Source organism: Enterobacter sp. HK-058-C-ECC (assembly GCF_047531125.1).
GTDB classification, from domain to species: Bacteria; Pseudomonadota; Gammaproteobacteria; order Enterobacterales; family Enterobacteriaceae; genus Enterobacter; species Enterobacter quasiroggenkampii.
This window is the reverse complement of sequence record NZ_JBLKCH010000010.1, coordinates 37,565-93,428: the sequence shown is the minus strand read 5'-3', so window position 1 is coordinate 93,428 and position 55,864 is coordinate 37,565. Positions and strand designations below refer to the sequence as shown.

The following is a 55,864-nucleotide window of genomic DNA, read 5'->3' as shown; positions in this document are numbered from 1 at the left end:
TTGGTGACATCCCCTGCACGCGTGCATTAACGCAGGCTGAAGTGGAAGGCGAATACGAGCTCAACAACGGGAAGGTCATCATCGAAACGTTGGGTGAAAGCGAACCGCTGCATACGCCGGGTATTGTGGTCTATCAGCACGGCCCGTTCGCCTGGGGAAAAGATGCCCACGACGCCGTTCACAATGCGGTTGTCATGGAGGAGGTGGCACGCATGGCGTGGATTGCTCGCGGCATCAACCCACAGCTTCAGGGGATTGATGATTATCTGATGAATAAGCATTTCATGCGCAAGCACGGCCCGAATGCCTATTACGGGCAGAAGTGAATAAGTGCTCTGGAATACCGAAAAACAGTTGTAACCGGTGGTATTCCGGAGCCATTCACAAAAAAAAGCCCCCGGGCAGGGGGCAACGTCAACTATGGCTATGTTCTCGTTGTTGGCTTTCCTGGTGCTAGCGTTAACGCGTTATCGGTAAATATCTGCACTGGCGTGCATATTGCCGTTGCTGCCGGGCTCACGGATTAACATCACGTGGTAATAGGTTGCGCCCTGTGCATCGGTTTCTTGATTAAGGGCCTGATCTGCTTCACTTTCCGTGGCGAAATTATGATTGATGTAAATGACGCCCAAGCTTTGCACATCATCCATGTTTCTGGCCTGTTGGCTGTCTATCTTGATGGCTGCCATCGCGTTTGCACTGAGCAAAAGCGCTGCCATTAGGGCTAATGCGATTTGTTTCATGATATGCGCTCCACGACTGCGTGCTCTGAGAGGGGGACTCCTTCTTCTGTTCAGGTGATCTCTGATTAAAGTGTAATCATTCCTCCGGCGGGGAAGCGTGACCATTTCTGATGCAGTTGTTCAAAAAAACACCGCTTCCGGGTGTGAGTAATTTTAAATCACCCACTTAGACCCGCTTCGCGCTTTGTGCGAATTATTTGTGCAATCAGCTTGAGTTTCCGGGGGCGCGCAAGTATTATGACGCGTCAATTTTTCAGCCGACCTTTAACACGTTCCTTGCCTCCCCGGGCCTCGGCTGACCCAGACAGGAGGCTGAATAATCCGTAAGGAGCAATTCGATGCGTCATTACGAAATCGTTTTTATGGTCCATCCTGACCAGAGCGAACAGGTTCCGGGTATGATCGAGCGCTACACTGGTGCAATCACTGCAGCAGCGGGCACGATCCACCGTCTGGAAGACTGGGGCCGCCGTCAGCTGGCTTATCCGATCAACAAACTGCACAAAGCTCACTACGTTCTGCTGAACGTTGAAGCGCCGCAGGAAGTGATCGATGAGCTGGAAACTAACTTCCGCTTCAACGATGCCGTTATCCGCAGCATGGTTATGCGTACTAAACACGCAGTTACCGAAGCATCTCCGATGGTTAAAGCGAAAGACGAGCGCCGTGAGCGTCGCGATGATTTCGCAAACGAAACCGCAGATGATTCTGATGCTGGGGATTCTGAAGAGTAATTTCTGATGACCAACCGTCTGGCGTTGTCCGGCATCATATGCAGGGCTCCCCTTCGAAAGGTCAGTCCATCAGGAATTCCGCATTGCCAGTTCGTGCTTGAGCATCGTTCTGTGCAAGAGGAAGCCGGGTTTCACCGGCAGGCGTGGTGCCAAATGCCCGTTATTATTAGCGGACACGAAAACCAGGCCATTACTCACAGTTTAACGGTCGGTAGTGCAGTAATCGTTCAGGGGTTCATCTCTTGCCACAAGGCAAAGAACGGTCTGAGCAAAATGGTTCTGCATGCCGAGCAGATTGATTTGATAGATTCTGGAGACTAGCCATATGGCACGTTATTTCCGTCGTCGCAAGTTCTGCCGTTTCACCGCGGAAGGCGTTCAAGAGATCGACTATAAAGATATCGCAACGCTGAAAAACTACATCACCGAAAGCGGTAAGATTGTCCCAAGCCGTATCACCGGTACTCGTGCAAAATATCAGCGTCAGCTGGCTCGCGCTATCAAACGCGCTCGCTACCTGTCCCTGCTGCCGTACACTGATCGTCATCAGTAATCGGGCACGGTCCATTAATACGACTTTAAGAGGATAAGGTAATGCAAGTTATTCTGCTTGATAAAGTAGCAAACCTGGGCAGCCTGGGTGATCAGGTAAACGTTAAAGCGGGCTACGCTCGTAACTTCCTGGTTCCACAGGGTAAAGCTGTTCCAGCTACCAAGAAAAACGTAGAGTTTTTCGAAGCACGTCGCGCTGAACTGGAAGCCAAACTGGCTGACGTTCTGGCGGCTGCTAATGCTCGCGCTGAAGCAATCAACGCACTGGGCACCGTTACCATCGCGTCCAAAGCTGGCGACGAAGGTAAACTGTTCGGTTCCATCGGTACCCGCGATATCGCTGATGCAGTTTCTGCAGCAGGCGTTAAAGTGGCTAAGAGCGAAGTTCGTCTGCCGAACGGCGTTCTGCGTACCACTGGTGAGCACGAAGTTGACTTCCAGGTTCACAGCGAAGTGTTCGCTAAACTGGTTGTTAACGTTGTAGCTGAGTAATTTTTTACTCTGCTCACGTTGAAACGCCGGCCTTGTGCCGGCGTTTTGCTTTTTACATATCCCAGTCCTTAACGTGCCCTGATAAAACTGCCGTCTGGCTGGCGGGTAAACAGCACCTGTTGTCCATTTCCGGTATCAATCGTTAACCCTGTCACCACTCCGCTGGCATTCTGGCGTATTTGCACCATCTGGCCATTCTGCAGGTTACTGAGCGGCTTACCCGCACCTTCCACTTTCGCCATGGCATACACGTCTGTCGGCGGCAGGTTGTGGTCACGGAACAGCTGCGCCAGCGTTTTACCCGACTCTACGCGATAGGAACGCCACTGTTGCTCAATGCCGGTGGGCTGTTGCGTCTGAGGCTGAGACGGGGCGGCGGCTTGTTCCTGCGGCTGTTCGTCCTGAATGGGCTCTGGCTCAACCGGCGCGACCTGACCCGGGTCGTTAGACGGGGTAACGAGCTGCGTCTGCATCGGCTGTGCGTCAGGCTGCGGTCGGGTTTGCGACTGAATATCCAGCTGAGCATTGCGGGTGACGGGGGCGGTATCAACTTCATCGCCACCGGAAGGAAGCAGGAAGCCCACAATCACCATCAGCGCACCAATGATGATCCCTCTGCGATGCAGAGGCGGCAGCGGGTCCATGATGCGAAAATTGTCCGGCGCCTGCCAGATTTTCGCCAGGGTAGGTTTCAGTTCAAATCGCCCGGGCATGGCACTCCTCCTGCTCCGCGTATTTTTTATCCTGTGCCCCGAAGTATAGTTTGCTAACTGCCTGAACGGCGTAGTAAACCCGACATCCGTGACATCAGTTCGGGATTAATCCTGGTTCTCTCTATTGTTTCTGTTTCGTCGCGGTTTGTCACCTTAACTTCAGACAAAGTTTTACCCATAAGGGCATGGCTGATATGCTGCCCGCTACTTTAAATGTGATGGAAGGAAAACCCATGACCCCCCCGACTTTTGACACTATCGAAGCGCAGGCAAGTTACGGTATCGGCTTGCAGGTAGGACAGCAGCTGAGCGAATCCGGCCTGGAAGGTCTGTTACCCGAAGCGCTGGTGGCGGGTATCGCTGACGCGCTGGAAGGTAAACAGCCTGCCGTTCCGGTTGACGTTGTGCACCGTGCGCTGCGTGAAATCCACGAACGTGCTGACGCCGTGCGTCGCGCACGTTTTGAAGAGATGGCCGCCGAAGGTGTGAAATATCTGGAAGAGAACCGTGAGCGTGAAGGCGTGAACAGCACCGAGTCTGGTCTGCAGTTCCGCGTGATCACTCAGGGTGATGGCGCGATCCCGGCGCGTACCGACCACGTTCGCGTACACTATACCGGTAAGCTGATCGACGGTACCGTCTTCGACAGCTCCGTGGCGCGCGGCGAACCGGCTGAGTTCCCGGTGAATGGCGTTATCGCAGGCTGGATCGAAGCGCTGACCCTTATGCCAGTGGGTTCTAAATGGGAACTGACTATTCCGCACAACCTGGCCTACGGCGAGCGCGGCGCTGGCGCGTCCATCCCGCCATTCAGTACCCTGGTCTTTGAAGTCGAGCTGCTGGAAATTCTGTAATCGACTTTTCTTATTTCCTCTCCCCGGCTGGGGAGGGGAAAATAGCGTGAAAACCTATAGTTAAGCCGGAATCAATATTTTATCTTGCAAACGAAACTGTTGCGTGTATTTTTGTGAGCTGTTTCGCGCTGTATGAGTGATATGACACTCACTTTCAACATATTATTAACATAATATCTAAATCATAGTATTCATCCCGCCGATTCTTACCTAATATCGATTAGCCCTTACAAGGGAACGTCATTTTTTTGGCGTATTTAAAGGCCAGAAGAGCCTTAACAACACAGACAGGCATAAACAGGAAAATATCACATGGTAGATCAGGTCAAAGTCGTCGCCGACGAAGAGGCGTCGTCTGAACAGTCGCTACGGCGCAATCTCACAAACCGTCATATTCAGCTCATTGCCATCGGGGGTGCCATCGGTACCGGGTTGTTTATGGGGTCAGGCAAAACCATCAGTCTCGCCGGACCGTCAATCATATTCGTCTATATGATTATCGGTTTTATGCTGTTCTTCGTGATGCGTGCAATGGGTGAACTGCTGCTCTCGAACCTTGAATACAAATCCTTCAGCGATTTCGCTTCAGACCTGCTCGGACCATGGGCGGGCTATTTTACCGGCTGGACCTACTGGTTCTGCTGGGTCGTGACCGGTATGGCGGACGTCGTGGCGATTACCGCCTATGCGCAATTCTGGTTCCCGGGGCTGTCGGACTGGGTGGCCTCGCTGGCGGTCATCGTTCTGCTGCTGAGCCTTAACCTCGCCACCGTTAAAATGTTCGGTGAGATGGAGTTCTGGTTCGCAATGATCAAAATTGTGGCCATTGTCGGGCTCATCGTGGTGGGCCTGGTAATGGTGCTCACCCACTTCCAGTCACCAACCGGCGTTCAGGCGTCGTTTACCCATCTGTGGAATGACGGCGGCTGGTTCCCGAAAGGCATCAGCGGCTTCTTTGCTGGCTTCCAGATTGCGGTGTTCGCGTTTGTAGGGATTGAGCTGGTCGGAACGACCGCTGCGGAAACCAAAGATCCGGAGAAGTCCCTGCCGCGCGCCATCAACTCCATTCCGGTGCGCATCATCATGTTCTACGTCTTCGCGCTGATTATCATTATGTCCGTGACGCCGTGGAGCTCGGTGGTGCCAAGCAAGAGCCCGTTCGTTGAGCTGTTCGTGCTGGTAGGTCTGCCTGCGGCAGCGAGCCTGATTAACTTCGTGGTGCTGACCTCTGCGGCTTCTTCCGCAAACAGCGGCGTGTTCTCAACCAGCCGTATGCTGTTTGGTCTGGCGCAGGAAGGCGTGGCGCCGAGCGCGTTCGCCAAGCTCTCTAAGCGTGCCGTACCGGCAAAAGGGCTGACCTTCTCCTGCATGTGTCTGCTGGGTGGTGTGGTGATGCTCTACGTGAACCCAAGCGTGATTGGCGCATTCACCATGATCACCACGGTCTCTGCGATCCTGTTTATGTTCGTCTGGACCATTATCCTCTGCTCCTATCTGGTGTACCGCAAACAGCGCCCACACCTGCATGAAAAATCGATCTACAAGATGCCGCTGGGCAAGCTGATGTGCTGGGTGTGCATGGCGTTCTTCGTCTTCGTGCTGGTTCTGCTGACGCTGGAAGATGATACCCGTCAGGCGCTGATCGTCACGCCGCTGTGGTTTATCGCGCTGGGGCTGGGCTGGATGTTTATTGGTAAGAAACGTATGGCTGGCATGCGTTAAGCATGTTGCCGGGTGGCGCTGACGCTTACCCGGCCTACGTTCGAGGACGTTGCAGGCCCGGTAAGCGCTAGCGCCACCGGGCTTTTTTATTCCCCCGCCAATGCCCGCGGGAACAGAACGTTATTCTCCAGACTGATGTGTTCCATCAGGTCGTCGATCGTTTCGTTAATGCCGTTGTACATCGCTTTCCACGTTGTGCACGCTTCTGGCGGCGGCGTGACGTTGTGGGTGGTATGTTTGATCACCTCCAGCAGTTCGCCCGCGTCATCATGCTCGCTTTCCATCACGCTGATGGGCCCCATCGCCTGGCTTCCCATTCCCTGTTTAATCATCGGGAAGAGGATCTGCTCTTCTTTCATCATATGACTGGAAAGCTCTTCGTGCAGCAGGGTCAGGTATTTCGCCAGACCGCGCGGTACGGACGGTTTGTCGGCATGGACGCGCTCGACTTTGGTCGCCTGCAGGATCAGCTCCGGCAGCTGTTCACGGTGACGGTCATGATAACGCACGATGATATGGTCGATGATTTCCGCGAGCGGAGCGGTTCGCCAGTCTTTGTCGATGGGCTGCGGGGCCAGCTGCGCCAGCTCGGCTTCAATCACCTCAACGTCCAGCTCTTTGCGTAACGCCGCACGCGCCAGGGTTTGCTTACCGCCGCAGCAGTAGTCCATATCGTATTTACGAAACAGCGCAGAAGCGCGAGGAATGGAGAGCGCCAGCTCGCCGAGGGGTTGGTCGCGAAAGGCCATAGCAGTTACCTCATTCTCAATAATATAAGATGTATATTAAATGCATCTTTAAGATGGCGCTATAACCCTTTAGAGGGACGGGTAAAAATGAGATGCAGATCACAAAAAAATATCCGATTTAACTCTCTGAATGGGCTCAGGAAAGTGGTTTCGAAACTTTTTAAAGGTGGAGAAACAGTAAACAACCCGCTGTGCCTGCCGATATATCCACGTCAGACAAACCTGCATATAACAAAGGCAACGCATGTTTAAACGTATAAAAGTCATTACCCTTCTGATTTCGGTGCTGCTTGTGCTCGGCATCATGCAAGTGATTTCCGCCGGTATCTTTATCAACGCCCTGAACAACGATAAAGACAACTTCACCGTGGCGCAGCTCTCCAGCAAGAACGTGGCGGAGTTTACCGATGCGTGGATCAGTCTGAACCAGGCGCGCGTCACCCTGAACCGCGGGATGCTGCGCCTGCAAAGCAGCATGGCCTCGCAAATTAACGGCGGTCAGCTGAATGAGCTGGTGACCACGGCGAAAAATCTGCTGACTGAAGCGCAGGTTCATTACGATAAATACTATGCCTTGCCGAACACGCCAGGCCTGGATGAGAGCCTGACTAACCAACTCGAAGAGCAGTACCGCATTTACTCTGCGACGCTGACGCAAATGAACGTTCTGCTGAGCCAGGGCAATCTGGAAGATATGTTCAAGCAGAATGCCGAACAAAAACAGAACGCGATGCAGACGGTGTATCGTGAATGGCGTGAAGCGCAGGCTGCGCTCACGGATAAAGGTATTCAGGATAATGAAAGTGATTACAAGCGCATCCTGTGGATCCTCTCAGCGGTCATGCTGCTGGTGATTGTGGTGATTATCTCCAGCTGGATTGCGATGCGCCGCGTGCTGCTGCTGCCGCTGGAAGAGGTGATCAACCATATTCGCGCCATTGCGGCAGGCGATCTCACCCAGCCGATTCAGGCTGACGGTAAAAATGAAATGGCTATCCTGGCGCGCAACGTGCAGGAGATGCAAACTTCGCTGGCGAATACCGTGGGCGTAGTGCGTGAAGGCGCAGATACCATTTACACCGGTGCAGGCGAAATCTCAGCAGGCAGTAACGATCTCTCTTCCCGCACCGAGCAGCAGGCCGCGTCTCTGGAAGAGACGGCAGCCAGCATGGAGCAGCTGACGGCAACCGTGAAGCAGAACGCCGATAACGCGCGTCAGGCGTCCCGTCTGGCGCTGGATGCCTCCTCAACGGCGAAGAAGGGCGGTAACGTGGTGGAAGGTGTCGTACGTACAATGGATGAGATCGCCACCAGTTCCAGCAAGATCGCGCAAATCACTAACGTGATCGACGGGATTGCCTTCCAGACGAATATTCTGGCGCTGAACGCGGCGGTGGAAGCGGCCCGTGCAGGCGAGCAGGGCCGTGGTTTTGCGGTGGTGGCAGGGGAAGTGCGTACCCTTGCCCAGCGCAGTGCTCAGGCGGCGAAAGAGATCAAAGCGCTGATCGACGACTCCGGCGAACGCGTGAACGCGGGTTCGCAGCTGGTTAACGAAGCCGGGGCCACGATGGCCGAGATCGTCAATGCGGTTACCCGCGTCACCGACATCATGGGCGAAATAGCCTCGGCCTCTGACGAGCAGAGCCGCGGTATTGACCAGGTGGGCCAGGCGGTAGCCGAAATGGACCGCGTGACTCAGCAGAACGCCTCGCTGGTGGAGGAGTCTGCGGCCGCAGCGGCAGCGCTGGAAGATCAGGCTGCACGTCTGAACGAAGCGGTGGCGGTGTTCAAAATCACCCGCAACCAGGCGGTTAAAGCGGCGCCGGTGAAAACCTATGTGCCAAAAGCGCAGCCTGTCGCGGCGGCGTCTGAAGGGAACTGGGAAACGTTTTAAGGTCTTGCCCGGTGGCGGCTACGCCTTACCGGGCCTACGGTTTTGTAGGCCCTGCAAGCGCAGCGCCGCTGGGCAAAAATCACATCTCCGACGCCGGAACAACCCTCGGTTTTTCCGGCTTCGCTCTCACCGCCATCACCACGCCCACGACCAACAGCACGATCCCGCAGGCCGTGAACAACGGCGGCACGCTCTGGCGCATCAGGAAGGTATACAGCAGCCCGGCCAGGGTTTCGAAGACAATCAGCGGTCCTAAGATCACCGTCGGCAGCTTCTGGCTGGCAATATTCCAGCACAGCGCGCCCACCCATGAACACAGCACCGCAATCGCCACCATCAGGCCGATAAACACCCACGGTCTTGGCCCGAAGGGCTGGGCGAAGTCCGGCTGCTGATGGCCCAGCCAGAGGCATGCGCCGAGATACCCCACGACAGATACGGGCAACGTGACCAGCGCCTGCGCCGTCGCCCACATCATTGGGTGCTTGTCCGGATTCTCACGCAGCCAGCGCGCGTTGCGCAGGGCATACCAGGCCCAGCAGGCCACGGAAATGAACGCCAGCAGAATGCCAGAGCCGTACCGCCACAGGTCAACATCCCCCTGGCCATGACGCAGCTCGGCAATATTGACGCATATGAGCCCCAGGGCAGTGCAGACCAGCGCCGGTGCCATTTTTGACCACGCCAGTTTGCCATCGCGGTGGCTGTAAAGCAGGTTAGCAAAGACGGGGATGACGACCGGCAGCGTGCCGATAATCATGGTCGATACCGGCGCACCGGTACGCTGAATGGCACTCGCAAGGCAAACGTAATAGATAAGATTGCCCATCATGGTCAGCGCCAGCGCGGTGCCCCAGTCCTGACGGCTGAGCTGACGCAAGCGCGCGCGCCCCAGCCACGCCAGGGGCAGGGCAATCAGCCCCAGCGCCAGATAACGTCCGGTCGACTGCAATATCGCCGGGTACTCCGGCACGATCAGCGGGCCGACAAAAATCAGCCCCCACATCATCCCGGCCAGCAGGGCATACAACACTCCACTAATCATTTTTCCATCCACAGGTATTTACTTTGTTCTCAGTGTAGGAGGGGCAAATGCGTGCGTATTGTATGAGGTTGCGCATTAGCGCCGGGTGACCTGCTTCTGGTAGCGAACGGGGGTAATGCCATAGCGGTGGGTAAACGCGCGGGTCAGATGCGACTGATCGGTCAGCCCGGTTGCGGCGGCAACCTCTGCGGCGGGCATGCCGTGGGTGAGGAACGCTTTGGCGCGCCAGAGGCGAATGGCCATCAGCATCTGATGCGGCGTCACGTGAAAATGGGCTTTGAACTGGCGCTGGAAATGATATGGGCTGAGTGAAACGACGCCGGCCAGCTCGTCCAGCGTCAGGGCGCGCATATAGTTGTCGTGCAGGTACTCGCGTACCCGTTCGAAGCGGTGCGCGCCTTCCTGAACCCGCGGCGCGTGATGGGCAAACGGCTGGAAGGTCTCAATCAGATCCAGCAGTAATCCTTTTTGCGCAAGTGGATCGTCCGTGTGCCACAAGCCGTAAATAAGCCTGCCAATTTGCTGCGAGCGCAATGGGTCATGACGGGTCACGTCGCTGAACCACCAGTGCCGCAGACCGGTCACCTCTTCCAGCAGATCGGGTTCGATATAGACCATCCGGTAGCGCCAGCCGCCCTCGGTGGCGGATTCGCCGGTATGGATCTCGTCCGGGTTCATGGTAACGACGGATTTTTCCGCCGCGAGATGCTGGCTACCGCGATAGCGAAAACGTTCGGCACCGGTTTCAATCGTGCCGATCCCGAAGGCTTCATGGGTGTGAGGCTCAAAGGCGTAGTCAGAAATATGGGCATGATAAAGCTCCAGGCCCGGCAGTTGCGCCAGGTGGCGAAAGCGCGCGCTGTCTCTTTCATCATTAAACTGTTCCGGTACGCCTTGCACGGTAAGCCTCCTCGTGGGTCATCTTTTCATTATCAAAGATGACCAGAGGGGATGCCACAAAAAATAACCATCCCGTAACAATTACAGGATGTCTTTAATGCTCTGCGCCAGCGGCGTGGTGGCGCGTCCGATCAGTTTGCTCAGCGTATGGCTGTCGTCAAAGAGCCCGCCTTTGGAGGCCCCGACATCGGAGTCCGCCAGCATATCGGCCAGACCGGCAGGCAAGCCGACACTCTTCAGCGCGGCGGCAAAATCCGCTTCACTGAGATTCTGGTAGGTGACCGGCTTCCCGCTCTGTTTGCTGAGTTCAGCCGCCAGTTCGCTCAGCGTCCAGCGGTGGTCGCCCGCCAGTTCATATACCTTGCCCGCATGGCCCTCTTCAGCGATCACCTTGGCTGCCGCCGCGGCATAGTCTGCGCGGGTGGCAGAGGCAATTTTACCCTCGCCTGCAGCACCAATAAACACGCCGTGTTCCAGCGCAGGCGGCGCGCTCGCCAGATAGTTTTCGGTATACCAGCCGTTGCGCAGCAGGGCATAAGGAATGCCGGACGCCGCCAGCGCTTTTTCAGTGGCCACGTGTTCAACGTGCAGGCCGAGCGGTGAGGTATCCGCATGCAGCAGGCTGGTGTAGGCGATAAATTTCACCCCTGCCGTTTTGGCGGCGTTAATCACGTTCTGGTGCTGGGTTGCGCGCTGGCCGACTTCGCTGGACGAGATCAGCAGCAGCTTATCCACGCCGCTCAGCGCGGCGGCGAAGGCGGCTTCATCCGTGTAGTCCGCCTGACGAACCACAATTCCCTGCTGGCTTAAGGCTTGCGCTTTCGCCGGGTTACGTACGATAGCCACAATCTGGTTAGCCGGTACGGTTTTCAACAGCTGTTCGATAACGAGATGGCCAAGCTGGCCGGTGGCGCCGGTAATCGCGATCATGATGAATCTCCTTCGTGTTTGTCTGGTGTTGTGGCACACTAGCACCATAGCTAACTTTTAGTAAGTACGTACAAAAAGGTAAGTATGAAAACAACGATACCGACGCTCAGCGAGCAAATGCGCGATGGCAATCTTTTCGCGGAACAGTGCCCTTCACGAGAGGTGCTCAAACACGTTACCAGCCGCTGGGGGGTACTGATTCTGCTGGCGCTGCGCCAGGGTACGCATCGCTTTAGCGATCTGCGCCGTAAAATGGGTGGGGTGAGCGAAAAGATGCTGTCCCAGTCGCTTCAGGCGCTGGAGCAGGACGGGTTTGTCGATCGCGTATCGTATCCGGTCGTGCCGCCGCATGTAGAGTATAGCCTGACGCCGATGGGTATCGAGGTCAGCGAAAAAGTCGCCGCGCTGGCTGACTGGATTGAGGTGAATACGCCGAAGGTGATGGCGAACAGGGACGATCGCGCGGCGTAAAAGCCGGGTGGCGCTTCGCTTACCGGGCCTACGGGATGTGTAACTACGGGTAGGCCGGGTAAGGCGAAGCCGCCACCCGGCACAATCGCCGCTACTTGCTTAAATCCACCTGATAAATCGCGAACCCAATATCATCCGTCGCGACCTGCTTCATCGGATACTGCGCCTTCTCCTTGATAAACGCGGCTGCCTTGTCGGACGGTGACGTTTCAAAACGGATATCCAGCGGCGTATCGCTGTGGATCGGCGCCAGACGCCAGTTGTTATCCACCGCCGGATGAATTTCGCCGGCCTTTTTCGACTCCGCGCTGATCCACGCCGCCAGCACCGAGCGGTTCTCGTCCGGCGAGGCAAAGGCGATGTGGCTATCTCCCGTACCGGCAAACTTACCGCCGTAGGCACGGTAGTTATTGGTCACCACCAGGAAGGTGGCATTCGGGTCGATCGCCTTGCCGTTGAAGGTCAGGTTTTTAATGCGCTCCGCCTGCGGGTTGATCGCCTGACATTCACCGTCATATTTCGCCGGTTGGGTGACGTCAATCTGGTAGTTCACGCCGTCGATCACGTCGAAGTTGTAGGTGCGGAAGCCGTCCCAGTTAATCAGCGACTGCGGCTTGCTGCTGCGCGGGTCAATCTGGTTAAACTGTCCGGCAGAACACTCCAGCCACTCCTTTACCTCTTTCCCGGTGGCTTTAACCACTACCAGCGTATTCGGATAGAGATAGAGATCGGCGGCATTACGGAAGGTGAGCTGGCCCTTTTCGACCTCAACATAGCTTGCCGGGTCATTCTTACGTCCGCCCACTTTGAATGGCGCAGCGGCCGACAGGACCGGCAGCTTCGCCAGATCCGGATCGCCCTGCACAAAGTGTTCGGCATAGGCTTTCTGCGCCATGTTGACGACCTGGACGGTCGGATCGTCCTGCACCAGCGCCAGGAAGCTGTACATGTTGTCGGCGGATTTACCGATCGGCTTGCTGACGAATTCGCGCGTGGCGTCGTGATCGTGCTTCAGCACGTCGACCAGTTTTTTATCTTCCGCCGCCAGTGATTTTTTTGCTGCCGCGTCGTAGATCGGACGCGCTTCGGCTTTTGACTGCGTCACCTTCCAGCGGTCGCCGTCGTTATTCAGCACCAGATCCACTACGCCAAGATGGTCACCCCACATGCCCGGCATCACCGACGGCACGCCGTTGAGCGTGCCTTTCCCGATATCCGCCCCTTTGATGCTGGCGAAGTCTTTGCCCGGGAAGACCGCGTGGGCGTGGCCGAACAGGATCGCATCGACGCCCGGAACCTCACTCAGGTAGTAAACGGAGTTTTCTGCCATGGCCTGGTACGGGTCGGCGGAGAGACCCGAGTGGGCGACAACGACCACCAGATCGGCGCCTTTCTCACGCATTTCCGGCACGTATTTGCGCGCGGTTTCGGTGATGTCGTTAACGGTCACCTTACCGTCGAGGTTGGCCTTATCCCACGTCATGATCTGCGGCGGGACAAAACCGATATAGCCGATGTTTAGCGTCTGCTTTTTCCCGTCCCGATCGACAACCTCGGTCTCTTTAATCAGGTAAGGGGTAAAGAGCGGTTTTTGGGTCTTAACGTCGATGATATTGGCGTTAACGTACGGGAATTTTGCACCTGCAAGGGCATCGTGCAGGTATGTCAGACCGTAGTTGAATTCATGGTTGCCAAGGTTACCGACGGTATAGTCCAAAGTGTTCATCGCTTTATAAACAGGATGGATCTCGCCTTTTTTCAGCCCCTTGGTCGCCATGTAATCCCCGAGCGGACTGCCCTGAATAAGATCGCCGTTATCGACCAGCACGCTATTTTTCACTTCGCCACGTGCGGCATTGATCAAACTTGCCGTGCGTACCAGTCCGAATTTTTCCGTCGGGGTATCTTTGTAGTAATCGAAGTCCATCATGTTGCTGTGCAGATCGGTCGTTTCCAGAATACGTAAATCGACCGTCGCTGCCTGCACGCTCGCCGCAATCAGCGTCGCCAGGAGCGTTGCGCTAAACTTAATCATCAGAAGAGTCCTTTTTTCGATCCAGGCCACAAAAGAGTATGTATCTATAACGCGTTGCTTACATAAATGTGAATCCTGACAGAAAAAAGCAACCTGAAACCGGAATTGCTTCACAGATAGCGGAATTGTTCACATTACGATATAACTAAAACAAAGAGTTAACCTCACTGCGTTAACAAAGAGGTGGAAAATGCTAGATAAAATTTGTCAGCTCGCACGGGATGCGGGAGATGCCATCATGCAGGTGTATGACGGTATTAAACCTATGGAGGTCGTCAGCAAAGCGGACGACTCTCCGGTCACGGCGGCAGATATCGCGGCGCATAAGGTGATCCTGAAAGGGTTACAGGCCTTAACGCCGGACATCCCCGTCCTGTCAGAAGAAGCGCCGCAAAGCTGGGACGAACGCCAGCACTGGCAGCGTTACTGGCTGGTGGACCCCCTGGACGGGACAAAAGAGTTCATCAAGCGCAACGGTGAATTCACCGTCAATATCGCCCTGATTGAGAAGGGTAAAGCGGTGCTGGGCGTGGTCTACGCGCCGGTCATGAAGGTGATGTACAGTGCTGCAGAAGGGAAGGCGTGGAAAGAAGAGTGCGGCGTGCGCAAGCAGATCCAGGTGCGCGATGCGCGTCCGCCGCTGGTGGTGATTAGCCGCTCGCACAACGACAGCGAGCTGCAGGAGTACCTGCAGCAGCTGGGTGAACACCAGACCACCTCGATTGGCTCATCGCTGAAATTCTGCCTGGTGGCGGAAGGACAGGCTCAGCTCTATCCCCGCTTTGGACCGACGAACGTCTGGGATACCGCCGCCGGGCATGCCGTTGCTGCGGCCGCCGGGGCGCATGTTCATGACTGGCAGGGCAAGCCACTGGACTACACCCCGCGCGAATCCTTCCTCAACCCCGGCTTCCGCGTCTCTATTTATTGAGCCAGCAGCTTATGCAGCAGGTCGACAACCTGCTGCACCTCTTCCTGGGTCAGCGCCCCGTCTTTCACCCACTGTACGCGACCTTCTTTATCCAGCACGATAATCGCGGAGCTCTCTTCCTCCAGCTGCCAGGCCTTACGGGTGACGCCGTTGCTGTCGACAATAAACTGCGACCACGGGTAGAGCTTTTTATTGCTCTCAAGGCTTGAGCGCACAAACATCCCGGAACCCGGAATGGCGTCATCGGTATTCACGATCGTGGTGGTCTGGTAGCGGTCGTGTGGGAATTTTGCGGCCTTGATCGCTTCCACCAGGCTGGCATTTTTCTCTTTTGCAGATGTACGACCGGCAATATGTTGTACAACTCTCACTTTGCCCGCGAGCTGCGCGCTATTCCAGGCTTTGTAGCTAAACTTATCATTGTCGAGAATCAATTCTCCCCGGTCAGCAATGCCGACTGGCGGTACACGTTGTCCTTTTTCAATGTTGTGAGCACTCGCCCACAGGGGCAGCAGCAGGCAGGCTGCTGCAAGGATATTACGTAGGGTCATGGCGTTTCCTTATTGTTTGCAGGTGATCCGACCACTTGGTCATACGCTTTTAATGATAAGTGCGATCAATGTGGTTTTCCCGCAATCCCGATGCCAGTTTGCGGGTGAACGCACATATCCATGAAAAAACGACGGCTTATACTGCGCTCAGTCACGCTTTGCAAAGATTATTCTGAATAATTGTAATCAAACGGTAAATAAACTTATGCACACTGGGTAACACCGTAGTTCTGGTCTATAGTCATTGGGCATTAAAATTTGCGCTCAGGACAGTCGGGCCGATTGTGGCACCGCAAGAGCGTATGATTCGCAGGAGATACAAGAATGAAAATTTTCCAACGCTACAACCCGCTTCAGGTGGCGAAGTACGTGAAGATCCTGTTCCGTGGACGGTTGTACATCAAGGATGTTGGCGCTTTTGAGTTTGATAAGGGCAAAATCCTTGTCCCAAAAGTGAAGGACAAACAGCACCTGTCTGTGATGTCCGAAGTCAACCGTCAGGTTATGCGTCTGCAAACTGAGATGGCTTAACCAACGTGCTATGCAGTAGTAGTAGATAAAAAGACGGCCCACGGCTCCCGATGGGAGCCGTTGATGTTTGTGGGGGCCAGAACGTTACGCCGACACCTTCTCTTCCGCATCCGGCAGCTTCGGCACCAGTACGGTCGGTTTGTTGTCGATACGCGTCACCAGCAGCTGGTCGATGCGGTAGTTATCAATATCCACCACCTCAAACTTGTAGCCGGAGAACTTCACCGAGTCGGTGCGTTTCGGGATTTTACGCAGCATAAACATCATAAAGCCGCCGATGGTTTCGTAGTTTCCGGACTGCGGGAACTCGTCGATATCCAGCACGCGCATCACGTCTTCAATCGGCGTGCCGCCATCAATCAGCCATGAATTATCGTCACGCTGAACAATCTGCTCTTCCAGCCCCTGGCCTACCAGGTCGCCCATCAGCGTGGTCATGACGTCGTTGAGGGTGATAATACCCACCACCAGCGCGTATTCGTTCATGATCACCGCGAAGTCTTCCCCGGCGGTTTTGAAACTTTCCAGCGCTTCTGAGAGCGTCAGGGTGTCCGGCACAATCAGGGTATTGCGGATCTGCACGCCGCTGTTCAGCGCCAGGCTCTGGTTCGCCAGCACGCGGTTCAGCAGGTCTTTGGAGTCGACGTAACCGATGATGTGGTCGATATCTTCATTACAGACCAGGAACTTAGAGTGTGGATGCTGCGCCACTTTGTTCTTCAGGCTCTGCTCATCTTCATGTAAATCGAACCAGATAATGCTTTCACGGCCCGTCATGGAAGAGGGCACGGTACGGGATTCCAGTTCGAATACGTTCTCAATCAGCTCATGTTCCTGCTTGCGCAGCACCCCGGCCAGCGCGCCGGCTTCCACGACCGCATAAATATCGTCAGAGGTGATGTCGTCTTTACGCACCATAGGTAGCTTAAAGATGCGGAAAATGACGTTTGCCAGGCCGTTGAAGAACCACACCAGCGGGCGGAACACGAACAGGCAGAAGCGCATCGGGTTGATGATACGCAAAGCTACAGCTTCTGGCGCAATCATACCGATGCGTTTCGGGGTCAGGTCGGCGAAGAGGATGAACAGCCCGGTCACCAGCGAGAAGGAGAGGATAAAGCTCAGCTGTTCGGCCAGTTCGGCGGACATGTACTGCGCAAAGAGGCTATAAAACGCCGGGGAAAACGCCGCATCGCCCACGATACCACCCAGGATGGCTACCGCGTTCAGACCAATTTGCACCACGGTAAAGAACGTACCGGGGTTTTCCTGCATTTTGAGAATGCGTGAGGCGTTGATGTTGCCTTCGTCGGCAAGCAGCTTCAGTTTGATTTTACGGGACGCGGCCAGCGAGATCTCGGATATCGAGAAAAATGCACTGACGGCAATCAGACAAAGTATTACTAAAATACTGTTTAACATAGTTTATCCGGCTTCTCGCCAGATCCTCAGAAGGGGAGTTGATACCATTTGTGTGGAAACACATTGAACACCAGCTCGTAGCGTTGAGCCGATTATTTCAGCGGGTAGTATAGCGTAAAGAGATGTAAATCTGCCAGAGGTCACATTTTTGGCATAAAACAGACCGGACAGCGGGCGCTGTCCGGTACATCGCGTTATTTCACGGTAGACAGGCGGACATCGCCCACCGCCCGACGGGTGGCATCGCCTCCCCATACCTGATCGTATTCATAGCCCGTGAGCTGTTTGATCACCACGCGGGTGCTGGCGTCGCAGTCGCGGTAATCGCCACCCAGCTTACGGCGCGCAATCTCCTTGAGGAGCAGCTTGTGCGTCTCACGGGTGAGCTTGAACCTGTAGGTGGTGAAGAAGCTTACCGCCAGCAGAGCTGCCGTGGCGAAGATCATCAGGCCGATAATCGCCCCCAGCGCGCTTTCAGGCTGTGCGCCGCTGCCCTTCACAAAGCCGGATTCCTGCAGCACCAGGCCAATAATCATGATGGCAATCGCCACGGTGCTCTTGCGGGTCAGGACCATCACCCCGGCAAAAATCCCTTCGCGGCGCTGCTGGGTCACCATCTCGTCAATATCCGGAATGAAGCTGTAGATATTCCACGGAATATAGTAGAGGCCAGAGCGGGCGGCACCGAGCAGAATAAAGACCGCGGAGAATAGCAGCGTCGGTACCTGCGTTTTGGTGAGGTAGACCGTAAACAGGAAGGCCAGCACCAGGAAGATACAGCCGTAGGAGAGCCGCAGGGCGGCAGACGGCGTGACGTTCAGCCGGTTCAGCAACAGCATAAACCCATAGGTGCCGGGTACCGAGGCGAAGGCCGCAATGCTCAGCCAGCCGGATACCGCAGCCGCATCCTGGCTCAGACAGTACACGACATAATAGGTAAACACCGAACCGAACACGTCCATCGCCGTGAACGAAAAGATATAAATAATAATATGCAGGCGGAACGCGCGGATACGGAAGGAGGAAAAGAGATCCAGCACCAGATATTTCAGGTGATTCAGTAGCCCGCCGCTGCGCTGGTTATCCACTTTAAAACTGGATTCCTGCTGCACATCCTTCGCTTCCCAGGTGGTGTACCAGGTAATAAATACCGCAAGGCAGAACACGCAGGAAAATATCAGCCCGGTGAGGGTATAGGTAAACGGATTATCTTTCCCCGTGAACTGCATAATCACCCCGGGAACGGATACCGCAAGAAAACCGCCCAGTTGGGAGCAGATCATCCGCACGCCGGACAGGCGGCTACGCTCTTCATACCGGTTCGTCATTTCAGCCGCCAGGGTCTCCCAGGGAACCAGCACCATCGCCGACAGCAGCTCAATAGAGAGGTAGGTGCCCAGGTAGTACCAGTAACCCATGTCCGTCAGCCACAGCAGGGCATACAAAAACATGAGCGGTGAACTGAGTAATAAAAAGAAGCGGCGACGGCCAAATTTACGCCCGAGCCAGGTATCCCCGAAGTTATCGGTGATATAACCCATTATCGGGCTTAATAGCGCATCAATCACGCGGGCAATGGCGAATATTGATCCCGCTTCAATGACCGAGAGTCCGCAATAGGTGGTGTAAAAAAATAACAGCCAGGTGCCGATAATGGCGAAAGCGCCTCCGCCAAAAAGATCGGTTACGCCGTAGCCGAGTGCTACGCCATAACCCACTCTACGTTCAGTTGGTTTGACCATAATAAAATCCAGTGTAGGGTAATGATTAACCCGTTTTTCGGGTCGTTTTTTTATTGAGTGCTGGAATACAAATTACGTTCTAGTTATTGATATCTATCCATTGTCTTAATTGAGATGAGCGGTAAATAGCCTCCACAAGCGTGAGTGAATGTCCGGCTTCACGGATGTTGGTGTAATCCGTGTGCCCCGGGTGGGTAATTGCGTGATAAAACCGGCGGATCGCCTGCTCGTGCCCCAGCCCCCAGTAGCTTTTGACCGAGCCGTCGGGAGAGTCATCGCTGGCCAGCCTGAGGCGCTCGCCGCGGGCGATGCACCAGAGCACGTTGTTATGCAGCAGCAGCGAGCCCTGTTCGCAGTGGATCTCCATCAGAAGCGGGGAATCGGTGGTATTGCAGTTGCTGGCGTAAAACAGGCCGCGTGAGCCGTTGGCAAAGTGCAGCGTGGCCATTGCGCTGTCTTCCCCTTCGGTCACGTCCGCCAGCTCGCCGCTGTCCACCACCCCTTTCACGCGCGTTACGCCACCGGCGAACCACTGCATCAGGTCGAGGGTATGAATGGCCTGGTTGATCAGCAGGCTGCCACCTTCCGTTGCCAGCCGCCCGCGCCACGGGCTTTCGGTGTAGTATGCGCCCGAGCGTGACCACGTCAGCACGGCCTTAATGCTGAGCATTTTTCCCAGCCCGCCCTCCTCCAGCATCTGGCGAATGCGCAGGCTGGTGGGGTTGAGACGGTTCTGGTAGCACACGCCGAGCAGACCCGACGCCTGTTCGGTGGCGCGGGTGATATCCACGAGTTCGCTGCTGTTCATGCCCACCGGTTTTTCGCAGAAAACATGCTTCCCGGCGGCGAGCGCCGCCAGGATCATGCTTTTATGCTCGAAATGCGGCGTGCAGATGTGGACCACGTCGATGGCATCATCCAGCAGCATTTCCCGGTAATCCTGATAGAAGCGGCACTGATAGCGCATTGCCAGCTCCAGCCCTTTGACGCTGTCGATGTCGACCAGCGCGCGTAGCGCGACGTTGGGGAGCAGGCGCAACGCATTCACATGGCAGCCGTGAATCGCTCCGGCACCGATAACCGCCGTGTTCAGGATCGTCATTGTCGCCTCCCGTTATTCCGTCGCGTTGGCCAGCATCTGGGCCTTCACGCAGAGCTCGGCCGCTTTGAAGGCGTGCGCCTGCGTCATGGCGTTTTCGGTACGATGCAGACAGTCGAGGATCAGTTCGCCAAAGAACGGGAATCCGACCTGTCCGGCGACCGGATAGCGGAATTCCCCCTCCTTATTGACGAGATAAACCACGTCCTGCTCGCCGCGGGTGAGATCGACATATTTGCGGATCTCGATATACCCGTCGGTGCCGAGCAGCGTCAGACGTCCATCGCCCCAGGTTGAGAGTCCGTCGGGGGTGAACCAGTCACAGCGGAAATAACCGCTGGCACCGTTTTCGCCCCTGATTGTTGCGTCACCGAAATCTTCGAATGCCGGATGCTGCGGATGGTTGAAATTGCGTGCCTGACTGGCGACCACGGTGGCGTTATGGTTGCCCGTGTAAAACAGAAATTGCTCAATCTGGTGGCTGCCGATGTCGCACAGAATGCCGCCGAAGTAGCGACGATCGTAGAACCAGTCCGGGCGGCCGGTCCCTTCCCGGTGCGGGCCTGTCCCCAGGGTTTGGACGACGCGGCCAATGGCCCCCTGCTGCACCAGCTGTCCGGCAAACACCGCGCTCTCCACGTGGAGACGTTCGCTGTAGTACACGGCGTATTTCCGGCCGGTTTTCTCAACCATCGCTTTGGCATCCGCCAGCTGTTCAAGGGTGGTGAGCGGGGCTTTATCCGTGAAGTAGTCCTTGCCGGCCGCCATCGCTTTCAGCCCCAGCGCGCAGCGCTCAGACGGGATGGCCGCACCGGCTACCAGACGCACTTCGTCGTCGTTGAGTATCACCTCCAGCGACTCCGCCACGTTGACCTGCGGGTATTGCTGGATAAATTTATCCACTTTTGCCGGATCGGGGTCGTACACCCACTTCAGCGTGGCCCCGGCTTCAATCAGGCCGTTACTCATGCCGTAGATATGGCCGTGGTCGAGCGCGGCAGCGGCAAAAACAAACTCCCCCTCGCGGACAACCGGCTGAGGTTTACCCACCGGCGCGTAGTTCATTCCGTCATTTTTGTTCATGGTGTCACTCCTTAATCCAGGTCTTTGCCAAGGGGAATCGCACCCACTTCGCTGAAGTTGGCGACGCTTGCGGATTTTTCATAAAAACGGGGAGCAAGGGCGCTCGTCCCACCGGTACGGTAAAACGGGTCGTCGCGCTGAATCGGCAGCGAGACCACGGTGCGGGTAATGGCGGATTTATAGATCGCGGCGATCAGTTCCAGCGAGCGTTTGCCCTGTAACCCATCCACTAACGGTGCCGTGCCGTGCTCGATGGCAGAAAGCAGGTCATTAATCTGCCCGGCGTGCAGCGTCCACTCGAGCTTCGGCGTCTGCTTAAACACCGCGTCGAGCTGCGCTTCGCGCTGCTGGTCGTGGGTTTCCTGCGGGAAGCCGTTGTCGGCGCTGACGCTGGCAAAGGCCTGCCACGGCGCGGAGATGCGCGCCTTCTCACCCTGAATAATGATTTTCTGATCTTCCCCGTGGTGCACGACCGAGGCGGTAAGCTGGGTGAGCGCACCGCTGGGGTATTTGAAGATCGCGGCGCTAAGGTCTTCGACTTCAGCGTTGTCATGCGCCACGTTGGTCATCATCGCCACCACTTCGGACGGAAAGCCCAGCATCCACTGAATGGCGTCGATGTGGTGAACCGCGTGGTTAAGGGTGCAGCCGCCGCCCTCTTTTTCCCAGGTGCCGCGCCACCACAGGTCGTAGTAGCAGTGTCCGCGCCACCAGAAGGAGTCCACCTGCGCGTGGCAAACCTTGCCCGCAAGCTCCGAATCCAGCGCTGCTTTTAAGCGCCAGAAGGCATCGGTAAAGCGGTTTTGGGCAATGATGGAGAGCGTTTTGCCGCTGGCCTTTTGTGCGGCGATCATCGCGTCGCACTCCTCCAGCGAGGCGGCCATCGGTTTTTCGCACAGCACGTGGCAGCCCGCGTTCAGGGCATCAATGCTGATCTCTGCGTGGACGTAGGGCGGCGTGCAGACGTCGACGATATCGATATCCGGCTCTGACGCCAGCATCTGCTGGTGGCTGTCATACACGCGTGCGTCCGTCAGGCCGTAGCGCGCTTTTTTCTCGTGGGCTTTTTCCGGATAAATATCAACCAGCGCGACGATCCGGCAGCGTTGGCCAAACTGCAAATAGCCCTGAATATGGTTGTGCGAGATATTCCCTGTTCCCACAATAGCGACATTTAACATTGATTCTTCTCCGGAGTTACCAGGTGCCTGAGGCGTCCAGCGTGACGCTGGCTGTCTCTTTAGCCACTGAGGTGCTGATGCGTTGTTGAAGCAGGCGCAGATACTGTTTTTCGTTGAGCGGGAACTCGACCCAGTCGTCCGTCCAGGTGGAGAGGTGCATGGCGTTGGAGAGCGTCAACCCGTGGATCCCTTCCAGACCCGGCGCAATGAGCGGCTCGCCGCGCAGGATGGCGGCACAGAAGTTGGCGGTAATGACGTGGTGTTCGCTGCATTCCGGGGCCACGGGAAGCGTGACCTCCCAGCATTCAGGCTCACCAAAACCGTTCTGCCAGCGGGCGTTGAAGGCGGTTTCAGATTCTCGCAGCCGCCAGTAGCGCAGCTTGCCCTCTTCGACGACCACCTTGCCGTGATCGCCGACGATTTCCAGCCGGTTGGTTCCCGGCGTTTCCGCCACGGTGGTGATGAACACGCCCGTCGCACCGTTGGCATACTCGGCGTAGGCGGTGACGTCGTCTTCCACTTCGATATCCCGATGCTTGCCGAACTGGCAGAACGCGCGCAGACGGACCGGCATACCGACCAGCCACTGCCAGAGATCGAGCTGGTGCGGGTCCTGGTTGAGCAGCACGCCGCCGCCTTCTCCTTTCCAGGTGGCGCGCCAGCCGCCGGAGTTGTAATAGCTCTGCGAGCGATACCAGTTGGTGATGATCCAGTTGGAGCGGCGGATCTCACCCAGCTCGCCGCTGTCGATCAGATCTTTCACCTTCTGGTAGAGCGGGTTCGGGCGCTGGTTGTACATGATGCCGAACACCACATCGCACGCCTGGGCGCAGGCGTTCATCTCCTGTACCTGGGCGGTATACACGCCCGCCGGTTTTTCACACAGGGTGTGGATGCCGTTGCGCATCGCCAGCATCGACAGGCGCGGATGCTCGTAGTGGGGCGTAGCGACAATCACCGCGTCGATAAGCCCGCTCTGGAGCATCTCCTGCGCGTCGCTGAACACGGGGAGGGTGCCGACCAGCTGGCGAATGGCCGGATGCTTTTCCGGCGCATTATCACAAACTGCGGCAAGGCAGGCGTCGCTGACCGTACCCGCCAGTAAATAACGCGCGTGGACCGTACCGATATTACCTATTCCAATAATGCCAAAACGTACCTTCTCCATGTCACACCTTAATTTCAGTTGAAATGAGTGATGACCGGAAAATAGGAAAGGGGAGCGGTAGCGACAATGTGTTTTTGTGAGAATACTCGCAAGGTGATTAAGTAATCTCCAGGCGTTTTGAAATTTGGTTTTAAAATCAAAGAACTGTTTCTGCAAATATTTGCAAAAACTGAATGAGAGCGAGGTCACACTATGCCGGGCAAGTTAAAAATGGAGGAAATTGCGGCCCTGACGGGCTATTCCGTCAGCACGGTTTCGCGGGTATTAAGCGGCAAGTCTTACACCAGCGATAAAGCCAGGGAAGCGATCGTTCGCACCGCGCGGGAGCTCGGTGTGCTGGAGTCTATGGCGAGCGGAAGACTGCTCATTAACGGTATCGCTGTTTTTGCACCGGAAAGAACCTTTCAGGGACGCGGGGATATTTTTTATCTGGAAGTGACGAAAGGAATTGCTGAAGCCTGCGCGCGGCATAATGTGTGGGTCACGTGCTGTGGTTTAGAAGAGCAGCACGCCGATGTGAAAGTCTTTATGGAAAAGGCCAGCCATAAGAATATTAACGCGATAATTATTATTGGCACTGATGATTCCACCATATTTAAACTGGCAAGCACCCTGAATAAGCCCTGCGTGTTGATTAATTCCGTTGACCGGGATCGGGTGCTGGATTCCGTGTCACCCGATCACCGGGCGATCGGCTTCACCACCATGCAGTACCTTTTCGAGCAGGGGCATCGCCGCGTGCTCACGCTCACCTGCCTGCGGCGGGATACGCTGTACGCGCGTCTGGACGGCATCAAAGAGGCGTACCGTCATTTTCACGTCGCCTTCGATCCCCAGCGCGATTTGCTCGTGACGGAGTGGTTTACCGCAGAAGAGGCCGAGCAGGCGCTGGATGCGTGGTTAGTGAATCATGACCGCTCGCAGTGGCCGGAGGTGATTTTCCCGAACAGTACCAGCATGACGGAAGGGGTGGTAAGGGCGTTGACGCGACACGGGCTGCGCATTCCGGAAGACATTTCGCTCATCACGACCGATTTTGCATGGAATTTAGCGCACCGTCTGGAAAAACCGGTCACGGGCGTGACGGTGCCCTGCCGCGAGCTGGGTATTGAGGCCGTCCATCTGCTGCAAACGCGGCTCAACCGACCGCAGGCACCGGTCTTTAACCTGCTGTTGCAGGGCAAAGTGATGGATTACGGCTCGGTCAGCAATGCCACGCGCCACGCGGCTCACGTGGCGCTGGATCAGTAATCAGGCCAGCTGTGGCGGCAGGCAAACGCCGATGCCTCCGATGCCGCAGTAGCCGTACGGGTTTTTATGCAGATACTGCTGGTGATCGTCCTCGGCGTAGTAGAACGGTTTCGCCGTCGCGATTTCCGTGGTCACCTCGCGCGTATCGCCCGCCTCACGCATGGCCTGCTGGAAACGCTCCAGGCTGGCGCGCGCGGCGGCATCCTGCTCAGGGGTGAGCGGATAGATAGCCGAACGGTACTGCGTGCCGTGGTCGTTGCCCTGACGCATGCCCTGCGCCGGGTCGTGATTCTCCCAGAAGACCTGCAGGAGCTGTTCGTAGCTGATTACCGCAGGGTCATAGACCACGCGCACCGCTTCCGCATGGCCGGTTTCGCCGGAGCAGACTTCGCGGTAGGTTGGATTCGGCGTGTAACCGCCCGTGTAGCCGGCTGCCGTGCTGTAAACGCCGGGCAGCTGCCAGAAGAGGCGCTCAACGCCCCAGAAGCAGCCCATGGCGAACAGGGCGATTTCCATGCCATCCGGCACGTTGGTCATGGAATGGCCATTGACGGCGTGTAAGGTCGCTACAGGCATAGGGGTGTTGCGTCCCGGTAATGCATCTGCTTGTGAAACCAGATGCTTTTTGTCGAATAAACTCACGGTGGGGCCTCCCGGGGTGCGATGTTTCAGTTAAGGTTGTCACGAAGCGTTTAATTGAACACAATAAATGCGCTGAATGAGACTAGATTTAATCATAAGAAATATTTGGGTGTTACACCCATTTTCAACCCGCGATTCGGGTTTTTGGCCAACAGGCCGTATTTTGCCGCGGAGCGGCACTTCATTTGCTTCCAGGGTGGAAACAGGGATATTCAGGAGAAAACGTGACAAAAATCCGCCAGTTATGTTTAGTCAGTGTGTTGCTGACAAGCGGGATTGCCAGCGCGGCGAATGTCCGTTTGCAGGTTGAGGGGTTATCCGGGGCGCTACAAAAAAACGTACGTGCGCAGTTATCGACCATCCAGAGTGATGAGGTGACGCCGGACCGGCGTTTTCGCGCGCGCGTCGATGATGCGATCCGCGAGGGGCTGAAAGCGCTGGGTTATTACGAACCCACCATTGATTTTGACCTCCGTCCGCCTCCAAAGAAGGGGCGCCAGGTGCTTATTGCCCGCGTTTCGCCGGGCGAGCCGGTGTTGATTGGCGGCACGAACGTTATCCTGCGCGGCGGGGCGCGTACCGACCGGGATTACCTGGACCTGCTCAGCACGCGGCCGAAAATCGGTACCGTGCTTAACCACGGCGACTACGATCATTTCAAAAAAGAGCTGACCAGCGTTTCCCTGCGTAAGGGCTACTTTGACAGCCAGTTCAACAAAAGCCAGCTGGGCATTGCGCTGGCGCGACGTCAGGCCTTCTGGGATATCGACTACGACAGCGGAGAACGTTACCGCTTTGGCGACGTGACGTTCGAAGGTTCGCAAATTCGTGAAGAGTATCTGCAAAACCTCGTGCCCTTCAAAAAAGGGGACTACTACCAGTCGAGCGACCTCGGAGAGCTGAACCGACGCCTCTCCGCTACCGGCTGGTTTAACTCCGTGGTTGTCGCACCGGAATTTGATAAGTCACGCAAAACCAAGGTGTTGCCGCTGCATGGCGTTGTTTCGCCGCGCACCGAGAACACCATTGAGACCGGTGTGGGCTACTCGACGGACGTGGGGCCACGGGTGAAAACCTCGTGGAAAAAACCGTGGGTGAACTCGTACGGCCACAGCCTGACCACCAGCCTGAGCCTCTCAGCGCCCGAGCAGCAGCTGGATTTCAGCTACAAAATGCCGCTGCTGAAAAATCCGCTTGAGCAGTATTACCTTCTGCAGGGCGGTTTTAAGCGCACCGATTTGAACGACACCGAGCAGGACTCGACGACGCTTGCGGTCTCCCGCTTCTGGGATCTCTCCAGCGGCTGGCAGCGCGCCATTAACCTGCGCTGGAGCCTCGATCACTTTACCCAGGCTAACGTCACCAACACCACCATGCTGCTTTATCCGGGGGTGATGATCAGCCGTACCCGCTCGCGCGGGGGCCTGATGCCGACCTGGGGCGACTCACAGCGCTACTCCATCGATTATTCCAACACCGCCTGGGGCTCCGACGTGGACTTCTCCGTCTTTCAGGCGCAAAACGTCTGGATCCGCACGCTGTACGATAAACATCGTTTTGTGATGCGCGGCAATCTCGGCTGGATAGAAACGGGAGACTTCGAGCGCGTTCCGCCGGATCTGCGCTTCTTCGCCGGGGGCGACCGCAGCATTCGCGGGTATAAGTACAAATCGATCTCACCTGAGAACGAAAAGGGCCAGTTGACCGGTGCGTCAAAACTGGCGACGGGCTCGCTGGAGTACCAGTACAACGTCAGCGGAAAGTGGTGGGGCGCCATGTTTGTTGACGGCGGTGAAGCGGTGAACGATATCCGCCGCAGCGACTTTAAAACCGGCGCGGGCGTCGGCGTACGCTGGCAGTCACCCGTCGGGCCTATTAAGCTCGATTTCGCCGTGCCGGTGGGTGACAAAGATGAACACGGATTACAGTTTTACATCGGTCTGGGGCCTGAATTATGAGTTTATGGAAGAAAATAAGCCTCGGAGTGCTGATCTTTATCGTGCTGCTGCTCGGGACGGTGGCGTTTCTGGTAGGAACGACGACCGGGCTGCATCTGCTGTTTAACGCCGCGAACCGCTGGGTGCCGGGGCTGGAAATTGGCCAGGTGACGGGCGGCTGGCGCGACCTGCGCCTGAAGAACATCCGCTATGAGCAGCCGGGCGTGGCGGTTAACGCCGGAGAGTTTCACCTGGCGGTGAAGCTGGGCTGTTTGCGGGACAGCAAGCTCTGCGTCAACGATCTGTCGCTAAAAGATGTCAACGTGGCGATAGACTCGAAGAAAATGCCGAAATCTGCGCCGGTTGAAGAAGAGGACAGCGGCCCGCTGAATCTCTCCACGCCGTACCCGATCGCGCTTTATCGGGTCGCGCTCAATAACATCAATATCAAAATCGACGACACCACCGTGTCCGTGATGGATTTCACCTCCGGCCTGCGCTGGCAGGAGAAAAATCTCACCCTGACGCCAACGTCCCTGCAGGGCTTATTGATCGCGCTGCCGAAAGTGGCCGACGTGGCGCAGGAAGAGATCGTCGAGCCGAAGATCCAGAACCCGCAGCCGGAAGAGAAGCCGCTGGGCGAAACGCTGAAAGACCTCTTCGCGAAGCCTGTGCTGCCGGAAATGACCGACGTTCATCTGCCGCTGAACCTTAACATTGAGGAATTCAAAGGCGAACAGCTGCGTCTGACGGGCGATACCGACCTGACGGTCTATAACATGCTGCTGAAGGTCAGCAGCATTGACGGCAACATGAAGCTCGACGCGCTGGATATCGACACCAACCAGGGCTCGGTGAATGCGTCAGGTAATGCCCTGCTGCGCGACAGCTGGCCGGTGGATATCACGCTGAATAGCACCCTGAACATCGACCCGCTGAAAGGCGAGAAAGTGAAGGTCAAGGTGGGCGGGGCGCTGCGCGATAAGCTCGATGTTGGCGTGAATCTCTCCGGCCCGGTGGATATGGCCCTGCGTGCGCAAACCCAGCTGGCGGAAGCCGGGCTGCCGCTCAATCTTGAGGTTGTCAGCAAGCAGCTTTCCTGGCCGTTCACCGGCGAAAAGCAGTTCCAGGCCGATGACCTGAAGCTGAAGCTGAGCGGCAAGATGACCGACTACACGCTCTCGTTCCGCACCGCGGTGAAGGGGCAGGGCGTGCCGCCCGCGAACATCACCCTGGATGCGAAGGGCAACGAACAGCAGGTCAACCTCGACAAGCTGACCGTCGCGGCGCTGGAAGGTAAAACCGAGCTGACCGCGCTGCTCGACTGGCAGCAGGCGATCAGCTGGCGCGGCGAGCTGAAGCTGACGGGCATTAACACCGCCAAAGAGGTGCCGGACTGGCCGTCGAAGCTGGATGGCCTGATTAAAACCCGCGGCAGCCTGTACGGCGGCACGTGGCAGATGGACGTGCCGGAGATCAAGCTCACCGGGAACGTGAAGCAGAACAAAGTAAACGTTGAAGGCTCGGTGAAAGGCAACAGCTATCTGCAGTGGGTTATCCCGGGCCTGCACGTGGCCCTGGGGCGCAACACGGCGGATATCAAAGGCGAGCTGGGGGTGAAAGATCTTAATCTGGATGCCACCATCGACGCGCCGAATCTGGATAACGCCCTGCCGGGTCTGGGCGGCACGGCGAAGGGGCTCGTGAAAGTGCGCGGCACGGTAGACGCACCGCAGCTGCTGGCGGATATCACCGCCAATAACCTGCGCTGGCAAGAGCTGAGCGTTGCCCGCGTCCGCGTGGAAGGGGATGTGAAATCCACCGACCAGATCGGCGGTAACCTGAACCTGCGCGTGGAGCGCATTTCTCAGCCGGACGTGAACATCAGCCTGGTCACCCTGGACGCGAAAGGGAACGAGAAGCAGCACGACCTGCAGCTACGGGTGCAGGGCGAGCCGGTCTCCGGCCAGCTTCACCTGACCGGCAGCTTCGACCGCAAACAGGCGCGCTGGAAAGGGACGCTGGATAACACCCGTTTCAATACGCCGGTCGGGCCGCTGGCGCTGTCGCGCGCCATTGCTCTGGACTACCGCAACGCCGAGCAGAAGATCAGCATTGGGCCGCACTGCTGGACCAACCCGAATGCGGAACTGTGCGTGCCGCAGACTATCGATGCGGGCGCGGAAGGGCGCGCGCAGATCAACCTCAACCGCTTCGATCTGGCGATGCTAAAACCGTTTATGCCGGAGACCACGCAGGCGAGCGGCGTCTTCAGTGGGAAAGCCGATGTCGCCTGGGACACCACCAAAGAGGGGCTGCCGCAGGGTAGCGTCACGCTGTCCGGGCGTAACGTGAAGGTGACGCAGGAGGTGAATGACGCACCGCTGCCGGTGGCCTTCGACACCCTGAACCTGAGCGCGGACCTGCATAACAACCGTGCAGAGCTGGGGTGGCTGATACGCCTTACCAATAACGGTCAGTTTGACGGGAAGGTTCAAATTACCGACCCACAGGGACGGCGAAATCTGGGCGGCAACGTCACTATCCGCAACTTCAACCTGGCGATGGTGAACCCGATTTTCGCACGCGGGGAAAAAGCCGAGGGCATGGTGAATGCCAACCTGCGCCTGGCGGGCAATGCACAAAGCCCTCAGCTGTTCGGCCAGCTGCGGCTCAGCGGCGTGGATATTGACGGCAACTTTATGCCGTTTGACATGCAGCCCAGCCAGATCGCCATGAACTTCAACGGCATGAGCTCGACGCTAAGCGGCTCGGTACTGACGCAGCAAGGGCAAATCAACCTGAACGGCGACGCGGACTGGAGCCAGCTCGATAACTGGCGCGCCCGTATTGCCGCGAAAGGCAGTAAGGTGCGCATTACCGTACCGCCGATGGTGCGTCTGGACGTCTCGCCTGATGTGGTCTTTGAAGCCACGCCAAGCCTCTTCACGCTTGACGGTCGCGTCGACGTGCCGTGGGCGCGCATCGTGGTTCACGATGTACCGGAAAGTGCGGTCGGCGTCTCAAGTGATGAAGTTATGCTCAATGAAAATCTGAAACCTGTCGAACAGAAGAGCGCTGGCATACCGATTAATAGTAACCTTATCGTGCACGTGGGGAATAACGTGCGGTTGGATGCGTTTGGGCTGAAGGCGAGGCTTACGGGCGACCTGAAGGTGGCGCAGGATAAACAAGGGCTAGGCCTGAACGGGCAAATCAATATTCCTGAAGGGCGTTTCCACGCTTATGGTCAGGATTTGATTGTCCGTAAAGGCGAGCTGCTGTTCTCCGGTCCACCGGATCAGCCCCTGCTCAACATCGAAGCGATTCGTAACCCGGAAGCGACGGAAAACGACGTCATTGCTGGGGTACGCGTCACCGGTTCTGCTGACGAACCGAAGGCGGAGATCTTCTCTGACCCGGCGATGTCCCAGCAGGAAGCCCTCTCTTACCTGCTGCGTGGACAGGGTCTCGACAGCGGTCAGAGCGACAGTGCGGCGATGACCTCGATGTTAGTGGGGCTGGGGGTTGCACAAAGTGGGCAGGTTGTGGGTAAAATCGGCGAGACGTTCGGCGTAAGCAATCTGGCGCTGGACACCCAGGGCGTGGGCGACTCCTCGCAGGTGGTGGTCAGCGGCTATGTACTGCCGGGTCTGCAGGTAAAATATGGTGTGGGGATCTTTGACTCACTGGCAACACTCACGTTACGCTATCGCCTGATGCCTAAGCTATATCTGGAAGCAGTGTCCGGCGTAGACCAGGCACTTGATCTGCTCTATCAGTTTGAGTTTTAGCAATGCGAATATTTGTCTACGGCAGTTTACGAACCAAGCAAGGCAACAGTCACTGGATGACCAATGCCCTGCTGCTGGGGAATTACAATATCGAGAACTACCAGTTGTACAGCCTGGGCCACTATCCAGGCGCGGTTCCCGGCGAAGGAACAGTACAGGGTGAAGTTTATCGTATTGATAACGCGACACTTGCCGAACTTGATGCCTTGCGCACCAGGGGCGGTGAATACGCGCGCCAGTTGATCCAGACGCCGTACGGAAGTGCGTGGATGTATGTCTACCAGCGTCCGGTCGAAGGGTTAACGCGGATTGTAAGCGGTAACTGGTTAGACAGAGACCAGTACTGAAAAAAAACAACGCCACCGTGAGGTGGCGTTGTTTTTTTACGGGCTAAACGGCGTCGTGACGCAGCTTGAATATCTGCACCGATTCCAGAAGCTGTTCTGCTTGTCGATGCATAGCCTGCGCTGCGGCGGCAGATTCCTGTGACAAGGTTGCGTTTTGCTGCGTGGCTGTATCCATGTGCGTCACTGCCACATTGACCTGATCGATACCCGTGCTTTGTTCATGGCTGGCATGCGAGATCGCTTCAATCAGTTCGCTCACCTTACTTACGCTATGCAGAATATCGGCCATCGCTGCACCGGCCTGCTGCACCTGCCCGTTCCCTTCATCAATTCGGTTAACAGAGCGGTCGATCAGAATACGGATATCTTTGGCGGCGGCAGCTGATCGTTGCGCCAGGGCGCGCACCTCTGCTGCAACGACGGCAAAACCGCGGCCTTCAGTACCTGCACGCGCCGCTTCAACTGCAGCGTTTAGCGCCAGGATATTGGTCTGGAAGGCAATACTGTCGATCATGCTGATGATGGAGTTGATCTCGCTGGAGAAATTATGAATTTCACTCATGGTGTGCATTGCACGTTCAACGGCTTCTTCTCCCTGGCGGGCTACCTGGCGGGCATTACGGGCAAGATCGCTGGCTGTGCGTGAATGTTCTGCATTGCTTTTTACAACTGACGTCAGCTCCTCCATGGATGCTGCGGTTTGTTCCAGGGCACTGGCCTGTGCTTCGTTGCGCGAGGAAAGCTCATGACTACCGCTGGCAATCTGCGCTGATGCGGTGGCGATGGTTTCGGTACCTTTTCGTACACCAGAGACAATGCGAGTGAGGTTGTCATTCATCTCCTGCAGAGCGCGCATGAGCTCAGCCGTTTCATCTCGACCGGCCACGGTAAAGCGGGACTGCAAATCACCGGCGGCAACGGTACGTGCTATGGTGACAGCTTGTGCCAGCGGAAGAGTAATGCTTCGAATCAGCCACCAGGTAATGAGCATCCCGGCGGCCAGTGTGAGAACCATTGCCAGTATCAGCATCCATTTCGTTTTCTGGTACTGCGCCTCGTTTATGGCGATGGTCTGCTCATGAATAGCCTGGGCATGCTGCAGCGTATGGGCCACAACGTTGTCGATCATCTTTGTCGGCTCGCGGTCAATCCCTGTAACCTGTTTGTCCACTCGCTGGGCGCTGGTGGGATCTCCCACCTGGTAGGTAGCCAGTGCCGCCAGGTATTTCTGTTCCAGCCCGGCGTGGATGTCGCGCGTTGCCAGAACTTGTCGATTATCCATGCCAATTTTCGGCAGAAGCTCACTTAGCCGGGTCAGTAGTGCCTGCGTGTTCTGACTTTCTGCGACAAAGGCCTTTTTGTATTTATCGAACGCTTCTTGTCCCTGAGCACCACGAATCAGGGTGTTCTTCCACTCCTGGACCTGAATTTTGAATTGTACCTGAGCATTGCGGGCGGTATCGATGCTGCTGGTGATGGTCTGTTCCATGGCCATAATCTGTTCGTTCTGCGCCTGACTGTCGCTATTGATCAGCAGGCCACGCAGGCCAATAAAAAGCGTTGCAAGCAACAGAAGCGACGCCAGAATGCCAAGTCGCTGTCCAATGGTGAGTGTGTTGAGTTTCATGATTTCCTGTTATGTGAAAACGCGATTGTGCTCATATCACGGGAGGTATCGACCTGCGGCAGGCAGACTTTAAAGGGGGAAGAGGGGATAGGGCAGGTAAAAAGCGATATCTAATTAATATTGCGAGATAAAATCTCTTTATGACGTTTTTGTGACAGTTTCAGGGTAACAAAAAGCCCCGGCATGCGGGGCTTTTTTTAATCGACAGTAAGAATTACTTCTTAGCAGCGCGTTCGAAAGAGGCGATGATTTCCGCTTTCGCTGCTTCTGCGTTGTCCCAGCCGTCAACTTTAACCCACTTGCCTTTTTCGAGGTCTTTGTAGTGCTCGAAGAAGTGAGTAATCTGCGCTTTCAGCAGCTCTGGTAGGTCGTTCACATCTTTGATGTGATCGTATTCTTTGCTCAGCTTGGTGTGCGGTACCGCAACCAGCTTCGCATCTTCACCGGATTCGTCGGTCATTTTCAGCACGCCAACGGGACGGCAGCGAATAACTGCGCCTGGCTGCAGTGGGTATGGCGTTGGGACCAGCACGTCAACCGGGTCACCGTCCAGAGACAGGGTGTGGTTGATGTAACCGTAGTTGCACGGATAGAACATCGCGGTAGACATGAAACGGTCTACGAACAGGGCGCCGCTCTCTTTGTCCACTTCGTATTTGATCGGATCTGCGTTAGCCGGGATTTCGATAACTACGTAGATGTCTTCTGGCAGTTCTTTACCCGCTGGGACGTTGAGTAAGCTCATGTCGGTGTCCTTTAAAATGGATGGTAAACAAGTGGCAGGTATTATAGCCAACTCGCGCTGAATGTCTCCGCCTGTTTTCGCCTTCTCTCCACGTTCTTCCCACTTTTCAGACCGATTCCATGACAGAAAAATCCATAAACTCAGCCGCATTTTTCATGGAGAAATGAAAGCGATTACAAACTTGTGATTAACGTTTTATTCACTTTTCTGAAGTGTGATGTAACGCAATTCGTTACATATTTCATGGGCTATAGTCATTCCGCAGAACATCTTTTAACCAACAATAACTCACCCTACGAGGACGTTCATATGTGGAAGCGCTTACTCCTGGTCACAGCCGTTTCGGCAGCCATGTCGTCTATGGCGATGGCCGCTCCCTTAACCGTAGGTTTTTCGCAAGTCGGCTCTGAATCTGGCTGGCGAGCGGCAGAAACCAACGTGGCGAAAAGCGAAGCTAAGAAACGCGGTATTACCCTGAAAATCGCCGATGGTCAGCAAAAACAAGAGAATCAGATTAAAGCCGTGCGCTCCTTTATCGCCCAGGGCGTGGATGCCATCTTTATTGCCCCCGTCGTGGCGACCGGCTGGGAGCCCGTCCTGAAGGAAGCGAAAGACGCTGAGATCCCGGTCTTCCTGCTCGATCGTTCCATCGACGTCAAAGACAAATCTCTCTATATGACCACCGTGACGGCCAACAACGTGCTGGAAGGGCAGTTAATTGGTGACTGGCTGGTAAAACAGGTCGACGGCAAGCCGTGTAACGTCGTTGAACTGCAGGGTACCGTCGGGGCGAGCGTGGCCATCGACCGTAAAAAAGGCTTTGCTGAAGCCATCGCGAAAGCGCCAAACATCAAGATTATCCGCTCTCAGTCCGGCGACTTTACCCGCAGCAAAGGTAAAGAGGTCATGGAGAGCTTCATTAAGGCTGAAAACAACGGCAAGAACATCTGCATGGTTTACGCCCACAACGATGACATGGTGATCGGTGCGATTCAGGCCATTAAAGAAGCGGGCCTGAAGCCGGGCAAAGATATCCTCACCGGCTCTATCGACGGCGTGCCGGACATCTACAAAGCGATGATCGACGGCGAAGCCAACGCCAGCGTGGAGCTGACGCCAAACATGGCGGGCCCGGCATTCGACGCGCTGGAGAAATTCAAGAAAGACGGCACGATGCCGGAGAAAGTGACGGTCACCAAGTCCACGCTCTACCTGCCTGATACGGCGAAAGAAGAGTTAGAGAAGAAGAAAAATATGGGCTACTAAGCTTGTCTGAACATGCCGGGTGGCGCTGCGCTTACCCGGCCTACGATACGCTCTTTTGTAGGCCGGATAAGCGTAGCGCCATCCGGCTTGATGCAGGGGGAAACCATGACCACTGAACAACACCAGGAAATCCTCCGCACAGAGGGCTTGAGTAAATTCTTTCCCGGCGTAAAGGCGCTGGATAACGTTGATTTCAGCCTGCGGCGCGGGGAGATCATGGCGCTGCTGGGCGAAAACGGCGCGGGAAAATCGACGCTGATTAAATCCCTGACCGGTGTTTATCACGCTGACCGCGGCACCATCTGGCTGGAAGGCAACGCCATTTCACCCAAAAACACCGCCCATGCCCAGCAGCTGGGGATCGGGACGGTCTATCAGGAAGTGAACCTGCTGCCGAATATGTCGGTGGCGGATAACCTGTTTATTGGCCGTGAGCCACGACGCTTTGGCCTGCTGCGCCGTAAAGAGATGGAGGCGCGGGCGACAACGCTGATGGAATCCTACGGCTTCTCCCTCGACGTCCGCGAGCCGCTGAACCGCTTTTCCGTGGCGATGCAGCAGATCGTCGCCATTTGTCGCGCGATCGATCTCTCCGCAAAGGTGCTGATCCTCGACGAACCCACCGCCAGCCTCGATACCCAGGAGGTGGAGATGCTCTTTACCCTGATGCGCCAGCTGCGCGATCAGGGCGTCAGCCTGATCTTCGTTACCCACTTCCTCGATCAGGTGTATGAGGTGAGCGACCGCATTACGGTGCTGCGCAACGGCAGCTTTGTCGGCTGCCGCGAAACCCGCGAGCTGCCGCAGATCGAGCTGGTCAAAATGATGCTGGGCCGTGAGCTGGAGACCAACGCCCTTCAGCGCGCGGGCCGCACGCTGCTGAGCGAGAAGCCGGTCGCCGCGTTCAGCGATTACGGTAAAAAAGGGGTCATCTCGCCGTTTAACCTTGAGGTGCGGCCAGGCGAAATTGTCGGGCTGGCGGGCCTGTTAGGCTCGGGTCGAACCGAGACCGCCGAGGTGATCTTCGGGATCAAGCCCGCCGACAGCGGCAGCGCGCTGATCAAGGGCAAACCGCAAACCCTGCGATCGCCGCATCAGGCTTCCTGTCTCGGCGTCGGCTTCTGCCCGGAGGACCGGAAAACGGACGGCATTATTGCCGCGGCCTCGGTGCGGGAAAATATCATTCTGGCGCTACAGGCCCAGCGCGGCTGGCTGCGGCCGATCCCTCGCAAAGAGCAGAACGCCATTGCCGAACGCTTTATCCGCCAGCTCGGCATCCGCACCCCGAGCGCGGAACAGCCCATTGAATTTCTCTCCGGCGGTAACCAGCAGAAAGTGCTGCTGTCGCGCTGGCTGCTGACCAAACCCCAGTTCCTGATCCTCGACGAACCGACCCGCGGCATTGACGTGGGGGCGCACGCCGAAATTATCCGGCTTATCGAGACCCTGTGCGCTGACGGTCTGGCGCTGCTGGTCATTTCGTCCGAGCTGGAAGAGCTGGTGGGTTATGCCGATCGCGTCATCATCATGCGCGATCGTAAACAGGTGGCAGAGATCCCGCTGGATAAGCTGTCCGTTCCGGCGATCATGAATGCCATCGCGGCATAAGGAGTGAATCGTGATGTCCCGTTCGCTTTCGCAAACCGGTGAGTCAAAGCGCCGCTTCAGCTGGCCGACCGGCACGCCGCAAATCGCGGCGCTGCTGGTGGTGCTGCTGGTTGATAGCCTGGTTGCCCCGCATTTCTTCCAGATCATCGTGCAGGATGGCCGCCTGTTTGGCAGCCCGATAGACATTTTAAACCGTGCCGCGCCCGTGGCGCTGCTGGCCATCGGGATGACGCTGGTGATCGCCACCGGCGGGATTGACCTCTCCGTCGGCGCGGTGATGGCTATCGCCGGGGCCACGGCCGCCTCCATGACCGTGGCCGGGCACAGCCTGCCGGTGGTCCTGCTGGCAGCCTTAGGTACCGGCGTGCTGGCCGGGTTATGGAACGGCATTCTGGTGGCGGTCCTGAAAATCCAGCCCTTTGTCGCCACGCTGATTTTAATGGTGGCCGGGCGCGGCGTCGCGCAGCTGATTACCTCCGGCCAGATTGTTACCTTCAACTCACCGAGCCTGGCGTGGCTCGGCAGCGGCAACCTTCTGTTCTTCCCGACGCCGGTGATTATTGCCCTGGTGACGTTAGTGGTGTTCTGGCTTTTCACCCGCAAAACGGCACTGGGCATGTTCATTGAGGCCGTCGGGATCAACATCCGCGCCGCGCGCAACGCCGGGGTCAACACGCGGCTGATGGTGATGCTGACCTACGTGCTGAGCGGTATCTGCGCCGCCATCGCCGGGGTGATCGTCGCAGCGGATATCCGCGGAGCCGATGCCAACAACGCCGGGCTCTGGCTGGAGCTGGATGCGATCCTGGCGGTGGTCATCGGCGGCGGGTCGCTGATGGGCGGACGATTTAACCTGCTGCTCTCGGTGATCGGCGCGCTGATCATTCAGGGCATGAACACCGGGATCCTGCTCTCCGGTTTCCAGCCGGAACTCAACCAGGTGGTGAAAGCGGTGGTCGTGCTCTGCGTGCTGATCGTCCAGTCGCCGCGCTTTGTCAGCATCATTAAGGGGATCCGTGGCCATGATAAAACGTAATTTACCGCTAATGATCACGCTGGGCGTGTTTGTGCTGGGCTACCTCTACTGTCTGACGCAGTTCCCCGGTTTTGCCTCGACGCGCGTGATCTGCAATATCCTGACCGATAACGCCTTTTTAGGCATCATCGCCGTCGGCATGACCTTTGTGATCCTCTCCGGCGGGATCGACCTCTCCGTCGGCTCGGTGATCGCGTTTACGGGCGTATTCCTCGCGAAAGCGATCGGCTTCTGGGGCATCTCACCGCTGGTGGCGTTTCCGCTGGTGCTGGTGATGGGCTGCGCGTTTGGCGCCTTTATGGGGCTGCTGATCGACGCGTTAAAGATTCCGGCGTTTATTATTACCCTCGCGGGAATGTTCTTCCTCCGTGGGGTGAGCTACCTGGTGTCGGAAGAGTCGATCCCGATTAACCATCCGGTGTACGACACGCTCTCCAGCCTGGCGTGGAAGATCCCCGGCGGCGGCCGCCTGAGCGCGATGGGGCTGCTGATGCTGGGCGTGGTCGTCATTGGCATCTTCCTTGCTCACCGTACCCGGTTTGGCAATCAGGTTTACGCCATTGGCGGCAACGCCACGTCGGCTAACCTGATGGGGATCTCGACCCGCAGCACCACCATCCGCATCTATATGCTCTCGACCGGCCTGGCGACGCTGGCAGGTATCGTCTTCTCGGTATACACCCAGGCGGGCTATGCCCTCGCAGGCGTGGGCGTTGAGCTGGATGCGATTGCTTCTGTGGTCATCGGCGGTACGCTGCTCAGCGGCGGCGTGGGGACGGTGCTGGGGACGCTGTTCGGCGTGGCGATTCAGGGGCTGATACAAACCTATATCAACTTTGACGGCACGCTCAGCTCGTGGTGGACGAAGATCGCCATCGGCATTCTGCTGTTTATTTTTATTGCCCTGCAGCGTGGTCTGACGGTGCTCTGGGAGAACCGTCAAAGCTCGCCTGTTACCCGCGTAAACACATCGGTAACAGAGCGATAACACGCTGAATTTGCTTAAAGTCTATACACTAAATCATTCAAGCTGCATCAAGGCGGCAAGTCTGAGAATCCCCAGGAGCTTACTTAGGTAAGTGACTGGGGTGAGCAGACGCAGCCAACGCAGAGGCAGCTTGAAGGATGACGTGTATAAACATTTTCCGGTAGAGGCCGATACTCTTCTTTTATGCCCAGAAATATCTCGCTACCGGAAATAATATCATGCTGAAAACGCTATCGATTCGTACCGGCTTGCTCTCTTTACTGGCCGTTATGACCCTTCTGCTGCTGATTGTCAGCGGCATTGGCATTTATGCCCTCACACAGAGTTCTTCTTCGCTGCAGCGTATTAATCACCTTCAGGGTGAGCAGATGGTGCAGCTTAATTCAGGCTATACGCTGATCCTGCGCGCGCGCAATGAAGCGGGTCAGGCCGTCCGCATGATGGAAATCGGCATGCTGGACGATGCGGCCAACGCGGTAAAAAACATCAACCAGGAAGTCGCTCTGGCCCAGAAAACGCTGAAGGGCGTGATCGACGGCGGCGTGGCTGACGAGCAGGGGCAACAGCTGCTCAATAAGGTGGCGGCCAGTCTGGGGGCGTATACCCAGCAGGGGATCAACCCGATGCTGAAAACCCTCAATGACCAGAGCGCGGACGGGTATTACGATCTGCTGGAGAAGACGCTGATCCCGCTGGCGTCAACGTTCGATAATGACATGCAGGCGTTTCAGAAATGGAGCGAAGCGCGAGGTCTGGCGGAAGTGAGTGCCGTGCAGGCGAGCAAAACCCACGTCCTGATCCTGATTATCGTCGCAGCGCTGCTGACGGCGGGCATTATTGTGCTGGCCTGGCTGGCGCTGCGCCATATGCTGCTCAAGCCGCTCTCGGCGTCGATTGCTCAACTGGAGAATGTGGCAGCGGGCGATTTAACCCATACGCTGGCTGCGCCCGCGAGCCAGGAGTTTAACCGCCTTAACGCGGTGATAGAGGAGATGCGTCAGTCGCTGATGAACTCGGTTCTGCGGGTACGCGATGCCAGCGCGCAGATTGACACCGGCAGCCGCGAGCTGACGCTGGGAAACCGCGATCTCGCCGAGCGTACGGAATCCACCGCCACGTCGCTGGAGCAGACGGCGGCCAGCATGGAACAGATCACCGCCACGGTGAAGCTCAACGCCGATAACGCCGAGCAGGCGCACCAGCTGGCGAAATCGGTGTCCGACACGGCCGATCACGGCAGTGAAATGGTCTGCTACGTGATTGAAAAAATGCGCGATATCTCCGGCAGTTCGGCGCGTATCGCTGACATCCTGAGCGTCATCGACGGCATTGCCTTCCAGACCAATATTCTGGCGCTTAACGCCTCCGTGGAAGCGGCGCGTGCGGGCGAGCAGGGGCGCGGTTTTGCCGTCGTCGCGGGCGAGGTGCGCAACCTTGCCAGCCGCAGCGCCGACGCGGCGAAAGAGATTCGAACGCTTATCGGCGACTCGCAGACCCACGTTAACGAGGGCAGCGAGCTGGCCCAGCAGGCTGGCGAAACGATGGACGAGATCGCAACCGAAGTGCTGCGTATGACCAAACTGATGCGTGAGATTGCGACCGCGTCTCATGAGCAGAGCCGCGGCATTGAGCAGGTGAATATTGCGGTGAATCAGATGGACGAAACCGCGCAGCAGAATGCGGCGCTGGTGCAGCAATCCTCCGCCGCGACCCGCTCCCTTGAGGAGCAGTCGCGTCAGCTGATGGAAGCCATGTCATCATTCAAAGTGACGACTCAGAACGCGGCATAATATTACCCAGCCCCGGTACGTTCTGTGCCGGGGTTTTATTCCTTCCGGAATTAAGCGCCCCGATATTATCGTGAATTTCACCCATTAATATTTCCAGCGAGCTGGTTAAGGCTAACGCTTTTTCAGTCGGTTCAAGATATAAACCTTTACGGAAAAATAACGGCTCATCAAAGAGTTGATTAAAACGCTTTAATGCCAGACTCACCGCAGGACGGGACATCTCCAGACGCAAAGAGGCCTTTGCCATGCTGCCGCAGCGGACGATTTCAATAAATACAGGGATAAGATTTAAATCAATACCGGTATTAGCACGGGAATAATTTTTCATTGCGATTCTGCTCCACGAAATATCTGTCAAACTGTTATGGAAATAATGCAGGAGCAGTGGCGAAGATTAAAGCATGTTTTTTATAAACACTTATACGGTAAAATATATAAATGACCAGGGGAGCCGGATCGGCTCCCCTGAAGAGAGGGATTATGCGTCCGGGTATTCACGGATGAAACGTTCGACGTCTTCAACCATGTGGTTGTTGCCGACGAAGAATGAACGGCGCTGGTGAAGGCTTTCTGGCACGATCTCCAGAATACGCTCTTTACCGTCGCTCGCCTTGCCGCCCGCCTGTTCGGCAAGGAACGCCATCGGGTTGCATTCGTACAGCAGACGCAGTTTCCCGTCCGGGTGGCTGGCGGTGCTTGGGTAGAGGTAGATGCCGCCTTTCAGCAGGTTACGGTGGAAATCCGCGACCAGGGAGCCAATATAGCGGGACGTGTAAGGGCGCTGCGTCGCTTTATCTTCTTCCTGGCAGAATTTGATGTACTTCTTCACGCCGTTCGGGAAGCGGATGTAGTTGCCTTCGTTGATGGAGTAGGTGTTACCCTTCTCCGGGAAGCGCATGCGTTCCTGGCTCAGACAGAAAACGCCCAGGGAAGGATCGTACGTAAAGGCGTGCACTCCACACCCGGTGGTGTACACCAGCATGGTGGAAGAGCCATAAACCACGTAACCGGCAGCAACCTGATTAATGCCCGGCTGCAGGAAATCTTCTTCGGTCACCGGCGTGCCAACAGGCGTGACGCGGCGGTAGATGGAGAAAATGGTACCGACAGAAACGTTAACGTCGATGTTGGAGGAGCCGTCGAGCGGATCCATCAGAACAACGTATTTCGCGTGTTCACACCCTTCGAAAACAACAATTTCATCTTCTTCTTCGGAGGCGATACCCGCAACGATGTCGCGCGCGCGCAGTGCAGCTTTCAGTTTTTCATTTGCGAACAGATCGAGTTTCTGCTGAACCTCGCCCTGAACGTTCTCGGCACCGCTGGCACCCAGGATATCGACCAGACCGGCCTTGTTGATATCACGGTGGATGATCTTAGCGCCCAGCTTTATTGCCGACAGCAAAGCAGTGAGTTCACCGGTAGCATGAGAGAACTCGTGCTGCTTTTCGACAATAAATTCACCTAACGTTTTCATAACACTTTCCCTGCATCTTTGTGAGTAGAGCGATTGTATGTTCACTAAAACGACTAAAGCCCAACAATCTTAACAAATATTCAAATAGTAGCGCAGAGGTGAATCGCGCCAGCAGGATACGGATTTTCCTGAAATGCGTTTCACACCCGCTGACATGTGAGTAAAATGTGCGCCACATTGAAGAAGGATAGTGACGTATGCGCATTCATATATTGGGGATTTGTGGCACTTTCATGGGCGGACTGGCAATGCTGGCGCGCTCGCTGGGCCATGAGGTGACAGGTTCGGACGCCAATGTGTATCCGCCAATGAGCACACTTCTGGAGAAACAGGGCATAGCTTTAATTCAGGGCTACGATGCCAGCCAGCTGGATCCTGAGCCGGATCTGGTGATCATTGGCAACGCCATGACCCGCGGCAACCCGTGCGTTGAGGCGGTACTGGAACGCAATATTCCGTTCATGTCCGGCCCGCAGTGGCTGCATGACTTCGTCCTGCGTGACCGCTGGGTGGTTGCCGTTGCCGGTACCCATGGCAAAACGACCACCGCCGGCATGGCGACCTGGATCCTCGAAGCCTGCGGCTATAAGCCGGGCTTCGTCATCGGCGGCGTACCGGGCAACTTTGACGTTTCTGCGCGCCTGGGGGACAGCCCGTTCTTTGTGATCGAAGCCGACGAGTATGACTGCGCGTTCTTCGACAAGCGCTCTAAGTTCGTGCATTACTGCCCGCGCACGCTGATCCTCAATAACCTTGAGTTTGACCACGCGGATATTTTTGACGACCTGAAGGCCATTCAGAAACAGTTCCACCACCTGGTGCGCATAGTTCCAGGCCAGGGCCGCATCATCCTGCCGGAAAACGACATTAACCTGAAGCAGACCCTGGCAATGGGCTGCTGGAGCGAGCAGGAGCTGGTGGGCGAGCAGGGCCACTGGCAGGCGAAGAAACTCAATGCCGATGCCTCCGAGTGGGAAGTGCTGCTCGACGGTGAAAAGGTGGGTGAGGTGAAGTGGGGCCTGGTGGGCGAACACAATATGCACAACGGCCTGATGGCGATTGCTGCAGCGCGTCACGTGGGCGTTCAGCCTGCGGATGCGGCGAATGCGCTGGGCTCGTTTATCAATGCCCGTCGCCGTCTGGAACTGCGCGGTGAAGCTCACGGCGTCACCGTGTATGACGATTTCGCGCACCACCCAACGGCCATTCTGGCCACGCTTGCCGCCCTGCGTGGCAAAGTTGGCGGTACCGCGCGCATTCTGGCGGTGCTGGAACCACGCTCGAACACCATGAAGATGGGCATCTGCAAAGACGATCTCGCGCCGTCGTTAGGACGTGCCGATGAAGTCTTCCTGCTGCAGCCGCAGCATATTCCGTGGCAGGTCGCGGAAGTGGCCGATGCCTGCATTCAGCCGGCACACTGGAGCGCAGATGTGGATGCGCTCGCGGATATGGTGGTGAAAGCCGCTCAGCCTGGCGACCATATTCTGGTGATGAGCAACGGCGGTTTTGGTGGGATCCATCAGAAGCTGCTGGACGGGCTGGCGAAGAAAGCGGAAGCGGCCGCCGAGGCGTAAAAAAAAGCCCGGTGGCGCTCACGCTTACCGGGCCTACGTTCTTTTCCACCTCGCCCCTCCGGGGTGAGGGGAACGGATTACTCTTCGTTCTCAGACAGCTCGCGCAGATACTGGAAAATCAGGCGCGCAGACTTCGGCGGCTTATTCCCTTCTTTCTCTTTCTTCGCGTTGCGGATCAAGGAACGCAGCTGCTGGCGGTCGGCATCCGGCCACAGGTTCAGCACTTCCGGTACGGCGTCATCACCCTGTTCAATCAGACGATCGCGGATCTGCTCCAGCTTGTGGAACAGTGCAACCTGCTGGTTGTGGCGGTTTTTCAGCTTGTCCAGCGCCTGGCGGATCGGATCAACATCGCGCTGACGCAGCATTTTCCCGATAAGCTGAAGCTGGCGACGACGGCCTTCTTTTTTGATTTTCTGTGCCAGTTCAATGGCATCGCGCAGATCCTGGTCGAGCGGGATCTTATCCAGCGCGTTTTTACCCAGTTCTACCATTTCCGCGCCAAGCTGTTTTAACTCTTCGGCGTCACGTTTAATTTCACTTTTACTGACCCAGATGATCTCATCATCTTCGTCTTCGATGTCATCACCGGGAACGTCGTCGAGCCAGTCTTCGGGCTGCTTAGTCATGTCAGGCTCCTTAAAAAAAGAGGCTAATGTTACCAGTTAAGACGCGCACTGAAAAACGGTTCTCTGTTAGACTTCAGTTAACTCTCTCTTACAGTATGGCATTTGCGATGAAAGTAACCTCACAAGTTGAAGCGCAGCGTAAGATTCTGGAAGAAGCCGTCTCCACCGCGCTGATGCTTGCTTCAGAAAAATCAGATGGCGCCGAAGTGGCGGTCAGCAAAACCACCGGCATTAGCGTGAGCACCCGCTATGGCGAAGTGGAGAATGTTGAATTCAACAGCGACGGCGCGCTGGGTATCACGGTATACCACCAGAATCGCAAAGGCAGTGCGTCATCCACCGATCTCAGTCCGGATGCCATCGCCCGTACGGTGCAGGCCGCGCTGGATATCGCCCGTTACACCTCGCCGGATCCTTACGCCGGCGTGGCGGATAAAGATCTGCTGGCGTTTGACGCGCCGGATCTCGATCTGTTCCACCCGGCAGAAGTCACGCCGGACGAAGCGATCGAACTGGCTGCCCGCGCCGAGCAGGCGTCCCTGCAGGCCGACAAGCGCATCACCAATACCGAAGGCGGCAGCTTTAACAGCCACTACGGCATCAAAGTCTTTGGCAACAGCCACGGCATGCTGCAGGGCTACTGCTCTACCCGCCACTCGCTCTCCAGCTGCGTCATCGCCGAAGAGAACGGTGACATGGAGCGCGACTACGCCTACACCATTGGCCGCGCGCTGGGGGATTTGCAGTCTCCGGAGTGGGTAGGAAAAGAGTGTGCCGAACGCACGCTGTCTCGCCTGTCGCCGCGTAAACTCTCCACCATGAAAGCGCCGGTGATTTTTGCCAATGAAGTGGCGACCGGTCTGTTTGGCCATCTGGTGGGCGCGATTGCGGGCGGCTCCGTTTACCGTAAATCAACCTTCCTGCTCGACTCGCTGGGCAAGCAGATCCTGCCGGAATGGCTGACCATCGAAGAACATCCGCACCTGCTGAAAGGGCTGGCCTCCACGCCGTTCGACAGCGAAGGCGTGCGCACCGAGCGTCGTGACATTGTCAAAGACGGCGTGCTGACCCAGTGGCTGCTGACCAACTACTCTGCGCGCAAGCTGGGGCTGAAAAGCACCGGGCACGCGGGCGGTATTCACAACTGGCGCATTGCCGGGCAGGGCCTCAACTTTGAGCAGATGCTGAAGGAGATGGGCACCGGTCTGGTGGTGACCGAGCTGATGGGTCAGGGCGTCAGCGGCATCACCGGAGACTACTCTCGCGGTGCGGCGGGCTTCTGGGTGGAAAACGGTGAAATCCAGTATCCAGTGAGCGAAATTACCATCGCTGGCAATCTGAAGGATATGTGGCGCAATATCGTTACGGTCGGTAACGATATTGAAACACGCAGCAATATACAGTGTGGTTCTGTATTACTTCCGGAAATGAAAATCGCCGGACAATAAAGATAGCGTTTTGTTAATAATAAAAAAGGAAGTGAGCAATGCGTAAACATCTGTTAGCGATCGTCGCAGCTTCAACGCTGGTTCTTGGTTCTTCTGCGTTTGCTGCCGATCTTGAAGACGACATGGGCATCCTCGGTCAAAACCTGAAGGTGGTGCAGAAAACCGACAATGCGGCGGAAATGAAAGACGCGCTGACCAAAATGCGTGAAGCGGCGCTGGACGCCCAAAAAGCGACGCCGCCAAAGCTGGAAAGCAAAGCGGCAGACAGTGCAGAGATGAAAGACTACCGCCACGGCTTTGACGTGCTGGTCGGCCAGATCGACGGCGCGCTGAAGCTCGCTAACGAAGGCAAAGTGAAAGAGGCCCAGGCGGCGGCCGAGCAGTTTGTGACCACGCGCAACACGTATCACAAAAAGTATCGTTAATTGGGTGCCTGAGCTGTACGTCCTTCCCCGTATGCGGAGGCGCATGACGCGCCCCCGCATCCTTGCTCCCTACTTGCCGGAGCGACAATCCATCCGCGCTGTCACTTCAAGCGAGCCGTTTCGAAAACGGATTTCGCACAGTGTTTTCCTCGTCACCAGCGTTAAGATGATTATTGTCAAAGCAATAATCATCAAAACCCCGATACTTGGGTTTCTGCGTTTCATGGATGCCTCCTTGCTGTAAAGCGGGCGAGGTAGCAAACATCACGTGGCTAGACGTGTCGTTTACAGCCCCGTCCTGATTTAAATTCAGGTAGGGGCTTTCCACTTTCCGTCCCATGCCTGAGACGGTCAGTCTCAAGCACCCGTCGCCACTCTAGCGAATCCCCATAAGAAAACCTTATCCACGTCACATTTCTACGAGCCTGCTCGGAATCTTTTCCACTCTGCTTACCCATTCGTTGCCGCGTAATAGCGTGATATTCATCACGCGAATGCATCGATTTATCCAGATTCGGCGCATTTATGTGGCACAGATCACTGCTGCGGCTCGCCTTTCCACTTCGAAGTGGAAAACAACTCGCTACAAACCCGTCCCTCCCACCGTTAGTTTTAATCCAGAGCCATTAACGGGGTAAGACCAGTGATTAACGGAGCGGTAATGAACGACGTTGGGGAACAGGCGGTGCAAACAGATCAACTCGCAAACACCATGCTGCAGCAGGTCTATGCCCTGCTGGCCCGGCACAACATCATCCCCAATGCAGTACAGGAGCAGATGCTCACCTCCCACGTGCGCGCCATGGCGCACCGGTCCGTGACCGGCGAGCCGCTGCCGGAGGTTGAAGCAGAGCTGTTTGACGAAATTTCACCGGATTCAATGCGGCTTGCCCGTGAAGTGGTCGCGCAGTTTGGCAACCTTCCTGATGAAGAAGCCTGGCTGCTCTCCGTTCACTTTGAAGTCGCAAAAGACAACCTTTAAGGAGCAACACATGGAACAGATTACAGTCGTGATTGGCGATCGCCTGGGTAAAGGTCAGAAAGTGGCTGCCGGTGTGGAAAAAGCAGGTGGACGCGCGGTGGTTGTGCCGGGCATGGCGGCAGACATGAAGCTGGGCGACGTAATGAAAGCGGAAAACGCCACCTTCGGCATCTCCTTCTGCGGCAGCGGCGGCGCGGGTGCCATCACCGCCCAGACCAAGTATGGCTACAAAGCCAAATACGGCATGCGTTCCGTGGAAGAGGGCGTGACCGCCATCAACGAAGGCTGCAACGTGCTGGGCTTTGGCTTTATGGATAAAGAAGAGCTTGGCGAGCGTCTGGTACAGGCGTGGCAGAAGAAATACGGCGCATAAGCATGAAAGAACAGTTCACAACCACGGTGAGAGTGAAGGGGAAGGGCGACGCCAAAGCGCGCGCCTTTGCCGACGCGCTCAACCACGTTCAGGCCGCGGTGATGAAAGCCTCACCGCATATCTTACTGCGTATTGAGCCACAGGATGTGCAGGTCGTTCAGGCGCAAGAAGCGGTGCGTAAAGAAGCGTTTCTGTTCTTCTTTCTGCGCCGGGAAAGACGCACCTACAGCGTGGAGCTGGATGTGACCGTCAACGTGACAGCCATCAATCTCGACCAGGTGGATTTCGTCACGCAACGCTGATTATTCATAAAAGGGCAGACTGATGTTCTTAATTATATTAATAAAATCGCTCATCATTGGCGGCCTGGTTGGCGTCGGTGTGGGCGCCGGGGCTGCACGCATGTTTCATGCGCCTACCACTCAGGGTATGGGCGCGTTTCGTACGTTGGGGGAACTGAACTCCTGTGAAGGGGATCCGGCGTCCCACTTCTCCTTTGGGTTAGGTTTCTTCTTTAACGCCTGGGCCTCTTCCGTGGCCGCAGGGGCTTTCACACAGGACGTTGACCACCGCATCATCCCGAACTGGGGTGCGGCTGCACTGATGATCAAAAACCGTAACGTCGGCGAAACGCTGCACGATCCGCGCAAAATGGCGATTGCCTGCGGCGTGATCGGCATGATCGTCGTGACCTTCCTTAACCTGACCGCCTCCTCCGTTCCCGCTGCGCTTCAGGTCACCGCCGTGAAGGTGCTGGTGCCGGCGGCAAACCTGCTGGTGAACACCGTGATGCCGGTGATCTTCTGGCTGGCGGCCATCGATGCGGGTAAAAAATCGGGCTTCTGGGCCACCATCTTCGGCGGCGCGGCGCAACTGATTATGGGCAACGCCGTACCGGGCCTGGTGCTGGGGATCCTGATCGGGAAAGGCGTGGAAGAGAGCGGCTGGAACCACGTCACCAAAGTGATGATGGCGGCTATCGTGCTGCTCTTCGTGCTGAGCGGCTTCTTCCGCGGCTTCGACATGAAGATGATCGAATCCTTCCATCTGACCGTGCCGAACTGGCTCGACATGATCCACAACTCGCTCAGCGGTAAATAACAGGAGCCTCTAAATGGAACAGAATAAAGGTTTTTGGTATGCCGACTGGTCGTTCCCGATCTTCGTTGGCCTGCTCTCCTCCGGCGTGTTTGCCGGGACGCACATGTACTACCTCTACGGCATCGGCGCGTTTAACGAAGTGGCCTTCGTGGCGATGCTGAAAGCGGGCATTGATACCGGCGTTTACGGCGCGGTGGCAGCGTTTGGCGCGAGCTTCCTGTTCGCCCGTATTATCGAAGGGTCGCTGGTCGGTATTCTTGATATCGGCGGGGCGATCCAGACCGGCGTAGGCCTCGGCGTACCGGCGCTGCTGCTGGGCGCGGGGATCATGTTCCCGGTGACCAACTTCATCGCTTCGCTGATCACCGGCCTGGTGATTGGTCTGGCGATTGGCTACGTCATCATCCTGGCGCGTAAGTTCACCATCAACCAGAGCAACTCCACCTACGGCGCAGACGTGATGATGGGCGCGGGCAACGCCTCCGGCCGCTTCCTCGGGCCGCTGATTATCCTCAGCGCCATGACCGCCTCCATTCCAATCGGCGTCGGCTCGCTGGTGGGCGCGCTGCTGTTCTACATCTGGCAGAAGCCGATTACCGGTGGCGCTATCCTCGGCGCGATGATTCTGGGCTGGCTGTTCCCGGTTGCCCTTTAATACCCGCGGGCGCGCTGGCGCCCGCCTTATCAGGAGATCCTCATGTTTGATTTACTCCTGCGCTGTGCGCGCCTCACCGACGATACCCTGACCGATATCGCCATTCAGGACGGGAAAATCGCGGCGCTGGGCGAGATTAACGCGCCCGCGCATAAAACGGTTGAGCTGAACGGTGAAGTGTTCGTCAGCGCAGGCTGGATTGACTCCCACGTACACTGCTACCCGAACTCCCCGATTTACCACGACGAACCCGACAGCGTGGGCGTTGCCACCGGCGTCACCACCGTAGTGGACGCGGGCAGCACCGGCGCCGACGACGTGGATGATTTCTATGAGATCACCCGCAAGGCCTCCACCGAGGTTTTTGCTCTGCTGAACATCTCCCGCGTAGGGCTGATTGCCCAGAACGAGCTGGCCAATATGGCCAATGTTGATGCCGACGCGGTGAAGCAGGCGGTGAAGCGCCACCCTGATTTTATCGTCGGCCTGAAGGCGCGTATGAGCAGCAGCGTGGTCGGTGAAAACGGCATCACGCCGCTGGAGCGCGCGAAAGCGATTCAGAAAGAGAACGGCGACCTGCCGCTGATGGTGCACATCGGCAACAACCCGCCAAATCTCGATGAAATCGCCGAACTCCTGAGTTCGGGCGACATCATCACCCACTGCTACAACGGCAAGCCTAACCGCATTCTGACGCCCTCGGGCGAGCTGCGCGCCTCCATTTCCTCTGCCCTGAAGCGCGGCGTGCGTCTGGACGTGGGGCACGGCACGGCGAGCTTTAGCTTTGAGGTGGCAAAACGCGCCATCGCGATGGGCATTCTGCCGCACACCATCAGCTCAGATATCTACTGCCGCAACCGCATCAACGGCCCGGTAGGCTCGCTGGCAAGCGTGATGTCGAAGTTTCTCGCCATCGGCATGTCATTGCCGCAGGTGATTGACTGCGTCACGGCGAACGCCGCCGACGGCCTGCGCCTGACGCGCAAGGGCCGCATTCAGCCGGGTCTCGACGCCGACCTGACGCTATTCATCCTCAAACGTCAGCCGACGGTGCTGACGGATGCCGAAAACGACAGCCTGCAGGCTGAACACATTCTGGTGCCGCTTGCCGCGATCCGCGCGGGCAAGGGCTACATGACCGAACAAGGGAGCACGGAAAATGCCTTCGATTTATGAGAAGTACCATTTAAAGCAGGTTATCAACACCTCTGGCCGCATGACGGCGCTGGGCGTCTCCACGCCGCGCCCGGAGGTGGTGCAGGCGGCGATGGACGGCATGAATCACTATTTCGAGATGAAGGATCTGGTCAATAAAACCGGGGAGTACATCGCGAAGCTGCTGGACGTGGAAGGGGCGACGGTCGTCTCCTGCGCGTCGGCGGGCATTGCCCAGTCCGTTGCGGCGGTGCTGGTCAAAGACAGCGACTGGCTGCTGGAAAATCTGCACGTTACCCCAATTGAGAACAACGAAATCGTCCTGCCGAAAGGCCACAACGTGAACTTTGGCGCGCCGGTGGGCACCATGGTAGCGCTGGGCGGCGGTAGGCTGGTGGAGGCGGGCTACGCCAACGAATGTTCTGCCGATCAGCTGGCGGCGGCGATCACCCCGCGCACGGCGGCGATCCTCTATATCAAATCTCACCACTGCGTGCAGAAAAGCATGCTCAGCGTCGAGCAGGCGGCCGTTGTTGCGCGTAAACACGACTTGCCGCTCATCGTCGATGCCGCGGCGGAAGAAGATCTGCATGTTTACTACCGCTCCGGTGCGGACCTGGTGATCTACAGCGGCGCGAAGGCGATCGAAGGCCCAACCAGCGGGCTGGTGATCGGCAAAACCCAGTATGTTGAGTGGGTCAAACGCCAGACGGCGGGGATTGGCCGCGCCATGAAGGTGGGTAAAGAGGGCATTCTTGGCCTGACCTGCGCCATCGAACACTATCTGACGGCCACCAAAGAGAGCGGCGCCGAGATGGTGGCGAAAATGACGCCGTTTATCGAGGCGCTCAACACCCTGAACGGTGTGACCGCGCGCGTGGTCTGGGACAGCGCCGGACGCGACATCGCCCGCACCGAGATTAAATTTGACGAAGCCACCACCGGCGTCGGCACGGGTGACCTGGTGGCGAAGCTGAAGCAGGGTGAATACGCCATTTACTTCCGTGGCTACAAGGCCAACGAAGGGATTATCGAAGCGGATGTGCGCAGCGTGAATGCTGATCAGCTGAACATCGTGTACCGCCGCATTAGCGAAGTGTTAGGACAGGAGAAAAACGCATGAAACTGACCCCCAACTTTTACCGTGACCGCGTCTGTCTGAACGTGCTGGCAGGGTCGAAAGCCAACGCCAGCGCCATCTACGAGGCGGCGGAAGGTCATGTGCTGGTGGGCGTGCTCTCCAAAAATTACCCGGACGTGGCCAGCGCGGTAGCGGATATGCGCGAGTACGCGGCGCTGATTGATAACGCGCTCTCCGTTGGGCTGGGCGCGGGCGACCCGAACCAGTCGGCGATGGTGAGCGAGATCTCCCGTCAGGTGCAGCCGCAGCACGTCAACCAGGTCTTTACCGGCGTGGCTACCAGCCGCGCGCTGCTGGGACAGAACGACTCCGTGGTCAACGGTCTGGTCTCCCCGACCGGCACCGTCGGGATGGTTAAAATCTCCACCGGCCCGCTGAGCAGCGCAGCGCCGGACGGCATCGTGCCGGTTGAAACGGCGATTGCCCTGCTGAAAGATTTCGGCGGCAGCTCTATCAAATACTTCCCGATGGGCGGCCTGAAGTGCCGTGACGAGTACAAAGCGGTGGCGGAAGCCTGCGCCCGTCACGACTTCTGGCTGGAGCCGACCGGAGGTATCGATCTGGAAAACTATGAGGAGATCCTGCAGATCGCCCTCGACGCGGGCGTGAGCAAAATCATCCCGCATATCTACAGCTCGATTATCGACAAAGCCAGCGGTGATACGCGTCCGGAAGATGTGCGTACCCTGCTGGCGATGACGAAGAAGCTGGTGAAGTAGAACTCACATATATACAGGAGCCACCATGCACACCCGTACCTTGCTTGTCGCTTCACTCTCGATGCTCGCCACCGCCGCTGTCGCCCAGACGCAATATGCCTGGGTGGGTACCTATAATCCGAACGGTGAAGGGTTGTACCGTTTTACTGTTAACCCGCAAACCGGCGCGCTGAACGATAAAACGCTGGTGAGCAAACTGCCGAATGCGGCGCAGTTGACCCTTTCACAGGACGGCAAAACGCTGTATCTGGCAAGTGAAGTGGAGCAGGGCGTGGTGCAGGCGCTGCGCGTCGGCGATAACGGTGAGCTGAGCGAGCTCAATCAGGTGGCCTCCGGCGGTGCCGGGCCGGTGTATCTCTCCCTGACGCCGAACGGCCAGCATCTGCTGGTGGCGAACTATGTCAGCGGCTCAATTGCCGTTTTACCCGTCAACGCAGACGGCAGCCTGGGTGAAGCCACGGACAAACATCAGGATCAAGGCGAACCGGGCGCGGCGAAGCCCGAAGCTGCTGCGGAGGGCAGTTTCGCGATCAGCGATCATAACGGCCCCCATGCGCACATGATCGCCGCCGATCCGAGCGGGAAGTACGTGTTTTCCACCGATCTGGGGCTGGATCGCATCTATCAGTACCGTTTTGACGATCGGACAGGAAAGCTGACGCCGAACGACCCGCCGTTTATCAGCGCCTCCTCGAAAGGCGCCGGGCCGCGCCACTTTGTCTTTACGCCGAAGGGCGATGCCCTGTGGCTGATTAACGAAGAGGCGTCTACGCTCACCCGGTATACCGTGAACGCCAACGGCACCCTGAAAGAGGATAAAACGGTCTCTGCTCTGCCGGAAGGTTACAAAGGCACCAGCTTTGCTGCCGGGCTCGCATTAAGCGCCGATGGCAGGCAGCTGTATGTGGCTAACCGTTTGCATAACAGCATCGGGCACTTTACCGTAACAGCAGAGGGCACGCTGACGCATCAGGATGACGTGTGGACGCGTGGTGATTATCCCCGCACCCTGACGCTCGATAAGCAGGGACGCTGGCTGTACGTCATGAACCAGCGCAGCGACAACATTACCCGTTTCCGCGTGGCGCAGGACGGGAAATTGAGCTTCGAACCGGACTATACCCCGGTCGGCAGCCCATCCCAGATGGTCATTTCACCTTAAGCTGTTAGAGGACAACGACGTGCGATTTCCGAACCAACGTTTAGCGCAACTTTTCGATCTGTTGCAAAACGAGACGCTGCCGCAGGACGAGCTGGCGCAGCGGCTGTCGGTCTCCACGCGAACCGTCCGTGCAGATATCACCGCCCTGAACGCGCTGCTGGCCAGCCACGGCGCGCAGTTTATCCTGAGCCGGGGAAACGGCTACCAGCTCAAAATTGAGGATGCCGAGCGCTATCAGCAGCTTCAGGCATCCCACCCGCGCGCGCTGCGTATCCCACGGACCGGGCCGGAGCGCGTGCATTATCTGGTGGTGCGTTTTCTCACCTCGGCGTTTTCGCTTAAGCTGGAGGATCTGGCGGACGAGTGGTTCGTCAGCCGCGCCACGCTTCAAAGCGACATGGCGGAGGTGCGCGAGTGGTTTCATCGTTACAACCTGACGCTGGAAACCCGTCCGCGCCATGGGATGAAGCTGTTTGGCAGCGAGATGTCGACCCGCGCGTGCCTGACCGATCTGCTCTGGGAGCTGGCGCAGCAGGACAGCCTGAACCCGCTGGTGACCGACGTGGCGCTGAATGCGGGCGTGGCGGAGCAGATGGTGCCGGTGCTGCACGACGCCTTGACGCGTCACCACATTCGCCTGACTGATGAAGGCGAGCTGTTCCTGCGCCTGTACTGCGCAGTGTCGGTACGTCGCATCAGCGAAGGTTATCCGCTGCCGGAATTCCATGCCGAAGACGTGGAAGAGAACGTGCGCGAGGCGGCGAAGGATATCGCGGTGACCATCCAGCAGCTGGCGGGCAAAACGCTTTCGCCGTCGGAGGAGAGCTGGCTGTGCGTGCACATTGCGGCGCGGCAGATCCAGGAGATCGCGCCCAGCGCGATTAATGCCGATGACGATGAAGCGCTGGTCAACTACATCCTGCGCTACATCAACACCCACTATAACTACAACCTGCTTAGTGACGCGCAGCTGCACGCGGATCTGCTGACGCATATTAAAACCATGATCACCCGCGTGCGGTATCAAATCATGATCCCCAATCCGCTGCTGGATAACATCAAGCAGCACTACCCAATGGCGTGGGACATGACGCTGGCCGCAGTGTCGAGCTGGGGCAAATACACGCCGTATGTGATCAGCGAAAACGAGATTGGTTTCCTGGTGCTGCATATTGGCGTCGGGCTGGAGCGCCACTACAACATTGGCTACCAGCGTCAGCCGCGCGTGCTGCTGGTATGCGACGCCGGTAATGCGATGGTGCGCATGATTGAGGCGGTGCTGCAGCGTAAATACCCGCAGATTGAGGTGACGCGCACGCTCACCCTGCGCGAGTACGAGCTGGCGGAAACGATTGGCGAAGACTTTGTGATCGCCACCGCCCGCGTCAGCGAAAAGTCAAAACCGGTGGTGATGATCGCCCCATTCCCGACCGACTATCAGTTAGAACAGATTGGCAAACTGGTGCTGGTGGACCGCACCCGCCCGTGGATGCTGGATAAATACTTCGACGCGGCCCATTTCCGCATTATCGACAAGCCGATCGATCAGCAGACCCTGTTCCGCGAGCTGTGTGAACAGCTTGAGGCCGAAGGCTTTGTTGGCGCGGAGTTTCTGGATTCGGTTGTTGAGCGTGAAGCTATCGTCAGCACCATGCTCGGCGACGGCATCGCGCTGCCGCACTCCCTCGGCCTGCTGGCGCAGAAAACGGTGGTCTACACCGTGCTGGCTCCGCACGGCGTGCAGTGGGGCGACGAAACCGCGCACGTCATCTTCCTGCTTGCCATCAGCAAAAGCGAATATGAAGAGGCGATGGCGATTTACGATATCTTCGTCACCTTCCTGCGCGAGCGGGCGATGTCACGTCTCTGTAGCTGCGAGGATTTTGCCGGATTTAAGGCGGTGGCGATGGAGAGTTTGAGTCGTTTTTGAGATAAGGGCGGATGGATAACATCCGCCTTTGATCAACGCAAATGATGCACAACCTGGTTGCTGCTGCCGCGCCAGATGAGCGCCGGGTCTTTTAAATCCTGCATGAACTTGCCGTCGACCAGCACGTTAATCAGATCCACGACTTCCATTTGCCGTGCATTCAGCTCATCCAGCTTGTAGCCTGTCCAGACCCAGATATCTTTTCCCGAGCACTCGCGGCGAATGCGCTTCACCAGCTTCAAAATATCCGGCACGTTTTGCGGATGCAGCGGATCGCCGCCGGAGAGCGAAATTCCCTGGCGGTGAATGCGCGTGTCGTTCAGGTCGCTGATGATTTTATCTTCCATCTCCGTGGTGAACGGCTTGCCGGAATTCAGGCGCCAGGTGCTTTTGTTGTAGCAGCCGGGGCATTCGTGGACGCAGCCTGAGACGAACAGGGTGCAGCGGGTGCCGGGGCCGTTGACGATGTCGACGGGGTAGTACTGGTGATAGTTCATCGCGAATAACCACGCCGGGG

General features: G+C 56.9%; 55 protein-coding genes (1 of these 55 only partly in view). 33 read left to right on the top strand and 22 right to left on the bottom strand.

The genetic code is table 11. The features are described 5' to 3' along the window. A protein-coding gene (locus ACMWJS_RS18120) for an L-ribulose-5-phosphate 4-epimerase (protein WP_414747382.1) crosses the window boundary here: on the top strand, positions 1-326 show its final stretch. 361 nt of this gene lie to the left of the window's left edge; 326 of the gene's 687 nt are visible here — the last part of the coding sequence; its start codon lies off the left edge, out of view; it ends in the stop codon at positions 324-326. A 141-nt stretch (positions 327-467) separates the two neighbouring features. Here ACMWJS_RS18120 and yjfY read toward each other — a convergent pair whose 3' ends face one another. Continuing rightward, positions 468-743, bottom strand: coding sequence for a DUF1471 family protein YjfY (gene yjfY, locus ACMWJS_RS18115; protein ID WP_414747381.1), 276 nt, complete (start codon positions 741-743; stop codon positions 468-470). Positions 744-1,081: 338 nt separating this feature from the next. Here yjfY and rpsF point away from each other — a divergent pair, with 338 nt between their 5' ends. From rpsF to rplI, 4 genes are read left to right on the top strand one after another with little or no spacing between them, the layout of a single operon-like run. Next, on the top strand, positions 1,082-1,477 hold the full coding sequence (rpsF, locus tag ACMWJS_RS18110; RefSeq protein WP_014830397.1) for a 30S ribosomal protein S6: 396 nt from the start codon (positions 1,082-1,084) through the stop codon (positions 1,475-1,477). 6 nt (positions 1,478-1,483) lie between these two features. After that, entirely contained in the window at positions 1,484-1,798 is a 315-nt protein-coding gene (gene priB / locus ACMWJS_RS18105) for a primosomal replication protein N (RefSeq protein ID WP_414747380.1), read from the top strand. Positions 1,799-1,802: 4 nt separating this feature from the next. Then, on the top strand, positions 1,803-2,030 hold the full coding sequence (gene rpsR, locus ACMWJS_RS18100) for a 30S ribosomal protein S18 (protein ID WP_000135199.1): 228 nt from the start codon (positions 1,803-1,805) through the stop codon (positions 2,028-2,030). Positions 2,031-2,071: 41 nt separating this feature from the next. Then, entirely contained in the window at positions 2,072-2,521 is a 450-nt protein-coding gene (rplI, locus tag ACMWJS_RS18095) for a 50S ribosomal protein L9 (protein ID WP_008502894.1), read from the top strand. 68 nt (positions 2,522-2,589) lie between these two features. Here rplI and ACMWJS_RS18090 read toward each other — a convergent pair whose 3' ends face one another. After that, complete coding sequence (locus ACMWJS_RS18090) at positions 2,590-3,234, bottom strand: LysM-like peptidoglycan-binding domain-containing protein (RefSeq protein ID WP_414747379.1); 645 nt, start codon at positions 3,232-3,234, stop codon at positions 2,590-2,592. Positions 3,235-3,467: 233 nt separating this feature from the next. On the opposite strand from ACMWJS_RS18090, the gene fklB reads away from it, so the two are divergent. Together fklB and cycA are read left to right on the top strand one after the other, a co-directional pair. Further along, a complete protein-coding gene (fklB, locus tag ACMWJS_RS18085; RefSeq protein WP_414747378.1) occupies positions 3,468-4,088 on the top strand; it encodes an FKBP-type peptidyl-prolyl cis-trans isomerase in 621 nt (206 codons plus the stop codon). Positions 4,089-4,400: 312 nt separating this feature from the next. Next, entirely contained in the window at positions 4,401-5,810 is a 1,410-nt protein-coding gene (gene cycA / locus ACMWJS_RS18080; RefSeq protein WP_008502891.1) for a D-serine/D-alanine/glycine transporter, read from the top strand. Positions 5,811-5,896: 86 nt separating this feature from the next. Here cycA and ytfE read toward each other — a convergent pair whose 3' ends face one another. Continuing rightward, positions 5,897-6,559 (bottom strand): iron-sulfur cluster repair protein YtfE, encoded by a 663-nt coding sequence (gene ytfE, locus ACMWJS_RS18075; RefSeq protein WP_414747377.1) that lies wholly within the window; start codon positions 6,557-6,559, stop codon positions 5,897-5,899. A 244-nt stretch (positions 6,560-6,803) separates the two neighbouring features. Between ytfE and ACMWJS_RS18070 the strand changes: the two genes are divergently transcribed. Continuing rightward, a complete protein-coding gene (locus tag ACMWJS_RS18070) occupies positions 6,804-8,453 on the top strand; it encodes a methyl-accepting chemotaxis protein (RefSeq protein ID WP_045907979.1) in 1,650 nt (549 codons plus the stop codon). Positions 8,454-8,532: 79 nt separating this feature from the next. Here the strand turns inward: ACMWJS_RS18070 and ACMWJS_RS18065 are convergent, their stop codons facing one another. The 3 genes from ACMWJS_RS18065 to ACMWJS_RS18055 form a co-directional block, all read right to left on the bottom strand. Further along, positions 8,533-9,498, bottom strand: coding sequence for a DMT family transporter (locus ACMWJS_RS18065; protein ID WP_048027884.1), 966 nt, complete (start codon positions 9,496-9,498; stop codon positions 8,533-8,535). A gap of 75 nt (positions 9,499-9,573) precedes the next feature. After that, entirely contained in the window at positions 9,574-10,398 is an 825-nt protein-coding gene (locus tag ACMWJS_RS18060) for an AraC family transcriptional regulator (RefSeq protein ID WP_045907981.1), read from the bottom strand. An 81-nt stretch (positions 10,399-10,479) separates the two neighbouring features. After that, positions 10,480-11,328: an SDR family oxidoreductase gene (locus ACMWJS_RS18055; protein WP_414747376.1), complete on the bottom strand. Its 849-nt coding sequence runs from the start codon at positions 11,326-11,328 to the stop codon at positions 10,480-10,482. Between the two features lie 84 nt (positions 11,329-11,412). Between ACMWJS_RS18055 and ACMWJS_RS18050 the strand changes: the two genes are divergently transcribed. Further along, a complete protein-coding gene (locus tag ACMWJS_RS18050) occupies positions 11,413-11,799 on the top strand; it encodes a winged helix-turn-helix transcriptional regulator (RefSeq protein ID WP_023331869.1) in 387 nt (128 codons plus the stop codon). A gap of 91 nt (positions 11,800-11,890) precedes the next feature. Here the strand turns inward: ACMWJS_RS18050 and ACMWJS_RS18045 are convergent, their stop codons facing one another. Then, positions 11,891-13,834, bottom strand: a complete 1,944-nt coding sequence (locus tag ACMWJS_RS18045) for a bifunctional 2',3'-cyclic-nucleotide 2'-phosphodiesterase/3'-nucleotidase (RefSeq protein WP_248222641.1) — start codon at positions 13,832-13,834, stop codon at positions 11,891-11,893. A 190-nt stretch (positions 13,835-14,024) separates the two neighbouring features. Between ACMWJS_RS18045 and cysQ the strand changes: the two genes are divergently transcribed. Beyond that, the gene (gene cysQ / locus ACMWJS_RS18040; RefSeq protein ID WP_414747375.1) at positions 14,025-14,765 is read left to right on the top strand and encodes a 3'(2'),5'-bisphosphate nucleotidase CysQ; all 741 of its coding nucleotides are present in this window, start codon (positions 14,025-14,027) and stop codon (positions 14,763-14,765) included. On the opposite strand, the gene ACMWJS_RS18035 is transcribed toward cysQ, so the two are convergent. Next, on the bottom strand, positions 14,759-15,316 hold the full coding sequence (locus tag ACMWJS_RS18035; RefSeq protein WP_023617831.1) for a YtfJ family protein: 558 nt from the start codon (positions 15,314-15,316) through the stop codon (positions 14,759-14,761). The two genes, cysQ and ACMWJS_RS18035, sit on opposite strands and share 7 nt — an antisense overlap. 324 nt (positions 15,317-15,640) lie before the next feature. On the opposite strand from ACMWJS_RS18035, the gene ACMWJS_RS18030 reads away from it, so the two are divergent. Continuing rightward, entirely contained in the window at positions 15,641-15,847 is a 207-nt protein-coding gene (locus ACMWJS_RS18030) for a DUF1107 domain-containing protein (protein WP_008501430.1), read from the top strand. Between the two features lie 84 nt (positions 15,848-15,931). Here ACMWJS_RS18030 and ACMWJS_RS18025 read toward each other — a convergent pair whose 3' ends face one another. The 6 genes from ACMWJS_RS18025 to ACMWJS_RS18000 form a co-directional block, all read right to left on the bottom strand. After that, positions 15,932-17,269, bottom strand: a complete 1,338-nt coding sequence (locus ACMWJS_RS18025; RefSeq protein WP_008501429.1) for a hemolysin family protein — start codon at positions 17,267-17,269, stop codon at positions 15,932-15,934. Between the two features lie 194 nt (positions 17,270-17,463). Continuing rightward, the gene (locus ACMWJS_RS18020; RefSeq protein WP_045908036.1) at positions 17,464-19,011 is read right to left on the bottom strand and encodes an MFS transporter; all 1,548 of its coding nucleotides are present in this window, start codon (positions 19,009-19,011) and stop codon (positions 17,464-17,466) included. Between the two features lie 79 nt (positions 19,012-19,090). Further along, on the bottom strand, positions 19,091-20,113 hold the full coding sequence (locus ACMWJS_RS18015; protein ID WP_334762492.1) for a Gfo/Idh/MocA family oxidoreductase: 1,023 nt from the start codon (positions 20,111-20,113) through the stop codon (positions 19,091-19,093). Positions 20,114-20,125: 12 nt separating this feature from the next. Further along, positions 20,126-21,193, bottom strand: coding sequence for a Gfo/Idh/MocA family protein (locus tag ACMWJS_RS18010; RefSeq protein ID WP_167214269.1), 1,068 nt, complete (start codon positions 21,191-21,193; stop codon positions 20,126-20,128). Between the two features lie 11 nt (positions 21,194-21,204). After that, the gene (locus tag ACMWJS_RS18005; protein WP_343666719.1) at positions 21,205-22,374 is read right to left on the bottom strand and encodes a Gfo/Idh/MocA family oxidoreductase; all 1,170 of its coding nucleotides are present in this window, start codon (positions 22,372-22,374) and stop codon (positions 21,205-21,207) included. Positions 22,375-22,390: 16 nt separating this feature from the next. After that, positions 22,391-23,542 carry a Gfo/Idh/MocA family protein gene (locus tag ACMWJS_RS18000; protein WP_414747374.1) on the bottom strand — a complete coding sequence of 384 codons (1,152 nt, stop codon included), beginning with the start codon at positions 23,540-23,542 and terminating at the stop codon, positions 22,391-22,393. A gap of 192 nt (positions 23,543-23,734) precedes the next feature. On the opposite strand from ACMWJS_RS18000, the gene ACMWJS_RS17995 reads away from it, so the two are divergent. Continuing rightward, complete coding sequence (locus ACMWJS_RS17995) at positions 23,735-24,793, top strand: LacI family DNA-binding transcriptional regulator (protein WP_414747373.1); 1,059 nt, start codon at positions 23,735-23,737, stop codon at positions 24,791-24,793. On the opposite strand, the gene msrA is transcribed toward ACMWJS_RS17995, so the two are convergent. Then, on the bottom strand, positions 24,794-25,435 hold the full coding sequence (gene msrA / locus ACMWJS_RS17990) for a peptide-methionine (S)-S-oxide reductase MsrA (protein ID WP_048027915.1): 642 nt from the start codon (positions 25,433-25,435) through the stop codon (positions 24,794-24,796). A 224-nt stretch (positions 25,436-25,659) separates the two neighbouring features. Between msrA and tamA the strand changes: the two genes are divergently transcribed. From tamA to ACMWJS_RS17975, 3 genes are read left to right on the top strand one after another with little or no spacing between them, the layout of a single operon-like run. Continuing rightward, complete coding sequence (gene tamA / locus ACMWJS_RS17985) at positions 25,660-27,393, top strand: autotransporter assembly complex protein TamA (protein ID WP_045908043.1); 1,734 nt, start codon at positions 25,660-25,662, stop codon at positions 27,391-27,393. Next, entirely contained in the window at positions 27,390-31,166 is a 3,777-nt protein-coding gene (gene tamB / locus ACMWJS_RS17980; RefSeq protein ID WP_414747372.1) for an autotransporter assembly complex protein TamB, read from the top strand. The genes tamA and tamB overlap by 4 nt, the downstream gene beginning before the upstream one ends. 2 nt (positions 31,167-31,168) lie before the next feature. After that, positions 31,169-31,513: a gamma-glutamylcyclotransferase gene (locus ACMWJS_RS17975; RefSeq protein WP_014830431.1), complete on the top strand. Its 345-nt coding sequence runs from the start codon at positions 31,169-31,171 to the stop codon at positions 31,511-31,513. A 43-nt stretch (positions 31,514-31,556) separates the two neighbouring features. Here ACMWJS_RS17975 and ACMWJS_RS17970 read toward each other — a convergent pair whose 3' ends face one another. After that, a complete protein-coding gene (locus tag ACMWJS_RS17970) occupies positions 31,557-33,140 on the bottom strand; it encodes a methyl-accepting chemotaxis protein (RefSeq protein WP_262821442.1) in 1,584 nt (527 codons plus the stop codon). Positions 33,141-33,354: 214 nt separating this feature from the next. Continuing rightward, on the bottom strand, positions 33,355-33,885 hold the full coding sequence (gene ppa, locus ACMWJS_RS17965) for an inorganic diphosphatase (protein WP_008501423.1): 531 nt from the start codon (positions 33,883-33,885) through the stop codon (positions 33,355-33,357). Positions 33,886-34,194: 309 nt separating this feature from the next. Here ppa and ytfQ point away from each other — a divergent pair, with 309 nt between their 5' ends. The 5 genes from ytfQ to ACMWJS_RS17940 all read left to right on the top strand — a co-directional run bounded on the left by ytfQ (position 34,195) and on the right by ACMWJS_RS17940 (position 40,573). Beyond that, entirely contained in the window at positions 34,195-35,151 is a 957-nt protein-coding gene (ytfQ, locus tag ACMWJS_RS17960) for a galactofuranose ABC transporter substrate-binding protein YtfQ (RefSeq protein ID WP_257756240.1), read from the top strand. Between the two features lie 105 nt (positions 35,152-35,256). Next, complete coding sequence (gene ytfR, locus ACMWJS_RS17955) at positions 35,257-36,759, top strand: galactofuranose ABC transporter, ATP-binding protein YtfR (protein ID WP_045908045.1); 1,503 nt, start codon at positions 35,257-35,259, stop codon at positions 36,757-36,759. A gap of 10 nt (positions 36,760-36,769) precedes the next feature. Continuing rightward, a complete protein-coding gene (gene ytfT / locus ACMWJS_RS17950; protein WP_181575560.1) occupies positions 36,770-37,795 on the top strand; it encodes a galactofuranose ABC transporter, ATP-binding protein YtfT in 1,026 nt (341 codons plus the stop codon). Further along, positions 37,782-38,783, top strand: a complete 1,002-nt coding sequence (gene yjfF, locus ACMWJS_RS17945) for a galactofuranose ABC transporter, permease protein YjfF (RefSeq protein WP_021240694.1) — start codon at positions 37,782-37,784, stop codon at positions 38,781-38,783. Before ytfT ends, yjfF begins: the two co-directional genes overlap by 14 nt. A 218-nt stretch (positions 38,784-39,001) precedes the next feature. Further along, complete coding sequence (locus ACMWJS_RS17940) at positions 39,002-40,573, top strand: methyl-accepting chemotaxis protein (protein WP_248222623.1); 1,572 nt, start codon at positions 39,002-39,004, stop codon at positions 40,571-40,573. On the opposite strand, the gene ACMWJS_RS17935 is transcribed toward ACMWJS_RS17940, so the two are convergent. Both ACMWJS_RS17935 and fbp read right to left on the bottom strand, forming a co-directional pair. Further along, positions 40,545-40,901: a helix-turn-helix domain-containing protein gene (locus tag ACMWJS_RS17935; protein WP_024907284.1), complete on the bottom strand. Its 357-nt coding sequence runs from the start codon at positions 40,899-40,901 to the stop codon at positions 40,545-40,547. The genes ACMWJS_RS17940 and ACMWJS_RS17935 overlap by 29 nt on opposite strands. A 150-nt stretch (positions 40,902-41,051) precedes the next feature. Further along, positions 41,052-42,050 carry a class 1 fructose-bisphosphatase gene (fbp, locus tag ACMWJS_RS17930; protein ID WP_008501416.1) on the bottom strand — a complete coding sequence of 333 codons (999 nt, stop codon included), beginning with the start codon at positions 42,048-42,050 and terminating at the stop codon, positions 41,052-41,054. 197 nt (positions 42,051-42,247) lie between these two features. On the opposite strand from fbp, the gene mpl reads away from it, so the two are divergent. Then, on the top strand, positions 42,248-43,627 hold the full coding sequence (gene mpl / locus ACMWJS_RS17925) for a UDP-N-acetylmuramate:L-alanyl-gamma-D-glutamyl-meso-diaminopimelate ligase (protein WP_023345313.1): 1,380 nt from the start codon (positions 42,248-42,250) through the stop codon (positions 43,625-43,627). Positions 43,628-43,704: 77 nt separating this feature from the next. Here mpl and yjgA read toward each other — a convergent pair whose 3' ends face one another. Beyond that, on the bottom strand, positions 43,705-44,256 hold the full coding sequence (yjgA, locus tag ACMWJS_RS17920; protein WP_008501414.1) for a ribosome biogenesis factor YjgA: 552 nt from the start codon (positions 44,254-44,256) through the stop codon (positions 43,705-43,707). 95 nt (positions 44,257-44,351) lie between these two features. On the opposite strand from yjgA, the gene pmbA reads away from it, so the two are divergent. Then, the gene (gene pmbA, locus ACMWJS_RS17915; RefSeq protein ID WP_032643854.1) at positions 44,352-45,704 is read left to right on the top strand and encodes a metalloprotease PmbA; all 1,353 of its coding nucleotides are present in this window, start codon (positions 44,352-44,354) and stop codon (positions 45,702-45,704) included. Positions 45,705-45,742: 38 nt separating this feature from the next. Continuing rightward, on the top strand, positions 45,743-46,129 hold the full coding sequence (gene cybC / locus ACMWJS_RS17910; RefSeq protein ID WP_008501412.1) for a cytochrome b562: 387 nt from the start codon (positions 45,743-45,745) through the stop codon (positions 46,127-46,129). A gap of 69 nt (positions 46,130-46,198) precedes the next feature. Here cybC and ACMWJS_RS17905 read toward each other — a convergent pair whose 3' ends face one another. Continuing rightward, positions 46,199-46,354 carry a Hok/Gef family protein gene (locus ACMWJS_RS17905; protein ID WP_196347103.1) on the bottom strand — a complete coding sequence of 52 codons (156 nt, stop codon included), beginning with the start codon at positions 46,352-46,354 and terminating at the stop codon, positions 46,199-46,201. A 418-nt stretch (positions 46,355-46,772) separates the two neighbouring features. On the opposite strand from ACMWJS_RS17905, the gene ACMWJS_RS17900 reads away from it, so the two are divergent. The 10 genes from ACMWJS_RS17900 to ACMWJS_RS17855 are packed head-to-tail and all read left to right on the top strand — an operon-like array spanning position 46,773 to position 55,347. Continuing rightward, the gene (locus ACMWJS_RS17900; protein WP_090393028.1) at positions 46,773-47,111 is read left to right on the top strand and encodes a glycine dehydrogenase; all 339 of its coding nucleotides are present in this window, start codon (positions 46,773-46,775) and stop codon (positions 47,109-47,111) included. A gap of 10 nt (positions 47,112-47,121) precedes the next feature. Next, the gene (locus tag ACMWJS_RS17895) at positions 47,122-47,484 is read left to right on the top strand and encodes an SFCGS family glycine-rich protein (protein ID WP_023293430.1); all 363 of its coding nucleotides are present in this window, start codon (positions 47,122-47,124) and stop codon (positions 47,482-47,484) included. A 2-nt stretch (positions 47,485-47,486) separates the two neighbouring features. Further along, complete coding sequence (locus ACMWJS_RS17890) at positions 47,487-47,786, top strand: DUF4312 family protein (RefSeq protein WP_006810338.1); 300 nt, start codon at positions 47,487-47,489, stop codon at positions 47,784-47,786. 22 nt (positions 47,787-47,808) lie between these two features. After that, positions 47,809-48,585 (top strand): DUF4311 domain-containing protein, encoded by a 777-nt coding sequence (locus tag ACMWJS_RS17885; RefSeq protein ID WP_008501408.1) that lies wholly within the window; start codon positions 47,809-47,811, stop codon positions 48,583-48,585. A gap of 13 nt (positions 48,586-48,598) precedes the next feature. Beyond that, a complete protein-coding gene (locus ACMWJS_RS17880; RefSeq protein WP_003856081.1) occupies positions 48,599-49,240 on the top strand; it encodes a DUF4310 family protein in 642 nt (213 codons plus the stop codon). Between the two features lie 42 nt (positions 49,241-49,282). Further along, a complete protein-coding gene (locus ACMWJS_RS17875; RefSeq protein ID WP_262808864.1) occupies positions 49,283-50,416 on the top strand; it encodes an amidohydrolase/deacetylase family metallohydrolase in 1,134 nt (377 codons plus the stop codon). Further along, complete coding sequence (locus tag ACMWJS_RS17870; RefSeq protein WP_045908053.1) at positions 50,400-51,518, top strand: DgaE family pyridoxal phosphate-dependent ammonia lyase; 1,119 nt, start codon at positions 50,400-50,402, stop codon at positions 51,516-51,518. Before ACMWJS_RS17875 ends, ACMWJS_RS17870 begins: the two co-directional genes overlap by 17 nt. Next, positions 51,515-52,255 (top strand): 2-dehydro-3-deoxy-phosphogluconate aldolase, encoded by a 741-nt coding sequence (dagF, locus tag ACMWJS_RS17865; RefSeq protein WP_023334305.1) that lies wholly within the window; start codon positions 51,515-51,517, stop codon positions 52,253-52,255. The genes ACMWJS_RS17870 and dagF overlap by 4 nt, the downstream gene beginning before the upstream one ends. A 25-nt stretch (positions 52,256-52,280) precedes the next feature. After that, the gene (locus ACMWJS_RS17860) at positions 52,281-53,417 is read left to right on the top strand and encodes a lactonase family protein (RefSeq protein WP_262778607.1); all 1,137 of its coding nucleotides are present in this window, start codon (positions 52,281-52,283) and stop codon (positions 53,415-53,417) included. A gap of 19 nt (positions 53,418-53,436) precedes the next feature. Beyond that, positions 53,437-55,347 (top strand): BglG family transcription antiterminator, encoded by a 1,911-nt coding sequence (locus ACMWJS_RS17855; RefSeq protein WP_048225373.1) that lies wholly within the window; start codon positions 53,437-53,439, stop codon positions 55,345-55,347. A 32-nt stretch (positions 55,348-55,379) separates the two neighbouring features. Here ACMWJS_RS17855 and nrdG read toward each other — a convergent pair whose 3' ends face one another. Continuing rightward, positions 55,380-55,844: an anaerobic ribonucleoside-triphosphate reductase-activating protein gene (gene nrdG, locus ACMWJS_RS17850; RefSeq protein WP_334755776.1), complete on the bottom strand. Its 465-nt coding sequence runs from the start codon at positions 55,842-55,844 to the stop codon at positions 55,380-55,382. Positions 55,845-55,864 lie beyond the last annotated feature (20 nt).

What these genes read in the sequence shown, in the direction of transcription:
- ACMWJS_RS17875 (WP_262808864.1), top strand. Translation starts at nt 49,283, where the DNA reads ATGTTTGATTTACTCCTGCGCTGTGCGCGCCTCACCGACGATACCCTG.
- cycA (WP_008502891.1), top strand. Translation starts at nt 4,401, where the DNA reads ATGGTAGATCAGGTCAAAGTCGTCGCCGACGAAGAGGCGTCGTCTGAA.
- ppa (WP_008501423.1), bottom strand. Translation starts at nt 33,885, where the DNA reads ATGAGCTTACTCAACGTCCCAGCGGGTAAAGAACTGCCAGAAGACATC.
- ACMWJS_RS17860 (WP_262778607.1), top strand. Translation starts at nt 52,281, where the DNA reads ATGCACACCCGTACCTTGCTTGTCGCTTCACTCTCGATGCTCGCCACC.
- mpl (WP_023345313.1), top strand. Translation starts at nt 42,248, where the DNA reads ATGCGCATTCATATATTGGGGATTTGTGGCACTTTCATGGGCGGACTG.
- ACMWJS_RS17995 (WP_414747373.1), top strand. Translation starts at nt 23,735, where the DNA reads ATGCCGGGCAAGTTAAAAATGGAGGAAATTGCGGCCCTGACGGGCTAT.
- rpsF (WP_014830397.1), top strand. Translation starts at nt 1,082, where the DNA reads ATGCGTCATTACGAAATCGTTTTTATGGTCCATCCTGACCAGAGCGAA.
- ACMWJS_RS17885 (WP_008501408.1), top strand. Translation starts at nt 47,809, where the DNA reads ATGTTCTTAATTATATTAATAAAATCGCTCATCATTGGCGGCCTGGTT.
- fbp (WP_008501416.1), bottom strand. Translation starts at nt 42,050, where the DNA reads ATGAAAACGTTAGGTGAATTTATTGTCGAAAAGCAGCACGAGTTCTCT.
- priB (WP_414747380.1), top strand. Translation starts at nt 1,484, where the DNA reads ATGACCAACCGTCTGGCGTTGTCCGGCATCATATGCAGGGCTCCCCTT.
- rplI (WP_008502894.1), top strand. Translation starts at nt 2,072, where the DNA reads ATGCAAGTTATTCTGCTTGATAAAGTAGCAAACCTGGGCAGCCTGGGT.
- ACMWJS_RS18065 (WP_048027884.1), bottom strand. Translation starts at nt 9,498, where the DNA reads ATGATTAGTGGAGTGTTGTATGCCCTGCTGGCCGGGATGATGTGGGGG.
- ACMWJS_RS18000 (WP_414747374.1), bottom strand. Translation starts at nt 23,542, where the DNA reads ATGGAGAAGGTACGTTTTGGCATTATTGGAATAGGTAATATCGGTACG.
- ACMWJS_RS17935 (WP_024907284.1), bottom strand. Translation starts at nt 40,901, where the DNA reads ATGAAAAATTATTCCCGTGCTAATACCGGTATTGATTTAAATCTTATC.
- nrdG (WP_334755776.1), bottom strand. Translation starts at nt 55,844, where the DNA reads ATGAACTATCACCAGTACTACCCCGTCGACATCGTCAACGGCCCCGGC.
- ACMWJS_RS17975 (WP_014830431.1), top strand. Translation starts at nt 31,169, where the DNA reads ATGCGAATATTTGTCTACGGCAGTTTACGAACCAAGCAAGGCAACAGT.
- rpsR (WP_000135199.1), top strand. Translation starts at nt 1,803, where the DNA reads ATGGCACGTTATTTCCGTCGTCGCAAGTTCTGCCGTTTCACCGCGGAA.
- ACMWJS_RS18050 (WP_023331869.1), top strand. Translation starts at nt 11,413, where the DNA reads ATGAAAACAACGATACCGACGCTCAGCGAGCAAATGCGCGATGGCAAT.
- ACMWJS_RS17940 (WP_248222623.1), top strand. Translation starts at nt 39,002, where the DNA reads ATGCTGAAAACGCTATCGATTCGTACCGGCTTGCTCTCTTTACTGGCC.
- cysQ (WP_414747375.1), top strand. Translation starts at nt 14,025, where the DNA reads ATGCTAGATAAAATTTGTCAGCTCGCACGGGATGCGGGAGATGCCATC.
- ACMWJS_RS18010 (WP_167214269.1), bottom strand. Translation starts at nt 21,193, where the DNA reads ATGAACAAAAATGACGGAATGAACTACGCGCCGGTGGGTAAACCTCAG.
- ACMWJS_RS17880 (WP_003856081.1), top strand. Translation starts at nt 48,599, where the DNA reads ATGGAACAGAATAAAGGTTTTTGGTATGCCGACTGGTCGTTCCCGATC.
- ACMWJS_RS18020 (WP_045908036.1), bottom strand. Translation starts at nt 19,011, where the DNA reads ATGGTCAAACCAACTGAACGTAGAGTGGGTTATGGCGTAGCACTCGGC.
- yjfF (WP_021240694.1), top strand. Translation starts at nt 37,782, where the DNA reads ATGATAAAACGTAATTTACCGCTAATGATCACGCTGGGCGTGTTTGTG.
- ACMWJS_RS18035 (WP_023617831.1), bottom strand. Translation starts at nt 15,316, where the DNA reads ATGACCCTACGTAATATCCTTGCAGCAGCCTGCCTGCTGCTGCCCCTG.
- yjgA (WP_008501414.1), bottom strand. Translation starts at nt 44,256, where the DNA reads ATGACTAAGCAGCCCGAAGACTGGCTCGACGACGTTCCCGGTGATGAC.
- ACMWJS_RS17895 (WP_023293430.1), top strand. Translation starts at nt 47,122, where the DNA reads ATGGAACAGATTACAGTCGTGATTGGCGATCGCCTGGGTAAAGGTCAG.
- yjfY (WP_414747381.1), bottom strand. Translation starts at nt 743, where the DNA reads ATGAAACAAATCGCATTAGCCCTAATGGCAGCGCTTTTGCTCAGTGCA.
- ACMWJS_RS17870 (WP_045908053.1), top strand. Translation starts at nt 50,400, where the DNA reads ATGCCTTCGATTTATGAGAAGTACCATTTAAAGCAGGTTATCAACACC.
- ytfE (WP_414747377.1), bottom strand. Translation starts at nt 6,559, where the DNA reads ATGGCCTTTCGCGACCAACCCCTCGGCGAGCTGGCGCTCTCCATTCCT.
- ACMWJS_RS18070 (WP_045907979.1), top strand. Translation starts at nt 6,804, where the DNA reads ATGTTTAAACGTATAAAAGTCATTACCCTTCTGATTTCGGTGCTGCTT.
- dagF (WP_023334305.1), top strand. Translation starts at nt 51,515, where the DNA reads ATGAAACTGACCCCCAACTTTTACCGTGACCGCGTCTGTCTGAACGTG.
- ACMWJS_RS18055 (WP_414747376.1), bottom strand. Translation starts at nt 11,328, where the DNA reads ATGATCGCGATTACCGGCGCCACCGGCCAGCTTGGCCATCTCGTTATC.
- ytfQ (WP_257756240.1), top strand. Translation starts at nt 34,195, where the DNA reads ATGTGGAAGCGCTTACTCCTGGTCACAGCCGTTTCGGCAGCCATGTCG.
- fklB (WP_414747378.1), top strand. Translation starts at nt 3,468, where the DNA reads ATGACCCCCCCGACTTTTGACACTATCGAAGCGCAGGCAAGTTACGGT.
- ACMWJS_RS18015 (WP_334762492.1), bottom strand. Translation starts at nt 20,113, where the DNA reads ATGACGATCCTGAACACGGCGGTTATCGGTGCCGGAGCGATTCACGGC.
- ACMWJS_RS18090 (WP_414747379.1), bottom strand. Translation starts at nt 3,234, where the DNA reads ATGCCCGGGCGATTTGAACTGAAACCTACCCTGGCGAAAATCTGGCAG.
- ACMWJS_RS18045 (WP_248222641.1), bottom strand. Translation starts at nt 13,834, where the DNA reads ATGATTAAGTTTAGCGCAACGCTCCTGGCGACGCTGATTGCGGCGAGC.
- cybC (WP_008501412.1), top strand. Translation starts at nt 45,743, where the DNA reads ATGCGTAAACATCTGTTAGCGATCGTCGCAGCTTCAACGCTGGTTCTT.
- ACMWJS_RS18025 (WP_008501429.1), bottom strand. Translation starts at nt 17,269, where the DNA reads ATGTTAAACAGTATTTTAGTAATACTTTGTCTGATTGCCGTCAGTGCA.
- tamB (WP_414747372.1), top strand. Translation starts at nt 27,390, where the DNA reads ATGAGTTTATGGAAGAAAATAAGCCTCGGAGTGCTGATCTTTATCGTG.
- pmbA (WP_032643854.1), top strand. Translation starts at nt 44,352, where the DNA reads ATGGCATTTGCGATGAAAGTAACCTCACAAGTTGAAGCGCAGCGTAAG.
- ACMWJS_RS18030 (WP_008501430.1), top strand. Translation starts at nt 15,641, where the DNA reads ATGAAAATTTTCCAACGCTACAACCCGCTTCAGGTGGCGAAGTACGTG.
- ACMWJS_RS17905 (WP_196347103.1), bottom strand. Translation starts at nt 46,354, where the DNA reads ATGAAACGCAGAAACCCAAGTATCGGGGTTTTGATGATTATTGCTTTG.
- ACMWJS_RS18005 (WP_343666719.1), bottom strand. Translation starts at nt 22,374, where the DNA reads ATGTTAAATGTCGCTATTGTGGGAACAGGGAATATCTCGCACAACCAT.
- ytfR (WP_045908045.1), top strand. Translation starts at nt 35,257, where the DNA reads ATGACCACTGAACAACACCAGGAAATCCTCCGCACAGAGGGCTTGAGT.
- ACMWJS_RS17890 (WP_006810338.1), top strand. Translation starts at nt 47,487, where the DNA reads ATGAAAGAACAGTTCACAACCACGGTGAGAGTGAAGGGGAAGGGCGAC.
- ACMWJS_RS17970 (WP_262821442.1), bottom strand. Translation starts at nt 33,140, where the DNA reads ATGAAACTCAACACACTCACCATTGGACAGCGACTTGGCATTCTGGCG.